Here is a 57,671-nt window from a genome sequence, read left to right as displayed (position 1 = left end):
TTATCAAGTGGTCATTTCGAACCCTGACTATGTGTATTTAGATATGCCTTATGAAGTCAATCCAAATGAAAGTGGCTATTACTGGGCGACCCGAGCGAGTGACGAACAAAAAATCTTTTCTTTTGCGCCTGATAATTTACCACAAAATGCGGAAACTTCCGTTGATAGGGATGGTAACTCATTTAGTGCGAAAAGTGATAAGCCATGGCCAGGTGTCTATGGTCTTTCTGGACAACTATGGAGCGAAGCTGTAAGGACGGATGATAAGGCGGAATACATGCTATTTCCTCGCATCCTGCCTTTAGCTGAAAGGGCATGGCATAAAGCGCAATGGGAAAATCAGTACCAAATAGGTCGTGAATATATCGGCGGTAAAACCAATTATGTTTCACAGCAAAAACTGGCAGATGATTGGAGCCGTTTTGCGAGTCTCGTTGGTATGAAAGAGTTACCCCGCCTAGATAGAGCAGGGGTGGCTTATCGTATCCCTGTGCCTGGTGCGAAAATTGAAAATGGCCTTTTACTCGCCAATATCAGTTATCCAGGTTTAGTGATTGAATATGCTTTAGCAGATAGCGACCATTGGCAAACGTATTCAGCACAAAAGCCTCCAAAGGTTAAGGGTAATGTAAAAGTACGAGCCAAAAACCCAGCTGGAACAAGAACAAGTCGTGTAGAAACGGTGGTACAAAAATAACGAGAGGCTATGAGGGTGGTGCCAGAGCGTACCACCTCTTTAAATGCTAGGTTTAACCGCCTATTACAGTACTCGTGTATGTTTAATAGACGATGATTGCCAAGAAATTAACGCTTTCAGCTTCAATAGACACCGCTTTTTTCTATATCCAGACGACATGTATTTTGAGGAGACTCAGTAATCTCGTCATTGGCACTTAGGTGCTTTATCTTTTCTAATACACCTTTCCCTGACAATCGCACCATCAGGTTCATCGTAAACTGTTAGCTATTTATAGTTAGCTGAGTTTATAGATACAATATAATGATGCGACTGTTTGATTAACGTCTGTTTTGTCATGAGATCGATGATTGGAAAATAGAAGGATGGGAGAGATGATGACTCAGGATGTTTTTCTTGATAAATAAGGCAAGCTGACGCAAGACATGCGTCAGTATTTAGCGATAAATAAAAGAAAACCCCATGTGATTCATGAGGTTTATCAGTATATATATAAGGAGCTAAATACGTTCCTTTTTATGAATTATGTTAATGGTTTTTCAACCATTAAATTACTCTTTTGCTTCGTGAGCATCCGCATTTTCGCGGCAATCGCCATCAGCACAGTGACCATATAGGTACAAGCTGTGGTTAGAGAGTTTAATACCATGGCGTGCAGCAATATTGGTCTGACGTTCTTCAATGGATTTATCAGAGAATTCGATAACTTTACCACAATCTAAACAAATCAGATGATCGTGGTGGTGCTGTTGAGTCAGTTCAAAAACGGATTTACCGCCTTCAAAGTTATGACGTGTGACAATGCCAGCATCATCAAATTGGTTCAATACGCGGTATACCGTAGCCAGACCGATCTCTTCGCCCATATCAATGAGTTTTTTATAGAGATCTTCCGCACTGACGTGATGGCACTCAGGCTCCTGAAGTACTTCCAATATCTTTAATCTTGGAAGAGTGACTTTGAGTCCAGCATTCTTCAATGCTTTGTTGTTGTCTGTCATGCGGGTTTGTCCTGTATCTTAAATCATAAATTTAACAATAATGAGACATTTTTAACATAAGCTCAGTTGTCATCGAAACTGATTTACAATTATAGGCATGGAAATAAAAAATAGAAACCATGCTCTGTCTCATTATTATAATAGTTTCATTTTATTTCTATCGTCAGCTTAGCCCAAAATTTCGGCTAGAGACATCTCTTCTGAAATTTGTTGTACCCATGCATCAACGCGTTCTTCAGTCAGCTCAGGCTGGCGGTCTTCATCAATAGCAAGGCCGATAAAGTGATTATCATCTGCCATACCTTTAGACACTTCAAAATGGTAGCCATCTGTAGGCCAATGACCGACAATGACAGCGCCACGTGGTTCAATAATATCGCGAATGGTCCCCATTGCATCACAGAAGTATTCTGCGTAGTCTTCTTGGTCACCACAGCCAAATAGCGCGACAAGTTTGCCATCAAAATCAATTTCTTCGAGGGTTGGGAAAAAGTCATCCCAATCACATTGAGCTTCGCCGTAATACCAAGTTGGGATACCGAGAAGTAGAATATCGAATGCTTCAATATCTTCTTTGCTGCATTTAGCAATATCATGAACTTCCGCGTTCTCACTGCCTAATCTCTTTTGGATCATCTTGGCAATATTTTCTGTATTACCAGTGTCACTACCGAAGAAAATGCCTATGACTGCCATAAAGTGAATAACCTCTTGTTTTTCCAATCTGGTTTGTTCAAGCCAGATAGGGCTAAATTTGAACTAAAATAACGAGAATTTTGGCCCTATTTTGGCGAAAAAGCGTGAATAAATCTGTCGAATTTGTGTGATTTAGAAGAGGAAATCATTCACCAGAAGGCTCGTAGACCAGTGCTAGTTGTGACATCAACATTTCTTCTATTAGCTCACTACGGCTCATGTTTTTTTCATCAGCCAATTGATTCAATATGGCCACTGCATCTTCATTGAGTTTTAATTCGACGCGGCGTAGTCCTTTGACCTTATCACGCTTAAGTTGGTTTCGTTTGTTAATTCTTAATTGTTCATCCCGCGATAGCGGACTTGTTTTAGGTCGCCCAGGCCTGCGTTCCTCAGCGAACAAATCAAGGGTAGTGCGATCAGTTTGTTCTTTTGCCATATTTTTTTAATGCTAAAGGGCGTGTACCAATAATCCAGCGCGCAATGATACCCTAGCTGACTCCCTTGTACCATAGCGTATATGGAGCGAAAGTTATTGATAGTAAAAAAAAGAATGATTTGCTTGAAAAAGCACCAATCTAGATTCTATTGGTGCTAATTAAGCACAATTTACTGGGTCTGCTGCCGCCACAGACGGGCATAAACGCCATTTTTCTGTAGTAAATTTGGGTGGGTATCGATTTCGGCAATTTCGCCATTGCGAATAACACAAATCCTATCGGCATACTGAATCGTGTTTAAGCGATGTGCGATACTGATGACTGTCCTTCCTTTAGTAATAAGTGGCATATTCTTCATGATTGCGGCCTCTGAGTCATAATCTAACGCCGATGTGGCTTCATCAAGGATCAGAATATCGGGTTTTGTTAACAGTGCTCTAGCGAGTGCGATACGTTGACGTTGTCCCCCTGATAGATTAAGCCCGCGTTCAGACACAGGATAATTAAAATTATCGGGTAGTGACATGATAAAATCATAGGCACCGGCGAGAGTGGCAGCTTCAATCACCTCTTCATGGCTCGCTTGGGGGTGACTCAAACGAATGTTTTCCTCAATAGTACCGACAAATAGCTGGCTTTCTTGTAGTACTACACTCATGCGACGTCGCAACGCGATGGTATCACTGACAGCTAGGTCCATACCGTCAACGATAACTTGTCCCTGTTGCGGAATATATAACCGTTGTAGCAGTTTGGTTAAGGTACTTTTTCCAGACCCCGATGGTCCTGTAATACCAATAAACTCGCCCGCTTTAATGGTTAACGTTAGGTTACATAGCACCTCAGGTGTTTCTGGGTGATAACGAAAGCGAATATTATGGAAATCAATATTGCCTTGTATAGAAGCACTACTGGTAATCCCTTTTCTTTCATTTTCAATCGGCTCATCAAGGATGTCCCCTACACGACGAAGCGATATGATGGTATGTTGAAAATCTTGCCAAATTTGAGCTAAGCGCAGTACTGGTTGAGTGATATGAGCACTTAACATATTGTAAGCGACTAATTCACCCGCAGTCATTCCACCACTCATCACTTCTTTTACTCCGATCCAAAGTAACAAAGCGGTGGTGATTTTACTGACGAGCGTCATTAATTGTGTTGCCACTATACTCCGTAAAGTCACTTTGAAACCTTGAATAAGCTGTTTACTGAGCCGTTTTTGCCAGCGGCGATAGACGTATTTTTCGGTCGCGGTGGTTTTTATGGTTTCAATGCCAGTCATTGCCTCAGTCAAGAAAGTGAGACTATTTTCATCTGCTTGATAGGATTTTTCAGTGTGTAGACGAATGATTGGGCCGAGTATCATCCATAGAATACAAAAGAGTGCTAAAGACCCCATTAAGATCCATGACATGACAACACTGTAAGAAAATAAAACAGCCATAAAGAGAATGACAAATACTAGGTCGATAAATAACATTAATGTTGACCCCGTTAAAAACTGGCGAATGCGTGTCATTTCTCTTATACGAGCAATAATTTTTCCTGTTGGGCGCTGTTTAAAATAGTCGAGAGGTAACGCCATTAAATGGCGATATAACTTACCTGATAACTCAGCGCTAATCTGTGTACTGGTATAACTAAAAATTTTATTACGCAAAAAACTATAAATAGGTTCAGCGAATGCTAAACCTACAATTCCTATGGCCAACACCTGTAAGCTATTTAAGCTGCGTCCGACTAAAACTTTATCGATAACATTTTGAAAAAACAACGGGTTAATTAAAGCAAAAATTTGCACAATTGCTGCCAAAATAAAGACATTTTTTAATTGCGACCGTTGTCTAAGTATTGAAGGGATAAACCAACTAATACCAAACGTTGTTTTTTTCTCTGTTTCAAATTGTTCTTTTATGAGTAAGAGTGTTAGGCTTTCAGGATAAGTTGAATGACGTTCATGCCAGTGAATGAATTCATTATTAATTGGATCAATTAAAATTAATTCATTCGATTTATCTTTGGACAGAATTCTCCAAAATCCATTTAAATAAATAAGGGCTGGTAATGGCACATCATGGATATTGGAGGTATCTAATAGGGTGATTTCAGTTTCATAGCCTATAATATGTGCACATTCTCTGAGCTCCCAATCTGTGGGGGAAAGCGCATGCATACCAATTGCATGCATCAACTGATCTTTTGTGACATTTTTTTGGTAATAATTTGCAATCCATACCAGAGCCTCTAGACCTGAGTTATTTTCAATTCCGTTCATGGATTATTTTTCCCTCATGGCAGTGGTCGTATATTCTTGGATTGGGCTTAACAAATAATCGATAATACGCCGTTTTTCGGTTTTTATTTCTGTCGTTACAGAGAGACCCGGTGTTAATTCAATTTTCTCGCCTTCAACAAATAAATTTTTCTTCTTTAACGCAATTTGTCCTAAAAAGACTAAGCCTAATTGTTCATCTTGAGTGCTATCTCTAGAGATAGAAACGACTTCTCCTTCAATCGTGCCATAGCGAGTGTAGGGAAAGGCATCGATTTTAACCGTTACATTTTGGCCTTCTCGAATAAAGCCAATATCTTTATTGAGAATTTTTACCTCGGCCAGCTGAACATCTTTGTTGGGGACTATTACCAGCAGTTGCTGAGTAGGTTGTAGTACCGCGCCAAGTGTATAGGTAGCCAATTGTTGTACGGTACCATCCACTGGTGAACGAACGATCTTTAACTGTTCTCTTTCTTGATGTTTTAGTAATTCTTGCTCAGCAGAATCCTGTTTAAACTCTGCTTGTCGATATTTTTCATACCATTCTTGTCTTTTTTGTGTTTGTAACCGATGACGTTTTTCTTGTAATGAATCATATTGGTTATTGAGAATGGTTAGTTCTGACAGTTTTGCGGTTTTTTCTTTTTTAGCCATTAACAGTTCTTTTTCGTGTTCTAAAAATTCCTTTTGGCTAATCAGGTGTTTCTTGCTTAACGTCCGGTGTGCATCAAGACGTTTTTGAATATTATTTAATAGTGCATTCACATCTTTTAACTCATGCGTTCTTGCGGAATAATGGGTACGATTAAGAGCCATTTCATTTTCGGTTTCTTTAATTAATGCGTCATACTCATTTTTTAAATTTTGATAGCTTTTTAAAACGCGCTGCTGCTCAGGGGCTAATAATTGACTAAATTCATGAGCGAATTTGGGATGAGTTTCTTCTAACAATGCATGATGTACTAATTTTTCAATTTTTTGAAAACTAATTTGATAGTTGAGAGTGAGGATATCTTGGCTTACCCCTAACACATTGACTCTTAATAAAGGGTCGCCTTGTTTAACTGTTTGGCCATTAGTCACATAAATATGTTGTAAACGACTCAACTCAAAAGCTTGAATAAATTGCGTATGACCTGAAACCACGAGTTTACCTTGTGCTGTGGCTTGAATATCCAATTTACCGATATATGACCAAACAATGGCTAATAAAATACCGATACTGATGGTTATGGCTGTTATTAATGCAAGGTATGACGGTGGGTTTTTTAATAAAGCCAAATGGGACGGTAAAAAATGATGATACCGAGTGTTCGCTGATCCTAATTTCATTGGGTTAACATCCATGTAATTATTTAAAAGATTGTTGTAGTGTCCACAAATGCTTATAAAATTGGCCTTGCTCAATGAGCTGTTGATGACTACCTTGCTCGACAATTTTACCTTTTTGCATAACGATAATGCGTTGGTGATGACGAATGGTAGAGAGACGATGAGCAATCGTAATAAGGGTTCTACCTTGAGCAATAAGCTGCATATTTTCCTGTATAACGGCTTGAGACTCATCATCTAATGCGCTTGTTGCTTCATCAAAAATAATAATTTTAGGATTCGCTAGCAGTGTTCGTGCTATCGCTATTCGCTGCCTTTGCCCGCCCGATAATGAGGCGCCACCTTCAGCTAATAAAGTGTCATACCCCATGGGCAGTTTTAAAATAAATTCATGGGCGCCGGCCATTTTAGCTGCATGGATCACTTCATCCATGGATGCGTTGGGATAAGTCTGGGCGATATTATCGAAAACAGTCTGGTTAAAAAGAAAGTTTTCTTGTAAAACGATACCGATTTGTTTTCTTAAAGAGTGTATGTTCAGCGATGATATTGGCGTATCATCTAAAAAGATCTCGCCTTTTTCTGGGGTATATAGCCGCAGTAATAAGCGTGCTAAGGTGCTTTTTCCCGAACCTGATGTGCCGACGATACCTAATGTTTCACCTGAACGAATGGCTAAATTAAAATTATCAAGAATATAAGCTTGATCAGGTTGATAACGGAAAGAAATATTACGTAAATAAATATTGCCGTTTAATTGATTATTATCGCGACCTTGTATTTGCTCGATCGGTAAATTAATCATTTGTGCGAGTTTTTCAATAGCCACTTTGGTTCTAATATAATCTCCCCAAAGCTTAACTAATTTCAGTAATGGTTGGCTTGCGTGATTAACCATTAGATGAAAAGCAATAAACTGTCCGATAGTCAGCTGTAATGCCAGCACTTCTGTTGCTCCAAGCCATAAAATAATGGCGCTGGTTAATTTTTCAATGACCATCACAATATATTCGGAACGAGAAGCGATTTGGCCAGCAGTGAAAGAAGTCTGGCTCATATCAGAAGTTTGTTGATCCCAACGGCGCGTAAAATGAGGTTCAATAGACAGGCTTTTAGCGGTCTCAATACCATTAATACTTTCTGTTAAAAACGAAGTGTTTATCGCTATGTTGGTAAATTGTTCATGTGCCGCAGCTTCAATTTTAGGCGTTAGCCACCAAGCAATTAATAGATAAAAAGGAATAGAACAGAGAAAAACCAGCGTGAGCGTCAGAGACAATACACTCATGACATATATAAAGACAAATAAGAAGAGAATATCGACACAAAGTGTAAAAAAGCTCCCTGTTAAAAACTCACGTATAGTTTCTAGTTCTTTAACTCTTGTGACAATAGCGCCGATTTGACGATTTTTGAAAAAAGAAAGGGGGAGGTGTAGCAAATGATTAACTAGCTTTAATCCTAAAGTGATATCGATTCGATTTACAGTATGGTTATAGATATATTCTCTCAACCCTTTGAGAGTCACCTCCATCATGGCGGCGACAATCAGACCAAAGATAAGAACATCTAGGGTCATCATACTATTATGAACTAAAACTTTATCCATAATGACTTGGATCATAAGAGGGCTGATCAAAGCAAGTATTTGCAACATAAATGAAAATAATAAAATACATGCAATAATTTTTTTATGTTTTAAAAACTCAGTTCGAAACCATGTAATATCAAATTGACTTTGCTTGGATTTAACGTGTAGCCATTTCCCACTCCATTTTTGCTTGAACTCCGCTAAGCTCCAAAGTTCCGGTGGATAATGACCAAATCGTTGAATAAGAACTTTTTCATGATTGAAATTAGCTAATAAATAAGCGGTGTCATCATGGTCGTAAATAATAGAGGGCGTATCTATTTTTTCAATGTTTTTGTTTTTTTGATTTTTATATTGAACAGTGACATGAGCCTTTTTTTTAATGACGTGTAATGCCTCATTGAGATCTTTGGTATTATCAATGAGTTGATTAAACGCTTCCTGATTCATCCCATGAGTTAATCTTATTATCACACCAATAAAATGTAGTATTGATTGAGTATTATTATTGTCCATTATATCTGTGAACATTCCTTTGTTTTATTGCTGGTTGTAAAAATACATAACATCTATTTATCATCAAAATTGATGATAAAATAATTATTAATAGCAATAGATTGAGTTGAATAAATAGCTTGTCCAAAGATAATACAGAAATAATAATTATCAGTGTATTAAAGTTTGTCTTATATATTTTTATTTCGGGGATATTGATAATGAAGGGTTATTTATTCCCTTCATTATCAATGAAGCCTGAATTTATTCGTATTCAGGCAATGAGAGAAAACGATGAATGGCTCTTAGCACATGATCGGGTTTTTCAGCGTGAACCCAATGTCCAGCATCCGCAACCACCCAAGCTTTCGCATTAGGAAATTGTGCTGCAATTTGCTCGCGGTATTCCGCCTGAACATAAGGAGAGTTGCCACCGGGAATTAACAACACTGGTTTATCCCAGGTTGGTACAGTTTTCCAACCTATGATGGATTCATAATCATCTTTGATGGCAGGAAGGTTAAATTTCCATTCACCCTGACGGAATGATTTGAGTAAAAACTGAATCACACTGTCTTCATCAAGATATTCACGCATAATGGCAGTGGCTTCTTGGCGGTTTTTAGCTCCGTTTCGGAGAACGGCTTCAAGGGCGGCGATAATCGTATCATGGCGACGAACCTGATAAGCAACAGGAGCCATGTCAATGGCGATAACTTTCTCAACAAAATCAGGCGCGATTTCTGTTGCGGCCATGGAAATTTTCCCTCCCATTGAATGACCTATCAGTATGGCGCTGTTATAGCCGAGGGATTGTAATAATGTAATGACATCTTGGGCCATTTGACGATATTCCATGGTATCTGCACGAAATGAATCGCCATGGTTTCTGACATCAACTTGGATAGTCTCGAAATATTTTTGTAAATCGCGACCTAACACGCCGAGATTATGCAAATCACCAAATAGGCCGTGAATAAGAACAACGGGGGTCGATGAGATTGGAGCTTCAGGTTTATGAATGGTATGGTTTAGCAGGGTAGTCATAATTTATTAATCAGCCTTTTAATCCTATATAAAGATATGATGACATGTACGCTATCAAAAACCAAATTGGCTGATTAATTCATCTATGCTATCAATAAAAGAATAAACATAACATAACGGAATTGATTTAGTTATCTATGTATTTTTTTCTTAATTAAACACAAAATAATCAATCAGGTGATAACTTACTGAAATATCGCTGAAGTTAGCGGGCTGTTTACTTTAAGTTATTGAAATTTTAATTGTTTTGTTTTTTTGAAATCTATCTTATAATCGCAAAGCAAATTTTAGTTAAAAAAGTACTGGGAAAAAATGAAAACGATAGAAGTTGATGAAGAGCTTTACCGCTATATAGCCAGCCATACACTGCATATCGGTGAAAGTGCATCGGATATTTTGCGCCGTATGTTAAATTTAAAGTCCGGTCAGCCAGTACAAGCCACCAAAGAACTCGGCAATGAACAACTGCCACAAACGGTTGTTGAAGAGACAAAGAAAACAACGATTACGCCGCAAAATCCAGTTAGGGTCATGAGAGAACTTCTGCTTTCTGATGCGTATGCAGAAAAAGGCAAAGCCATAGACCGTTTTATGCTAATTTTATCGACACTCTATAGCTTAGATGCGACTATCTTTGCTAATGCCACAGAGTCAATGCATGGTCGTACCCGAGTGTATTTTGCTGGCGATGAGCAAACACTGCTAGCCGCAGGCAAGCAGTCAAAACCTCGCCATATCCCAGGAACGCCATTCTGGGTAATCACCAATACAAATACCAATCGCAAACGTAGCATGGTTGAAGCCATCATGCAGGAGATGCAGTTCCCTGCCAATGTGATTGAGAAAGTTTGTAATACTATCTAATCTAAAAATTGAGGCATCGCTGGTGCTATGACCAAGGACCAGCGCATTGGGAGATAACAAGTGACAATTCATGAACGTGCAGGGCAGCTTCCATTTCAAACAGATTTGATTAATGTTGCACAACTAACCGCTCAATATTATCAATTGCAACCACAAGTCGGTAATCCTGAGCACGCTGTCAAGTTTGGCACGTCAGGGCATCGAGGTAGTGCCAGTAGAAAGAATTTTAATGAAAATCATATTCTTGCTATTGCTCAAGCGATTGCAGAGTTACGCCAACAGCAAGGTCTAACTGGCCCATGTTTTGTTGGTAAAGATACTCACGCGTTGTCTGAAGCTGCATTTATTTCTGTTATTGAAGTGTTAACTGCAAATCAGGTTAACGTTGTTATCCAAGCAGATAATGGTTTTACCCCAACGCCTGCCATATCCCATGCCATCCTTAGTTATAACCAGTCCCATCAAGATGTCGCCGATGGCATTGTGATTACCCCTTCACATAATCCCCCTGAAGATGGCGGTATTAAATATAACCCATCAAATGGGGGACCCGCGGATACCGATTTAACGTCAGTTATTGAAAAGAGAGCGAATCAATTATTGGCAGAAAAATTGGCTGGCGTGAAACGTATTTCTTTCGAAGAGGCTCTCGCCAGCGATTATGTGACAGAAAAAGATTTAGTGATGCCGTATGTCGCAGCACTCGGTGACGTCATTGATATGCAAGCGATTCAAAAAGCGGGCTTGAAATTAGGCGTGGATCCGCTTGGTGGCTCAGGTATCGAATATTGGCGAAAAATTGCGGAATATTATCAATTAGACCTAGAACTGGTTAACGATCAGTTAGATCAAACCTTCCGCTTTATGCCTCTCGATCATGATGGCGTGATCCGTATGGACTGTTCGTCACGTTGGGCGATGGCGGGGTTGCTAGGGATGAAAGAGAAGTTTGATTTAGCCTTTGCTAATGATCCTGATTATGACCGCCATGGCATTGTGACCCCAGCAGGCTTAATGAATCCAAACCACTACCTTGCTGTCGCGATCGATTATCTATTCCAGCATCGTCCTCAATGGCGAAAAGAGGTTGCTGTCGGTAAAACGCTGGTATCCAGTGCCATGATTGACCGTGTTGTTGCTGATAACGGTCGTGAGCTCGTGGAAGTTCCGGTTGGTTTTAAATGGTTTGTTGATGGACTCTTTAGCGGTTCATTAGGGTTTGGGGGTGAAGAGAGCGCGGGTGCCTCTTTCCTAAAATTTGATGGTACGCCATGGTCCACAGATAAAGACGGCATTATTTTGTGTTTGTTAGCGGCTGAAATCACGGCAGTAACGGGGGAAAATCCTCAGCAGCGCTATAATAAATTAGCTGAAAAATTTGGCGCGCCAATCTATAGCCGTATTCAAGCTAAAGCCACTCATGCGCAAAAAGCGAAGTTAAGCAAATTATCACCTGAAATGGTCACCGCAGATTCTTTAGCGGGTGATAAAATTATTCAACGATTAACAACGGCTCCTGGTAATGGCGCTTCTATTGGCGGATTAAAAGTCATTACAGAGCATGGTTGGTTTGCTGCACGCCCATCAGGAACGGAAGAGGCTTATAAAATCTATTGTGAAAGCTTCCGTGGTGAAGAACATTTGCGTCAAATAGAGCAAGAAGCAATAGAAATTGTCAATAAAGTGATTGCTTAGTCACTCAGTTATTCACTGAAAAATATTTAAATCCCGATTATGGCCAACGAGCGATAATCGGGATTTTATTTTTTTTTAGCCTGCGATTGCTTGATAATATTGTGACGGTATTTGTTGTGACGCGATTAACAAAATTCCGCTCTTTTTTTACCTTTCATTCGCCTCATTCTATTTCTGCCTAACCCGACAATAACCGTTGCAGCCAGCGACGGGGGATGATACAACCATAGTCACTGAATTAATTTAACAAACATTGTTGAAATTGAAGATAGGGTGAAATCAATGAGTCAGGTTTATAATTTCAGTGCGGGTCCTGCAATGCTACCCGTCGAGGTCATGCGTCGTGCTGAACAGGAGTTTTGTAACTGGAAAGGTTTGGGCGTTTCTGTCATGGAAGTTAGCCACCGCGGTAAAGATTTTATTGCTGTGGCAGAAGAAGCAGAGCAAAATCTACGTGATCTGTTAAATATCCCACAAAATTATAAAGTGTTATTTTGCCATGGGGGTGCCCGCGGTCATTTTGCGGCATTGCCGATGAATCTATTAGGCGATAAATCCACCGCTGACTATATTGTTGGTGGATATTGGGCCGAATCAGCAGCAGAAGAAGCACAAAAATACTGCTCACCTAATATTATTCAAGTAAAACAAGAAAAAGACGGTGTTTTAGGTATTAAACCGATGAGTGAATGGCAATTAAGCCAAGAGGCAGCTTATGTTCACTACTGCCCTAATGAAACCATTGATGGTCTCGCTATTCATGAAGAACCTGATTTCCCTAAAGATAAAGTCATTATTGCAGATTATTCATCATCCATTCTTTCTAAACCTATCGATATTAGCCGTTACGGGGTTGTTTACGCTGGTGCACAGAAAAATATTGGTCCTGCCGGCCTAACAATTGTGATTATTCGTGAAGATTTACTCGGTAAAGCAGCAAAACAAACACCTTCCGTGCTGGATTATACGGTGCTGGCTAAATATGACTCTATGTTTAATACACCGCCTACCTTTGCTTGGTACTTATCAGGCATGGTTTTCAAATGGTTAAAAGAACAGGGCGGCCTGCAAGAGATGGCAAAACGTAACTATGAAAAATCCCAGTTACTGTATAACGCAATCGATGACAGTGAGTTTTATATCAACCGAGTCGCGGTGGAAAATCGTTCGTGGATGAACGTGCCTTTCCAAATGCAAAACCCTGCACTGGATGAAAAATTCCTTGAGGAAGCAAAAGCACAAGGCCTATTGTCACTCAAAGGGCACCGTGTTTCTGGTGGTATGCGTGCATCAATCTATAATGCAATGCCATTAGCTGGGGTCCAAGCTCTTGTTGACTTTATGGCTGACTTTGAACGTCGCCACGCGTAATCGATTTCCCGACCTAAGCATTGAATGTTAGGTCGGGTTTTACTCTCTTCTATTTTGAAAACGATAATAAATTATTAGGAAAACAGTATTGGAGAACCCGCGCTTTATGCAATCCCTGACATTACAACCTATCTCTTCAATCAACGGAACGATCAACCTGCCAGGGTCTAAAAGTGTATCGAACCGAGCGCTTTTATTAGCGGCAATGGCTAACGGCACAACGGTGCTGACAAACTTATTAGACAGTGATGATATTCGCCATATGCTGAATGCATTAAGCCAATTAGGTATTGATTATCAATTGTCTGAAGATAAAACCCGTTGCAGTGTTAAAGGTCTTGGCGGCATTCTGTGTCACCCAGAACAATTAGATATTTTTCTAGGCAATGCGGGTACGGCAATGCGTCCTTTAACGGCAGCACTCTCGTTAGCCGCGAATAACATTATTCTAACCGGCGAGCCTCGCATGAAAGAGCGCCCAATTGGGCATCTAGTTGATGCTTTACGTGAAGGCGGGGCCGTTATTGAATATTTAGAACAAGAGAATTATCCCCCCATTCGTTTGCGAGGTGGTTTTTCTGGTGGCGCAATATCGGTGGATGGTTCGGTTTCCAGCCAATTTTTAACCGCGCTTCTCATGGCAGCGCCCTTGGCGGAAAAAGATACCGTCATTACGATTTCAGGTGATTTGGTTTCAAAACCTTATATTGATATTACGCTTGCATTGATGGATACATTCGGTGTCAAAGTAGAAAATCATCAATACCAGCAATTTATTATTCAGGGACAACAGCAGTATCAATCGCCGGGTGAATATTTGGTTGAAGGTGATGCTTCGTCCGCTTCTTATTTCCTCGCCGCAGCGGCAATTAAAGGGGGAACAGTAAGGGTGACAGGTATTGGCCGTAATAGCCTACAGGGTGATACTAAATTTGCCAATGTACTGGAAAAAATGGGAGCGACAATCCGTTGGGGGGATGACTTTGTTGAGTGTGAACGAGGGACTCTTAGCGGCATTGATATGGATATGAATGCTATCCCCGATGCGGCAATGACAATTGGTACCGTCGCCTTATTTGCGAAAGGGGAAACCGTGATCCGCAATATTTACAACTGGCGTGTAAAAGAAACTGACAGGTTGTATGCAATGGCGACAGAATTACGAAAAGTCGGTGCTGAAGTTGAAGAAGGATATGATTTTATTCGTATTGTTCCTCCAGCACAATTGCAGCATGCGGAAATTGAAACGTACAACGATCATCGAATTGCAATGTGTTTTTCACTGGTGGCTCTATCCGATACACCAGTGACAATTCTTGATCCTGGCTGTACAGCAAAAACATTCCCTGATTATTTCCAACAGCTGGCACGTTTGAGTTAAATTTTAATCAATCGACTGACTGACATAAATAGCCGTAATGTCAGTCAGTGCCTTCATTTCATCGTTGCTAACGTTATTTGGTCTAGGTTTTTTCTTTAACTCATTGGCAAGCACTTATTTCACAAAATCGTCGAGTAGGTATAATACAGCCACAGATTTTAATTGCAGGTGCTTAAATCACTTGCAGATGAAGGAGACCTTTTATGGTGGCTGTAGCCCCTGTAATCACCGTTGATGGACCAAGCGGAGCTGGTAAAGGTACATTATGCCAAGCGCTGGCAAATCAGTTTGGATGGCAACTCTTAGATTCTGGCGCTATTTATCGCGTTCTCGCATTAGCAGCACTGCATCATCATGTTGATATTCAGTCAGAAGATGCGTTAGTGCCTTTAGCGGCAAATCTCGATGTACGCTTTGTACCTGAAGAAGACCAGTTAAAAGTGATTTTAGAAGGCGAAGATGTTTCAAATCAAATTCGTACTGAAGATGTCGGTAAGACAGCATCACAAATAGCGGCTTTCCCCCGCGTAAGGGAAGCTTTGCTGCGCCGTCAGCGCGCTTTTAGGGCTATGCCTGGGCTGATTGCGGATGGCCGTGATATGGGAACCGTTGTTTTTCCTGATGCGCCAGTCAAAATTTTTCTGGATGCCTCCGCCGAAGAGCGAGCTCATCGACGTATGAAGCAGTTGCAGGAAAAAGGGTTTGATGTTAACTTTGAACGACTTTTGACCGAAATACAAGAACGTGATTATCGGGATCGTAACCGTAAAGTTGCGCCTTTAGTCGCCGCGAAGGATGCTTTAATACTGGATTCCACAAGTATGTCTATTGGGGAAGTCATTGAAAAAGCACAGGCCTATGCGAAAAAAATTCTACAATTATCTTAATAATTGGCTGTATTTTAGCTTATAATGTAGATAGTATACGCACTTAATACTATGTTGATTTTTAGTTCAACATGGTAGCAACCTTATGACATGGAAAGTTGTGGGGTATGTGAAACAACCCCATTTGGCCGGAAGCTGAATGGACGTTAATTAAAAACCCTTGAAGATCATTAATATGACAGAATCTTTTGCTCAACTCTTTGAAGAATCCCTGCAGAATATTGAAACCCGTCCTGGTTCTATCGTCCGTGGTACAGTTGTTGCCATCGATAAAGACGTTGTTCTAGTTGACGCAGGTCTGAAATCTGAATCTGCTATCCCAGTAGAACAATTCAAAAATGCTCAGGGTGAGCTAGAAATCCAAGTTGGCGACGAAATCGACGTAGCTCTGGATGCAGTTGAAGATGGTTTCGGTGAAACTATCCTTTCTCGTGAGAAAGCTAAACGTCATGAAGCATGGCTGATGCTGGAAAAAGCTTACGAAGAAGCTGAAACTGTAACTGGTGTTATCAACGGTAAAGTTAAAGGTGGTTTCACTGTTGAACTGAACGGCATCCGTGCGTTCTTACCTGGTTCACTGGTAGACGTTCGCCCAGTTCGTGACACTACGCACTTGGAAGGCAAAGAGCTAGAGTTCAAAGTTATTAAGCTGGATCAGAAACGCAACAACGTTGTTGTTTCTCGCCGTGCTGTAATTGAATCTGAAAGCAGCGCAGAACGTGATCAACTGCTCGAAAATCTGCAAGAAGGCATGGAAGTTAAAGGTATCGTTAAGAACCTTACTGACTACGGTGCATTCGTTGACCTCGGCGGTGTTGATGGCCTGCTGCACATCACTGATATGGCTTGGAAACGTGTTAAACACCCAAGCGAAATCGTCAATGTTGGTGATGAAATCACAGTTAAAGTTCTGAAATTCGACCGTGAGCGCACTCGTGTTTCTCTGGGTCTGAAACAACTGGGCGAAGATCCTTGGGTCGCAATCGCTAAACGTTACCCAGAAGGTACTAAACTGACTGGTCGCGTTACTAACCTGACTGACTATGGTTGCTTCGTAGAAATCGAAGAAGGCGTTGAAGGTCTGGTTCACGTTTCAGAAATGGATTGGACTAACAAAAATATCCACCCATCTAAAGTTGTGAATGTTGGTGATGTTGTTGAAGTTATGGTTCTGGATATCGATGAAGAACGTCGTCGTATCTCCCTGGGCCTGAAACAATGCAAATCTAACCCATGGCAGCAATTTGCAGAAACTCACAACAAAGGCGACCGCGTTGAAGGTAAAATCAAGTCAATCACTGACTTTGGTATCTTCATCGGACTGGAAGGCGGTATCGATGGCCTGGTTCACCTGTCTGACATCTCCTGGAACGTTGCAGGCGAAGAAGCAGTTCGTGAATACAAAAAAGGTGACGAAATCGCAGCTGTTGTTCTGCAAGTCGATGCAGAGCGTGAGCGTATTTCTCTAGGTGTTAAGCAGTTAGCTGAAGATCCATTCAACAACTACTTAGCAGCAACTAAGAAAGGCGCAATCGTAACTGGTAAAGTTATCGCAGTTGATGCTAAAGGTGCAACTGTTGAGCTGACTCTGGGCGTTGAAGGTTACCTACGTGCTTCTGAAGCTTCACGTGACCGTGTTGAAGATGCAACACAGGTTCTGAAAGTAGGTGATGATGTTGAAGCTAAATACACGGGTGTTGACCGTAAAAACCGTGTAATCAACCTGTCTGTTCGTGCAAAAGACGAAGCTGATGAAAAAGACGCTATCGCTACTGTGAACAAGCAAGAAGATACTAGCTTTGGTAACAACGCAATGGCTGAAGCTTTCAAAGCAGCTAAAGGCGAATAATTAAGGTGGGGGCACGAAAGTTGCCCCTTCGTAACGGTAGTTTAGGGAGGTACTATGACCAAGTCTGAGTTAATCGAAAGACTGGCTAGCCAGCAATCTCATTTGTCAGCAAAAACGGTCGAGGAAGCTGTTAAAGAAATTCTCGAGCATATGGCAGATACCCTGGCTGGTGGTGAACGTATAGAAGTCCGCGGATTCGGCAGTTTTTCTCTTCACTACCGTGCTCCGCGTGTTGGGCGTAACCCAAAAACTGGAGACAAAGTGGAGTTGGAAGGTAAATACGTTCCTCACTTTAAACCCGGTAAGGAATTACGTGACCGTGTAAATATTTATGGTCAGTAATTGACTATAAATCTTAATTATTAGTTCAAAACGGCGTTTACATTATGTAGCGCCGTTTTTTATTATTTATTTATTTATTTATTTATTTATTTATTTATTTATTTATTTATTTAACTAACTAAACAAACAAATAAATAAATGGTAAGTAGAGAGGTTTGCTTCTTAAATAAGAAAATTATTCGCAATTTGCGAAGGCGCACTTAAAAAAGAACACATTTTTCTGATTTGCATTCATAACTGGGAAGCTGCTCGTATCATTGATTATGATACGTTTATTAATATTATTGGCCTAAGTATGCTAATTATTCACGTGGCGTACTGAGAGGCGATACTATGCTTGAAAGTTGGTTGGCGCTTTTTCGAGGGGGAAAACTTTCCTATACTTTAGCAGCAATAGCCATTTTCATAGGCGCACTACCTATTTTATTTATTCATGATATTCCCCAAATAAATTATTTATTAATAATTTTATTGCTTTTCTTCGCTTTTATTAAAGCCCAACGCAATTTAAAGTTTTTTATTTTAATCATCATCTCTTTTATATGGGCATGTTGGCATGCAAATGAGGTTATCGAAAAAATAAATCTCTTATCTCAACGGTATCAACCTTTAGATATTACGATTATCAGTTCTCCTTTATTCAATCAAGAGAAAGGGAAAATCAAGGTCAGAATAGATAAAATAGAGGGAAAATTTGTTTTTCCTCCACTTTATGCGGTATGGCAAGCGAAAGGTAAAACGAATAATAAACTTTGTGAAGGGCAGTCTTGGCGGATTAATGCGCGTTTAAACCCATTACATGCCTCTTTGAATGAAGGAGGATTCGACCAACAACGTTATCGCTTATCTCAACGTATTATAGGGAAATTAAAAAGCTCACAATCTACAGTGATTAATTCCCAGTGCTCACCTAGACATAATATCATCGAGTCGTACAAGAAGAATATATCCATATTAGAAAATGCAGGTATCACTTATGCATTAATGTTTGGAGAACGCGGGTTATTAACAACAGAGTTATCCACGCTGTTGCAAAATACGGGTGTGAGTCATCTGATTGCGATATCTGGTTTACATATTGGTTTATCTTATCTTTTAGGCTATTGGATTGCGCGGCTTTTACTTTACCGACTTCCCCGTTACTTCATTAATCCTAACATACCGATTGTCATCGGTTTTATTTTTGCTGGGCTTTATGGATGGATTTCAGGCTTCGCGATTCCTGCGGTAAGAGCTCTAATTGCATTAGGGTTATGGATATATATTACACAGCAAAATAGCCGTTATTTCTCATGGCAATGGGCAATATGGAGTATCGGGCTAATTATTGCGGCGGACCCTTTAGCAATATTGTCTGATAGTTTTTGGCTGTCCAGTTTTGCGGTGTTAGCCATTTTATATTGGTTCCAATTATTCCCTTTGGCGTCATATTCTCATTACCCTAAAATGATGCGATGGATTATTCCCTTTATTCATCTACAAGTCGGGTTGTTAATCCTATTAGCGCCAATACAAATCATGCTATTTCAAGGTTTTAACTTAATGAATTTTTGGGCTAATTTATGGTTAGTGCCAATTGTGTCATGGTTAGTTGTTCCTTTCATTTTGTTATCATTTCTATTGTTGCCGTTTCCAGTACCTGGTATCCATCAGTTTATTTTACAGCTTATCGATAGGATCATATCGCTAGGCATAAAGCCATTAAAGGGGTTAAGTCATTTTTGGTTTGAGCTACCATCAATATCAGTATGGCTCTTTTTATTTTGTTGGCTAATTGGCGGATTTATCACATTTGGTTGGTATAAATCTTATATTGGATTATTAGGTTGTATTATTGCGATATGTATAGGGACAGAGAACAACGCTGATAAAGAGGAGCCACAATGGAGCTTAACTACCCTTGATATAGGCCATGGGCTTGCCGTCATTATACAACAAAATGGGGGGGCGTATCTCTATGATACAGGAAACCGTTGGGCTGATGGAAATAATGCACAACGGCAGATAATCCCTTACCTCAAACGCAAAAAAATTATTCCTATGGGGATTATTTTGAGTCATAACCATCTCGATCATACTGGTGGTGTTAATTTCCTAACTAGGCAATACCCTTGGTTAAATATACGCAGCAGTTTTGGCGGTAAAAAGCACCTTCCTTGTTATAAAGGGCAGCGCTGGCAATGGGGCAAGCTGAATTTTGAAGTACTGTGGCCGGAACAGTTATCTAAAAAGTCACACAATAATGATTCTTGTGTCATTATGTTGAGTGATGGAAAGCATAAAGTTTTACTGACAGGTGATATAGAAAATCAGGGAGAAAAAGCGATCACCGCACTTTATAAGCATCAATTAGATTCAGATATTCTGTTTGCACCACACCATGGTAGCAATACTTCATCAACCTCATTATTCATTAGAACCGTTTCACCAAAGGTGGTATTAGTCTCTTCTGCAAGATACAGCCCTTGGAAAATACCATCGCATAAAGTGTATTTACGGTATAAACACAGTAATATTAAATGGATTAACACGGCGGAATCTGGACAGATAACCGTTTGGTTTAAAAAAGAAAAATTACAAATAGCTCGGTATAGACAGGAAATACATCCACGCTGGTATCATCTCTGGTTTGGTGATCTGACATTTCCCGAGTAGAATAGTGCGCTTACATTAAGTTTGGTAATAATAATATGATTGATAAAGACCTTTCGACACGACAAACGTTTCGCCGGTTATGGCCTACTATTTCGCCGTTTAAAGCGGGTTTGGTTGTTGCAGCTATTGCCTTGATCATCAACGCAGCAGGGGATGCGTTTATGATTTCTTTATTAAAACCTTTACTCGATGAAGGGTTTGATAAAGCAGATAATGACGTTTTAAAATGGCTCCCTATTGCGGTGTTAGGTCTAATTGTTATCCGCGGATTGTCCAGTTTTGTTTCGACCTATTGTGTTTCTTGGGTTTCTGGGCAAGTCGTCATGAGTATGCGTCGTAGGTTATTCCGCCATATGATGGGGATGCCAGTCAGCTTTTTTGATCAGCAATCAACTGGCACGCTACTGTCCCGTATTACCTATGACTCTGAACAGGTTGCAGCATCATCTTCCGGTGCATTAATCACCATTATTCGCGAAAGCGCATACATCATCGGTTTATTTGCGATGATGTTCTATTATAGCTGGCAACTGTCCCTCATTCTGATTGTTATCGCACCTATTGTCTCGATTACGATCCGTATCGTTTCAAAGCGGTTTCGTAAGATCAGCAAAAATATGCAAACAGGCATGGGACATGTGACGGCCAGTGCTGAACAAATGCTAAAAGGGCATAAAGAAGTTTTAATTTTTGGTGGACAGAAAGTTGAAACTGAGCGTTTTAATAAAGTCAGTAATAATATGCGTAGCCAGTCGATGAAAATGGTTACCGCATCGGCGATTTCAGATCCTATCATCCAATTAATTGCCTCTTTTGCACTGGCATTTGTTTTATATGCAGCAAGCTTCCCTGAGATTCGTGAGCAATTAACGTCGGGAACTATTGCGGTTGTCTTTTCATCAATGTTTGCATTAATGCGCCCTTTGAAATCGTTAACTAATGTTAACTCTCAATTTCAACGTGGTATGGCTGCATGCCAAACGCTGTTTGCGATTTTAGACAGTGAACAAGAAAAAGATGAAGGAACTAAAGTACTCTCGAATGTGAAGGGGGATATTGAGTTTAAAAATGTGACCTTTACCTATGCGACGAAAGAGCATCCAGCATTAGAGGATATTTCTTTCACTTTACCCGCAGGTAAATCTGTTGCTTTAGTCGGGCGTTCAGGTTCTGGTAAATCTACCATCGCCAATTTGATTACGCGTTTTTATGATATTGATAAAGGCAGTATTTATATTGATGGCCACGATATCAAAGAATACACGCTGGAGTCACTTCGTAGCCAAGTTGCTTTAGTATCGCAACACGTTTATTTATTCAATGACACTATTGCGAACAACATCGCTTATGCTACCGATGGGCGTTTTAGCCGCGAACAAATTGAAAAAGCAGCAGAGATGGCTTATGCGATGGACTTTATCTCAAAACTTGATAAGGGATTAGATACGGTTATTGGCGAAAATGGGGTGATGTTATCAGGAGGGCAGCGCCAACGTATCGCGATTGCGAGAGCATTACTGCGCGATGCACCGATCCTGATCTTGGATGAAGCAACATCAGCGCTTGATACGGAATCTGAAAGAGCGATTCAAGCCGCGTTAGATGAATTGCAAAAAAATAGAACATCTTTAGTGATTGCTCACCGCTTATCGACGATTGAGAACGCGGATGAAATTGTCGTTGTCCAAGATGGTCGTATTATTGAACGTGGTAACCATAAAGAATTATTGGCTAAAAATGGTGCCTATGCTCAATTACATAAGATACAGTTTAGCCAATGATAGAACGAATCTGGGCGGGCCAATCATGGCTTTATATCTTACTCCTTCCGCTGTCACTACTATATGGTGTGATCGCGTTAGTTAGACGTATGGCTTATAAAGTTGGCCTATTGCCTTCTTGGAAGGCACCCGTCCCAGTGATTGTTGTAGGTAATTTAACGGCAGGGGGAAATGGTAAAACGCCTGTCGTTATTTGGTTAGTTGAATCACTAACCCAAAAAGGTTATCGCGTTGGTGTTGTTTCTCGTGGCTATGGTGGGAAAGCTCAACACTATCCGTTAGTCGTTTCATCCACCACTACCACCTCAGAGGCCGGTGATGAACCAATTTTAATTCATTATCGCACTCAAGTCCCCGTAGCCGTGGCTCCCAAGCGTAGTGATGCAGTGAAAGCATTACTCGAAGCTTATTCATTAGATGTGATCGTGACTGATGACGGTTTACAGCATTATGCCCTTGCTAGAGACTATGAAATTGTTGTGATTGATGGTCAGCGTCATTTTGGAAATGGCTGGTGGCTACCCGCAGGGCCAATGCGTGAACGAGCAGGGCGTTTGAACTCCGTTAACGCGGTGATCGTCAATGGTGGGCAACCAAAATCTAATGAAATAACCATGGCATTAGAAGGTGATGCAGCAGTTAATTTACTCAGTGGTGAAAAATGTGCCGTTAGCGATCTTAAGCAAGTGATTGCTATGGCTGGTATTGGCCATCCCCCTCGTTTTTTTGATTCTCTTGAAAAAAAGGGCATACAGGTTATTCAATCTTACGCTTTTGCAGATCATCATCCTTATCAAAAACAGCAACTGTCAGCGCTAACACCAAATGATGAGCCATTATTAATGACAGAAAAAGATGCGGTTAAATGCCAATCTTTCGCTCAAGCTAATTGGTGGTATCTACCTGTTGATGCATCTTTTGATGCTCAAGGTGAGATAAAAATACTCAATGAAATAAAAAATACGATAGAGCGCCATAAAAAAACTTGTCTCTAACCATTTACTGTGATAATAATATCTACAACGTGATATAGATCTCCTTATTGCATGTATAAATGTAATACATTGATAAATAGAGACTATATTTAATTGACTCACGACCAGTTTATTTAGTTAGTCTTTATATCCTCGCAATTTCCACGTTTACTCATCAGTTTTGTCATCTTAATGTCAAAGAGTGCTGTTAAGTTACAGTGGATTATTGGTACGTGGAAGGTCGTTAATTGTATGTGTTATTTGATAAAGCACATCTAATGGTAATAGTTTACTTGCTCTTAAAGCGTTTTAATAAATCGGCAATTTATCATGGGGTATAACGTGTAAAGAGTAATAGTAAAACAATAAATAGAATTATTGTTCTAAGAACAAAAGGAGTTTTAATATGAATTTTCAATTACATATGGGCCGAGTGAAATGGTTTGATGCAAATAAAGGTTATGGATTTATTTCACCAATGAATGGCGGTGACGATATCTTTGTTACACGTAAATCAATTGCAAATAAAAAAATCAAATCATTATCTGAAGGTCAAAACGTCGAGTTTTCTGTTACTCGCAATTCTGATGGCATAACGGCTGCTGATGTCATCGCTTATTAATTAAATAATTAACAGAGCTATTATCTCCTGCACCTATCCTCTCAATCGTTCGCAGGAGAGTCTATTCAAAAAGATTAAAGTTAACGGTGATATCTGCTTGTGCTATCCTGATGGGAAGTGAGTTAAATCCATTTGGGAGAAAACATGGATCACCGTTTACTTGAAATCATTGCTTGTCCTGTTTGTCATGGCAAATTAAGTTATCACAAAGAAAACCTTGAACTTATTTGCAAGTTCGATCACCTCGCATATCCTATTCGTGATGGTATTCCTGTCCTGTTAGAAACGGAAGCACGCCAAGTTGCACTGGATGAAGGACAGTAATCATTATGTTTACCGTCATTATTCCTGCTCGTTATGCTTCGACTCGTTTACCGGGTAAACCACTGGCTGATATTCATGGCAAGCCGATGGTGGTAAGAGTCATGGAACAAGCGATTAAATCAGGTGCATCACGTGTTGTTGTCGCAACAGATCATCCTGATGTTGCGCATGCGGTTATTCAAGCAGGCGGTGAAGCCTGCATGACTGACCCGAATCATCAATCAGGTACAGAACGATTAGCTGAAGTGATTGACACCTACGGGTTTTCTGATGACGAGATTATCGTGAATGTACAGGGGGATGAGCCTTTGATCCCACCTGAAATTATCAGTCAAGTCGCTAGAAATCTTCACGGTAGTCAGGCACAAATGGGAACATTGGCTGTTCCTATTCATGATGTCCAAGAAGCTTTTAACCCAAACGCGGTGAAGGTGGTAACGGATCATGAAGGTTATGCGCTTTATTTTTCTCGAGCGACCATTCCATGGGAGAGAGATAGATTTGCGATTAACCAAGACACGATTGGTGATCACTTCTTACGTCATATTGGGATCTATGCTTACCGAGCGGGTTTTATCCGTCGCTATATTAAATGGGAAACAAGCCCATTAGAAAAAATCGAAATGCTAGAACAGTTAAGAGTGCTGTGGTATGGAGAGAAAATTCATGTCGCGGTGGCCGAAAAAGCACCGGGGGCGGGCGTGGATACACCCGAAGACCTTGAAGTCGTGAGAAAGCAATTCAAATAATCCGCCCATAGCTTATTGTGAAATAAGGTGTGTACTCATCGTTGAGTCACACCTTTTTTGTTAGCTTTAATTTATTCAGCCTCTACGGTATCAGGGGTGAGTAAAGGTGTTTCAAGGGGTTGAGTATTATCGGGTTTTAAATAAAACCAGATAGAGCCGATTAATTCATACCAAGCCCGTTCGCTATGACTAAAATAATAGGCTGAAGGGATATATTTTTCCCAAGGATTCAACGCACTTTTGATGGCGAGCTGATTCGCGGGTGCGGCAATTGGCTGCATACCTCGGGCAGTAAACATGGACATGGCTCTTGGCAAATGATTGGCGGATGTCACTAATAAAAATGGCTCTTTACCGGTAATTTTTTCGACTTCAAATGCTTCTTCTTGAGTGTCTTTAGGTTCGGTCAATGCAATGGCATCTTCTGCGGGTACACCTAGCGATTGGGCGACCATTGCAGCCACTTCCGCGTTACTTATCGAGCTACTTGCTTTCCCCCCCGTAAATATCAATTTGCTTCCAGGGTGTTTTAGGTATAAACGAATGCCCTCGGTAACGCGTGGCAGACTGTTATTTAATAAATTAGAGCTTGGACTCCAATCGGGGTTGTAGGTAAAGCCCCCACCAAGTACGACAATATAGTGAATATTGTCTGGTGGATTATTCGTAATTAACTCATACCGTTTATCAAAGCCCTCTTCGACAGGAGACAGTAAGTTGTCAGCAATGGGCTGTAAGCCTAATAAGGTAATCAATATTAAGCTTATAGAAACACAGGTTTTGCCGCTTTTTTGCCAATGAGTGAACCATAATAATAGGATGCCAATGAATCCGAGAATCAGCAGCAGAGGCAATGGCATAAGCAATGCCCCAAGGTATTTTTTTAAAAGAAATAGCATAAGTGAACCTATTTTTTGGAATTTATCGTCAATTCGTTGTTCCGATTGCTGAATTCAGAACAGCACTATGCCAAAATAAGGCTATTATCTGTTATACTCGCAGGACTTCAAGTTGCAGCGTTGTTGACTATGTTTATACGTATGAGTCATAGAGTTATCGAAACTCTCAGCGACTAATGTCCTGGTCGCCAACTGCACTTCGAATTAGTTAGAGTATGTCATTTAGGCGTCAGCCACCTTGCATACTTTGCATGATGTTCGAGCCTATTTTAGCTGAGCGTGTTTTGGATCATATTCTGGATTTGATCTTATTTCATCATTTACAAGATGAGAACAGGCTGATTTTGGCATTTATTAGGCGATTGGCGTTAGGTTAACGGACATAAATTGCCCATTTTTAGGACCACCGGATAATACATGGTAGACCGCAACTTTGATGATATTGCTGATAAATTTGCAAAAAATATCTATGGCACAACAAAAGGTAAAATACGTGAAGCGGTTGTTTGGCAAGATTTAACACAACTGATTAACTCTCAGTTTGATGGACAAACATTGCGTATATTGGATGCAGGTGGTGGAGAAGGGCATTTTTCACGCAAACTTGCAGCAATGGGACATCAAGTCATACTTTGCGATTTATCTGAAGAAATGTTAGAGCGTGCCAGCGAACTTGCTCAACAACAAGGGATTAGCGAGAATATGCGCTTTATCCATTGTGCAGTACAGGATATTGATCAACATATTGAAGAACCCGTAGATTTAGTGTTATTTCATGCTGTACTTGAGTGGATTAGTGATCAGAAATATGCAATTGAACAGTTGGTCGATATAATTAGGCCAGAAGGCGTCTTTTCTGTGATGTTCTATAATGCTAATGGTTTAGTCATGCGAAATGCAATTTTAGGCAACTTTCATCTTGCTACACCGCATATTCAGCGTCGACGTAAACGTTCATTATCGCCACAAAATCCATTATTACCCCAACAGGTCGATGAGTGGCTGTCGGATTGTAAAATGGATATTATTGGCAAAAGCGGTGTCAGAGTATTTCATGATTACCTACAAAGCAGGCAATTACAGCAACAAGATTTCCCTGCACTGTTGGCTTTAGAGCAGCAATATTGTCGTCAGGAGCCCTATATCAGTATGGGACGTTATATTCATGTCATGGCACGAAAACCAATAATAAAGGACGATTTATGAGTGATTTTTCCCAGACCGTCCCTGAACTCGTGTCCTGGGCACGAAAAAATGATTTTTCAATTTCACTGCCAGCAGAGCGTTTGGCTTTTTTGTTGGCAGTCGCAGTATTAAACAGCGAACGTGTTAACGGTGAAATGAGTGAAGGGGAATTGATCGACGCATTTCGTGAGGTGTGTAAAGGGTTTGAGCAAACCACGGAATCGTTATCTGTCAGAGCGAATAATGCCATCAACGATATGGTTCGCCAGAAAATATTTAACCGTTTCACAAGTGATATTGCGGAAGGCAACGCAATATACCGTTTAACATCGCTTGGTATCGGTATTAGTGACTATTATATTCGTCAACGTGAATTTTCCACTTTAAGGCTGTCTATGCAGCTATCCATTGTAGCGGGAGAGCTACAAAGAGCCGCAGAGGCGGCCGAGGAAGGTGGTGATGAATTCTATTGGCATCGTTTTGTCTTTGCGCCATTAAAATATTCAGTTGCTGAAATATTCGATAGTATTGATTTATCTCAGCGCGTTATGGATGAGCAGCAAAACAGCGTCAAAGAAGATATTGCGGCACTGTTAAACCAAGACTGGCAAGCCGCTATTGCTAACTGTGAACAATTATTATCAGAAACGTCAGGCACATTGCGCGAGCTTCAAGATACACTAGAGGCCGCAGGCGATAAGTTACAAGCGAATTTATTACGCATTCAAGAAGCGAATATGAATGCGCCTGTCTTTTCCGATATGGTTGATCGGTTAGTTTATGATCTGCAAAATAAATTAGACCGTATCGTCAGCTGGGGACAGCAGTCTATCGACCTTTGGATAGGCTATGACCGCCATGTTCATAAATTTATCCGTACGGCAATTGATATGGATAAAAACCGTATTTTCTCCCAACGTTTACGTCAGTCGGTTCAACAATACTTAGATAGTCCATGGGCATTGACTTATGCCAACGCTGATCGCTTATTTGACATGCGTGATGAAGAGCTGGCATTAAATGACGAAGAAGTCATGGGAGAGCTGCCTCCAGAGCTTGAATTTGAAGAATTCAGTGAAGTGAATGATCGACTTGCAGAATTGATGGAAACTGAGTTGGCATTCTATAAACGAGAACAACAGCCACTGGATGTTGCTCGGGTAGTACAAGCGTACTTAAAGCAGTATCCTCAGAAACGTCATTTTGACGTTGCACGAATTATTATTGATCAGGCTGTAAAATTAGGTATTGCAGAAGCTGATTTGGCGGGGCTTCCGTCAGAGTGGCAGGCAATTAATGATCACGGAGCCAAGGTGCAGGCACATGTCATCGACAAATATTGAACAATTTATGCCAATTAAAATGGCACAAGCATTGGCTAATCCCATTTTTCCAGAGCTAGATAGCCAGTTGCGTTCAGGACGTCATATTAGTATTGATGATCTTGATAACCATGCCTTTTTGATGGATTTTCAAGAAGCACTGGAACAATTTTATGCACGTTATAATGTAGAATTGATTCGAGCTCCAGAAGGCTTTTTTTATTTACGTCCTCGCTCAACGACCTTGATTCCTCGCTCAGTGCTATCTGAACTGGACATGATGGTAGGTAAAATTCTTTGTTACCTCTACTTGAGTCCAGAACGATTAACTAACCAAGGTATTTTTACGGCGCAAGAGCTGTTTGAAGAACTATTGTCTTTAGCGGACGAGAGTAAGTTGCTGAAGTTTGTTAACCAACGCTCAACAGGTTCGGACTTAGATAAACAAAAACTGCAAGAAAAGTTGAGAACATCTCTGAACCGTTTACGCCGCCTAGGTATGGTGCATTTTATTCAAAATGACGCGAATAAATTTATTATTTCTGAATCAGTCTTCCGTTTTGGTGCCGATGTTCGTAGTGGTGACAACGTACAAGAAGCACAATTACGCATGATCCGTGATGGTGAGGCGATTTCCCTTGAAGGTGGATTATCCTTACAAGATAGTGAAGATGACGAGAGTGATGAAAATCAAGATGCGCCTGAGAGTGATGAGGATGAACAAGTATGATTGAACGTGGTAAATTTCGCTCACTGACGCTGATTAACTGGAATGGTTTTTTTGCGCGTACCTTTGACCTTGATGAGTTGGTTACCACCCTCTCAGGAGGAAATGGCGCCGGTAAATCGACGACCATGGCCGCTTTTATTACTGCTATGATCCCCGATCTCACATTACTTCACTTCCGTAATACTACCGAAGCAGGTGCAACGTCAGGTTCACGAGATAAAGGGTTACACGGTAAATTACGCCCCGGTGTTTGCTATGCCATTTTGGATGTGCTGAACTCGAAACACCAACGGGTGATGGTAGGGGTTAGGCTACAACAAGTCGCTGGGCGTGATAAAAAAGTTGATATCAAACCCTTTATGATCCAAGGGGTTCCCATCGCGACAGTACCGACGGAAATCCTAACCGAAGTACTCGATGGACGTCAGGCTAAAGTGATTGCGTTAAATGATTTAAAAGAACGCATGGAGCAGCAAGAAGGCATTCATTTTAAACAATTTAACTCAATTACGGATTATCATTCGGTTCTTTTTGAATTAGGCGTTTTGCCAAAACGTTTACGCTCAGCGAGTGATCGTAGTAAATATTATCGTCTGATCGAAGCCTCACTTTATGGCGGGATTTCCAGTGCGATTACCCGTTCGTTACGTGATTATTTATTACCTGAAAATAGTGGCGTCCGTAAGGCATTCCAAGATATGGAAGCCGCACTACGTGAAAACCGACTCACACTTGAAGCCATTCGTGTTACTCAATCCGACCGTGATCTATTTAAGCATTTAATTAGCCAAGCGACAGACTATGTGTCTGCCGATTATATGCGTCATTCCAATGAAAGGCGTATTCATCTTGATTCGGCAATGGCGGCTCGGAGTGAATTATTCGCTAGCCGTAAACAGCTGCGCCAAGAGCAAGTTCGTAGCGTAGAAATTGCGCGTGAGTTAAATGAGCAAAATAGCGCGTCTTCAGATTTAGAGGCCGATTATCAAGCGGCAAGCGATCACTTAAACCTTGTGCAAACCGCTTTACGCCAACAAGAAAAAATTGACCGCTATCAAGCCGATATCGAAGAATTGACCTATCGCTTGGAAGAACAATCAGAGGTTGTTGCTGAAGCGACTGAACAGCAGGAAGAACTTGAAGCACGTTCCGAGGCGGCGGAAATTGAAGTTGATGAATTGAAAAGCCAATTGGCCGATTACCAACAAGCATTAGATGTCCAGCAAACCCGCGCAATTCAATATCAACAGGCTTTACAGGCATTAACTCGAGCGCGTGAACTCTGCCAATTACCTGAATTATCAATAGATAATGCAGATGAATGGCTAGAAACGTTTGAAGCCCGTGAACAGCAAGCGACGGAAGCATTACTGACATTAGAGCAGAAAATGAGTGTTGCCGATGCTGCGCATAGTCAGTTTGAGCAAGCGTATCAACTCGTCAGAAATATCGTTGGTGAAGTCAGCCGTAGTGATGCTTATCAACAAGCAAGGAGTCTCCTACGTGACTGGTCTTCCCAGCAACATTTGGCTGAACGTGTGCAGCCATTACGCATGCAGCTATCTGAGTTACAACAACGTTTAGATAGCCAGCAAAATGCAGAACGTCTATTAAGTGAGTTTTGTAAGCGTCATAACAAAAGCTATGAACCTGACGAATTAGATGCCTTAATGGCAGAAATTGAAGCTCAGCAAGAAGAACTCAGTATTGGCGTTAATGAAAGCGGCGAACGTCGCATGCAAATGCGTCAAGAGATTGAGCAGATCCGCCAGCGTATTCAAACATTAACGACTAAAGCACCAGCTTGGTTAATGGCTCAAGAAGCGCTGACTCAGCTGAATGAACAGTCAGGGGAATCCTTTGAGTCAAGCAGTGCTGTTACTGAATATATGCAGCAATTGCTTGAGCAAGAAAGGGAAATTACGGTTGAACGTGATGAAGTCGCCGCGCAACGGCGTGAGCTAGAAAAGCAAATAGAGCGTCTTAGCCAACCGAGTGGTGCTGAAGATAGTCGTTTACTTGCCCTTGCTGAACGTTTTGGTGGTGTTTTACTTTCAGAAATCTATGATGATATTACTATTGATGATGCCCCATACTTCTCAGCACTGTATGGCCCGGCCCGTAATGGTATCGTTGTCCAAGATCTCTCCGCAGTTCGTAGCCAATTAGAAACACTACAGGATTGCCCTGAAGACGTATATTTTATTGAGGGAGATCCATCCTCTTTTGATGATAGTGTTTTTGATGCAGAAGAATTTGAAAACGCGGTACTAGTTCGTTCGTCAGATAGACAGTGGCGTTTCTCTCGCTATCCGGAAGTGCCATTGTTTGGCCGTGCCGCACGTGAAACTCATCTTGATGCTTTAACATTAGAGCGTGATAGTTTGGCTGAGCGCTATGCAACGCTATCATTCGATGTACAAAAAATTCAACGTGCGCACCAAGCATTTAGTCGTTTTATCGGCCAACATATTTCAGTCGCCTTCGAAGCCGACCCTGAAGCTGAAATCCGTATTTTGAACCAAAAACGCACGGAACTTGAGCGTAGCTTGGCACAGTTTGAGGAGCAAACTCAGCAGCAGCGCCAACAATTTGTCCAAGGTAAAGAGTCTGTGTCAGCCTTGAACCGACTATTACCATTGGTTGGGTTATTGATGGATGAAACGCTGGCTGATCGTGTTGATGAAATTCGCGATGAGCTCTCAGAGGCTGAAGAAGCGGCGCATTTCTTGAATAAGCATGGTCAATCTTTGATAAAACTTGAGCCGATTGTGACCGTGCTACTCAGTGATCCTGAACAACATGATCAATTGCGCCAAGACTATGAAACGGCAAAACATAGCCAACAAATTGCGAAACAGCAGGCATTCGCGTTGGTCGAAGTGGTGCAGCGTCGAGCTCACTTTAGCTACAGTGATTCGACGGGGATGGTCAACGAAAATGCCGACCTCAACGATAAGCTGCGTCAACGCTTAGAACAAGCGGAAGGCGAAAGAAGTCGAGCTCGTGAATTATTACGTCAGCAACAATCTCAGTCAGCACAGTTTAATCAGGTACTCGCGTCTTTACGCAGCTCTTTTGATACTAAACAAGAGATGTTGAAAGAGTTAGAAGCCGAAATGCAGGATATTGGTGTGAAAGCTGATCCTGATGCACAAGAGCGCGCGCGTATACGCCGTGATGAGCTGCATCAATCTGTGATGGCAAATCGCACGCGTATTAACCAGTTAGAAAAACAGCTGACCTTGTGCGAAGCTGAAATGGAAAACTTACAAAAACGCATTCGTAAGTTAGAAAAAGATTATTATCTCTTACGTGAACAAGTGGTTTCAGCCAAAGCAGGCTGGTGTGCTGTCATGCGTTTAGTGAAGGATAATGGTGTCGAACGTCGCTTACATCGCCGTGAATTAGCGTATACGGATGGCGATAGTCTGCGTTCTATGTCGGATAAGGCATTAGGTGCCTTACGTCTCGCGGTCGCTGATAACGAACATCTGCGAGATGTGTTACGCCTGTCTGAAGATCCTAAACGTCCAGAACGTAAAATTCAGTTCTTTATCGCGGTCTATCAGCATCTACGTGAACGTATCCGACAAGATATCATTCGGACAGATGATCCTATTGACGCGATTGAGCAAATGGAAATTGAACTGGCGCGTTTAACTGAAGAGCTGACGGCGCGCGAGCAGAAATTGGCGATTAGCTCGAAGAGTGTGGCGAATATTATTCGTAAGACGATTCAGCGTGAGCAAAACCGTATTCGCATGTTGAACCAAGGCTTACAATCTGTTGCATTTGGTCAAGTTAAAGGGGTTAGACTGAATGTTAATATTCGCGAAAGTCACTCATTAATGCTGACAGTGTTATCAGAAGAGAGCGAATTACATCAAGATTTATTTACTAGCCAGCGTCTCACTTTCTCGGAAGCAATGGCGAAACTGTATCAACGTTTAAATCCTCAGATCGATATGGGGCAACGCTTACCACAGACTATTGGTGAAGAACTGCTTGATTATCGTAACTATCTTGAACTTGAGGTTGAAGTCAACCGGGGGTCAGATGGATGGTTGAAAGCGGAAAGTGGGGCATTATCGACCGGTGAGGCTATCGGTACGGGGATGTCGATACTGGTGATGGTCGTTCAAAGTTGGGAAGAAGAGTCACGTCGCTTACGTGCAAAAGACATTATTCCTTGTCGTTTGTTGTTCCTCGATGAAGCGGCTCGTCTAGATGCTAAATCTATTGCGACCTTATTTGAGCTTTGTGAACGATTAGAAATGCAATTAATTATTGCTGCACCTGAAAATATCAGCCCTGAAAAAGGCACCACGTATAAATTGGTTCGTAAAGTATTTGATAACCGTGAACACGTTCATGTTGTTGGTCTTAAAGGTTTTGGCCAAGATAATTCAAATATTCAGGCTCAGTTACCGCAAAGTTAATTCACTCATTGATTAATGCGAAATGAAAAACGGTGTTATTTTTAACACCGTTTTTTTTAATAAGCTAAAGCTAAATTTACTGTATTTCGGCCGCATCATCTAAAACAGAAAATATTAATGAGATTTGTGTCTCATTTTCATGAAGAGAAAGAAATTATTATCTGAATTCTTGTGATGCATCCCAATAAATTAGATTTGATATCGTTATGGTTTGCTTTCATGATGCCTGCATAGTCAATAAATGAATAAGGATTAAACATGAAAAAAACGACATTAACCTTAAGCGCCGTTACTTTGGTACTCAGTTTGACGGCAACATCACAGGCTAAGGTATTAATGCCTGAAGTCGTCAGTTCAGGGGTGACGGTGGCTGAACTTGCTGAACAGAAACCTATACATTGGGTGTCTGTTGAGCAAATTAAAAATAGCCTAGAAGGTCAAGCTCCAATGGCGGTAGGCTTTGATATTGATGATACCGTGTTATTTTCTAGTCCAGGTTTTTATCGTGGTAAGTTGGAATATTCCCCAAATGATTTTAGTTACTTAAAAAATATTGAGTTTTGGGAAAAAATGAATAATGAGTGGGATAAATTCAGTATGCCTAAAAAAGTTGGCATCGATTTAGTCCAAATGCACTTAAAACGTGGCGATACGGTTTATTTTATTACTGGCCGTACTAAAACAAAAACAGAAACCGTCACTAAATATGTTCAAGAAGGCCTAAAAATCCCAGAAGATAAAATGAATCCTGTCATTTTTGCAGGTGATGAGCCTGGTCAAAATAATAAAGTCAGTTGGATGCGTGATCACAAATTAAAAATTTATTATGGTGATGCTGATGCCGATATTGCAGCAGCACGAGAATTAAATATTCGCGGTATTCGTATCTTACGTGCAGCAAACTCCTCTTATCAGCCACTGCCAAAGGCAGGGCAGTTTGGTGAGGAAGTTGTGATTAATTCAGAGTACTAATTTGCGTTAATTGGCTTATATTAATGAAATTAAAGGCGCTTAGCGTCTTTAATTTTTTGAGTCAAAAAATGATACGGCATTCGATTGTGATAGTAAAAATGGACAGTACATTGTAACAATATCCCACGTTGCAAATTTTTCTTCTTAAGTCATATTGAATATCAAATACACTGAATAAGTTTATTTTGACATTGGAGTGATTAATTAAAAGCAGTTTTTTTTATCAGTCTTCTACATAAACTCAAAAGCTAAATAATTCTATTTTTCATTTGCTGAAATTATTCTGTTTTCATGCAGAGTAAGAAAAATGTTGACGCTTATTTAAAGACAAAATTAGCTAATTCCTATAACATTCTTTTCAAATTTAAATACAATAAATATTCAATATAATAAAAATGATTGTTATCCATGTCGTGACTTAAGGTGGATTTATGGCAAAGAAAAGAGTGAAAGTGCTGCAACTCTCAATAATTTGTGGGCTATTGTCGATACAGCTCCCAGTACTTTCCGCACAAGATAATGGGCAAGTGCTAGCTGAAGAAACGGCACCACAACAAGCGGTTATTGCGACACCTACCGTGGTAATGACACCGGCTGAAAGCTTAGCGCAAATTACATCCTCATTACCTGCTGATGTAAAACCCGTTTTTTCATCGCAAATTGCCAAGATCTACGCAGATCGGCAAATGAAATTATTATGGCAAGATGAAACGGCTATTGAACAATTCCAACAACAATTAGCAGAGCTGGCTCTTTCTGGGGTGCAGCCACAATTTAGTGAATGGTTAGTCGCATTAGAAAATACACAATTAAGTGAGTTAGGCCGAGATGTGATGCTGTCTGATGCGATGTTGGGGTATTTGCAGTACCTTTCAGGGGTTTCAGCGAATGGGCAATTTTGGTTATACCAAAAGAAGCCGTATAACATTAGCGCGCCAACCGTTGAGCAAATGAAACCATGGCTAGAGTCAGTGGCTAAAAATAATTTAAGCGAATGGGTAAAGGCTCAGGCGCCACAACATGCGTTGTATCAACCTATGCGTCAAGAAATGTTGAAACAACTTAACATGAACGATGATGGACTGGAATTAGTGGAGACCAAAACACTAAAACCGGGTCAATCGAGTGATGATGTTATCACTTTGCGTGAAATCTTATACCGCCAAGGATTTATCGATGCTGCCGCTATCTCTACTGAGATAGATGCAGCAGCAAGCGAGGAAGAGAAAGCAAAAGCAACTGCCCAAGCCCGTTTATACAGTGAAGACTTGATTGAACCTGTGAAGAAGTTTCAACAAAGCTATGGGCTAGAAGCCGATGGCATGGTGGGTAAAGGAACCAAAGTTTGGCTCAATATGAAGCCTCAGCAAAAAGCAGGGCTAATGGCGCTGAATATTCAACGTTTACGTATCATTCCTGAAGATAGTGGAACAGGAATTTTAGTTAATATTCCCGCTTTCTCATTAAATTTTTATCTAAATGATGACGTTATTTTGGATTCAAAGGTGATTGTGGGGCGTCCCGACCGGAAGACGCCGATTATGAGCAGTGCATTAAATAACGTTGTTATTAATCCACCTTGGAGCGTTCCAACAAGCATGGCTCGTAAAGATATCGCACCTCGTGGTAAGCAGGATCCCAGTTATTTTAGCCGTAAGGGTTACACCGTCTATTCGGGCTGGGGGCAGGACTCATTTGAAATCGATCCGTATTCAATTAACTGGGATGAAATTACCCCAGCGAATTTTCCCTATCGGATCCGCCAAGCGCCGGGGCCAACGAACTCATTAGGCCGGTATAAATTTAATATGCCAAGTTCGGATGCGATTTATCTGCATGATACGCCGAATCACAGTTTATTTAATCGTAGCGCACGCGCTATCAGTTCCGGTTGTGTACGAGTCAATAAAGCAAATGAGTTGGCAAGTATTTTATTAGGTGATGCAGGCTGGGAGCAAAAGCGTATAGATGGAGCCGTAAAAGCAGGCAGTACACGTTATGTTAATATTCCAGATCGTATCCCTGTTTATCTTTACTATCAAACAGCTTGGGTAGATAAAGAGCAAAAGCCACAGTATCGTGCAGATATTTATCAATATGATAACAGTATTGAAAATGTGGAAAAGCAATTGCCCGTCATTAAAAGTTTCTTACACTAAGCTTAGCGGCAGGGGGATTTTTCTTCCTGCCGTAGTACCATTGATTGTTGGTAGATAGGGGATAGTGTGTCGTTAAATTAATCTGCTAAATTTTCAGTCATTATCAGAGGATGAAAGGAGTATATTTCGCTAATTATTAGTGATACAGGTCACTATTTGGATGATGATATGTAAAATTTGCGCTTATTTACCTATTTATTTACATTAATATACATTCAAGTTAAATATCATTTGTTAGACTGATTATTAGTATAAATTTTGTTCCTAATACTAATCGTTTTGAGTTTCAGCTAGGCGGCTATGAAGTCAGTCAGAAAACATAAGTATTTATGTCAATCGGCTTGCAACAGATAGTGAATAACGCAGTGCTTTGAAACATTATCAGTATATTTAATTAATTGAAATTGAGCTACTACCTATGGATATCATTGACCAAAACCGCCGCAAATGGTTAGGTGTTGGTGCAGCTGCTTTTGGGCTGAGCTTATTACCTAACCATGTCTTTGCCGCTATGACGACGCCTAGACCAAAAATTTTGCGTTTTCAAAACCTCAATACCGGGGAATTTTTAAAAACAGAGTTTTTTGATGGACGCCATTATAATAAATCAGAACTAGCCCGATTAAATCATTTATTCCGTGATCACCGTAGCGATAAAATCAAAACGATTGACCCTAAATTATTTGATCAAATCTATATGCTGCAAGTTATGTTAGGAACTAATAAGCCTATTCAGCTGATTTCAGGTTATCGTTCACTTGAAACTAATAATGCATTGCGTCGAAGCAGTAGTGGTGTGGCGAAAAAGAGCTACCATACACGCGGGCAAGCGATGGATTTCCATATTGAAGGTATCCAACTCAGTAACATTCGTAAAGCAGCTTTAAAAATGAAGGCGGGTGGTGTTGGTTATTATCCAAGAAGTAATTTTGTTCATATAGATACGGGGCCTGCACGGACTTGGTAGGTTTGGGTTATTCGTCATAATTCACGTCGCAGCATTGTTGACTGCGCTCGGTTACCCGAGCCACATTTTTGTATGCTCCTCGGGATACCCTTACTTGTCGCCTAGCTGCAACGCGAATTATTGAGAATACCTGTCAGTCAATTAACGTCGCTTTATCTGGTTTTAAGTGGTGAGCGTTATGACTGTTTTCTGTGTTTCTATGCGCATTGCTTCCCTTCATTTACACACCTCTCTGACTTCTGTATGCTCCTAATAATTATTTTTTTATTATTCTGTTACTCAGACGGCGTAAGCCTATGTAGCATAGATGCGGAGTCAATGTTCGATGAAATATACGATTATCCCAGTAACCCCTTTTATGCAAAATTGTCAGGTGATTTGGGATGAAAACTCAATGGAAGCCGTGATTGTTGATCCAGGCGGTGAGGCTGAAAAACTGATTGCTGCGATTGAAGAACGTGGCTTAAAGCTCAGCAAAATTCTTCTTACCCACGGGCATGCCGATCATATCGGAGCTACCGCGGCTATTGCCAAACATTTTTCGGTACCTATTTATGGTCCGCAAAAGGAAGATGCTTTCTGGATTGAGGCGTTGGCACAACAAAATGCGATGTTTAATATTGAAGGCTGTCCTGACTTTACACCTGATTATTGGTTAGAAGAGGGGCAGACGGTGAGCTGTGGCCCAATAACTTTTGATGTTCTGCATTGTCCAGGGCATACACCTGGTCATATTATATTTGTTAATCATGCAGATAAACTGATTTCCATGGGGGATGTATTATTTAAAGGGGGTGTAGGGCGTAGTGATTTCCCTCGTGGTGACCATCAAGCACTGATTGCATCGATTAAAAATAAAGTATTACCACTTGGCGATGATTATCAATTTATACCCGGTCACGGTCCTATGTCGAATTTAGGTCATGAGCGGCAGACAAACCCGTTCTTGCAGGATGACTTACCTGTTTGGTAATTAACAGTTTGAACAGTAAACGCCTCATTAAGTGGGGCGTTTTATAATTAGACACGGTATTCATTAATAAAAAAAAGAACGATACATATGTATCGTTCTTTTTGTTGTTCAGATTGTTTTACAACTTAGATGACTTTAACGATCGCTTCACACAGTGGAACCATATTTTCGAGTGTTAGGCCCGCGACGTTAATACGTCCAGAACTCACTGCATAGATACCAAATTCGCTACGTAGACGCTCTACCTGCTCTTTTGTCAGGCCACTGAAGGAGAACATACCATTTTGGTTAATGATGAAGCTAAAGTCTTGTTTAGCGCCTTTCTCTTCAAGTGTGCTTACCAGCAACTGACGCATACGTTTAATACGCTCACGCATTGACGTCAATTCTTGGATCCACTCAGCTTTCAGGGCATCATCAGATAAAATGGTTGTGACGACAGCGGCACCATGTGCTGGTGGGTTTGAGTAGTTAGCACGAATAACGGCTTTCGCTTGGCTAAATGCGCGCTCTGCATTATCACTATCTTTAGCAATAATGGTGCAAGCTCCGACACGCTCATTATATAAGCCAAAGTTTTTCGAATAAGAACTTGCTACGATCATTTCTGGATTTTGTTTAGTAAAGATACGCAGCCCTTCAGCATCCTCATCTAAACCTTTTGCAAACCCTTGGTAAGCAAAGTCAAACACTGGCAGTAAACCTTTTTCAGCACATAGTGCAGACAGTTTAGTCCATTGCTCTACCGTTGGGTCGATGCCAGTTGGGTTATGGCAGCAACCATGCAGAACGATAACATCACCGGCTACGGCAGCAGATAGGCTGTTTAGCATGCCATCAAAATCCATACCGTGATTAGCGGCATCATAGTAGTTGTAGGTCAGGACTTCTAAGCCAGCAGCTTCAAAAATATTTTTATGGTTTGGCCAAGTTGGATTGCTTATCCAAACACGCTTAGCATTGGTTTGGCTAGCGATAAAATCAGCCGCAATACGCAGAGCACCAGTTCCGCCCGGCGCTTGTGCAGTACGAGCACGCTGAGAAGTGACAATTTCATGCTCTTTACCAAATAACAGCTCTTGAGTGACACGACCAAATTCTGGCATCCCACTGATGGCAAGATAGTTTTTGGTGTTTTCATTTTCAAGCAGGAATTTTTCTGCTTTTTTCACAGTGTCTAGAACTGGAGTTTTACCAGACTCATCTTTGTAAACGCCGATACCGAGGTTAATTTTGTTATCACGAGGGTCAGCACGGAAACTATCAGCAAGGCCTAAAATAGGGTCAGCAGGGGCAGCAGTAATTTTTTCAAACATGTTGTCGATTCCAAAGCTCAGTTGTTAAGCCGAAAATGTTGAGTGCTCAGGTTAACGCGCAGAAAACAATTTGCCAACCGTTTTACTAAAAATTGGTAAGATCTTGTGATGTAGGTATAAATTGCATGGGATCTGACCATTAACCGCACTAAATGCAGCGATTTTCTCTAACGTATCGACACTTTAGATTAATAATTGATCTTAACGCAGGATTTAGTGGTTAGGGAGAGAGTGTACGAGGGTAAAGGGACAAATAAGGATAAAAATAGCGCGTCACACAACAAAAAAAGCAACGCCGAAGCGTTGCTTTTCAAAACAGATTTCACTGTTGTCTGAATTATTGTTTAAACAATAATTAGAACTGGTAAACCAGACCCAGACCAACTACGTTATCAGTGTTGATACCGTATTCTTTAGTGAAGTCGTTGTCTTTCAGCAGGTTGATTTTGTAATCAACAACTGCAGACATGTTTTTGTTGAAGTAGTAGTATGAACCTACAGAGATGTATTTAACCAGATCTTGGTTGTCGTAACCATTACCTAAGTTTTTACCTTTAGATTGGTTATAACCAATAGATGGTTTCAGACCGAAGTCGAACAGGTATTGAGCAACTAATTCAACGTTTTCAGTTTTGTTAGCGATCAGATCAAGGTCACCGTAGCGAGATGTATTTTGAGTTTGACCGTACATAGCTGCTAAGTAAACGTTGTTAGCGTCGAATTTACCACCAACGTTCCATGCTTGAGCACGTTTACCAGTTGCGCTGTAGTAAGAATCATCTTCAGATGTAACTACACCAGCTTTTTGGTTTGGAGTACGAGAAGAGCTAGAATAACCACCACCCAGAGTTACGCCCCAGCCTAACTCATACGCAGTTGAGAAACCGTAGCCGTCACCGTTGTCTTTAGCCATACCAGCGCTTGACTTGTTGTTGTCGCCGTTTTTACCTTGATATTGCAGAGCGAAGCTCAGGCCATCAACATAACCGAATGCGTTGTTGTTACGGTAAGTTAACAGGTTACGGTTACGGCTAGTCATGAAGTTATCAGTTTGAGCCATAGTGTCCGCACCCCACAGTGGGAATACGTCGGTCCATGCGTTCGTGTCATAAACCACACCGTAGTTACGGCCGTAGTCGATTGAACCGAAGTCAGCAAATTTCAGACCAGCATACGCTAGACGGTTTTTATTTTCGTTGTTACCTTCAGACTTGTTAGTCTTAGTTTCCCACTCGAAACGACCAAAACCAGTCAGTTGATCAGTGATTTGAGTATCACCTTTCAGGCCTAAACGAACGCGTGAATCGTCGCCATCTTCACTTTTCTTACCTTTATCAGCAGAAGCAAAATAGTGACGAACGTCAACTTTACCGTAAACGTCTAGTTTGTTGCCGTCTTTGTTGTATACTTCAGCTGCGTTTGCTGCGCCTGCAGCCAACAGAGCTGGGATAACCATTGCAAGAATATTGCGTTTCATCATTATTATTACCCTCATTGGTGTTATTCGGACACCTGCCACTGCCAAAAATAATTCTCAAAAAAAATTGGAACTATTTATGAGAGATTAGTGTCGTCTATGTCGGCGTCCAGTGTTCCATTGGTAAATAAATTTATCTACCCTCAAAGTGCTACAAAAATAAAGATTCTGAAACAAATGGTAACAAGGTGTTTCAAAATGTAAAAAATAGATCAAAAAACAACCACAGGTATGACCAGTTTAAAAATAATTACAAAATTTAGGGAACTTTTTGAGAGGTCAAATTGCGCTTTTTTTGAACAATTTAGATAAGTATAATTGACAGATTTGCTTATAGATAAGACAAGAAATGAGGAAAAAAGCAGATTTTTCTGATCTAAATTAAATTGGCTTAAAAAATGGTGTTAATTTGTACACTGGTGTCAACGTGGTTATAGCCTTTGAAAATATTATAAAAGTAATAAAAGATATTAAAAATAATATCGGGCCTATAGCGACCCGATATTCGATATAAAAGATAAGGCTAATAAGTCTTAGAATGCTGCATTTCTTGGCGTACGTGGGAAGGGAATGACTTCACGAACGTTACCAACGCCAGTGACATAAGCCACTAAGCGCTCAAAGCCAAGGCCAAAACCAGAGTGTGGTACTGTGCCATAGCGGCGTAGATCGCGATACCACCAGTAATCTTCTTTATTCATTCCCATTTCATCAAGACGTACGTCTAACATATCAAGGCGCTCTTCACGTTGTGAACCACCGATGATTTCACCAATACCGGGGGCGAGTACATCCATTGCTGCCACTGTCTTGCCATCTTCGTTAAGGCGCATATAGAAAGCTTTAATGTCCTTAGGATAGTTTTTAACAACCACCGGTGCTTTGAAATGTTGCTCAGCCAAATAGCGCTCATGCTCAGAAGACATATCAACCCCCCAGTACACTGGGTTTTCAAATTTCTTACCACAAGTTTCTAGGATCTTGATCGCATCGGTATAGTCGACTTGCGCGAAATCTGAATTAACAAAGTTTTCTAAACGGTTGATGACGTCTTTATCGACACGTTGAGCAAAGAACTCGAGATCATCACGACGCTCATCAAGTGCTGCCTTGAAGACAAATTTCAGCATTTGTTCTGCAAGACCCGCCACATCATCAAGATTAGCGAAAGCCACTTCCGGCTCAACCATCCAGAATTCCGCTAAGTGGCGGCTGGTGTTTGAGTTTTCTGCACGGAAAGTCGGGCCAAAGGTATAAACTTTGCTTAATGCTGTAGCATAAGCTTCGCCATTCAATTGTCCTGATACGGTTAAGAAGGACTCACGACCAAAGAAATCTTCACTGAAATCAACTTCACCTTTGTCATTACGTGGCAGGTTATTGTAGTCCAGTGTCGAAACACGGAACATTTCACCCGCACCTTCGGTATCAGATGCTGTGATAATTGGGGTTGAAACCCAAAAGTAACCTTGCTCATCAAAGAAACGGTGTAATGCTTGGGCAAGCGTGTGGCGAACACGCGCTACTGCACCGATTAAGTTAGTGCGTGGACGCAAGTGTGCGACTTCACGTAGATACTCAACGCTATGGCGTTTTGCTGCCATTGGGTAAGTGTCAGGATCTTCAACCCAACCTACCACTTTAACTGCTGTTGCTTCTAACTCGAAAGATTGGCCTTGGCCTGGTGATTCTTTCACGATCCCCGTGACTTCAACAGAACAGCCTGTCGTCAGATGCAGGACTTCGTCGTTATAATTAGATAAATTATTATTGATGACAGCCTGTAATGGGTTAAAGCAGGAACCGTCATAAACGGCGAGGAAAGAAAAACCAGCATTTGAATCTCTCCTTGTACGTACCCAGCCTTGAACGGTGACTTCAGAGCCCACCGCCACACGGCCTTGCAGTACATCGACTACAGGCGCAACGATCATAAAAATTACTCTCTTTTTATATAAACGAAATTAACGATGACATTTCCACTGCTCTGATTGTTTATCAACCATATTGATATGACCAGTGAAAGTATTTGTTTTCCTGAAATTCTCTATTTCAAGATTGATGTTCTATGTTACTTGCCGTGAGGCAGGAAACAAGTAAAAAATCGTGACTTTTCTACCAGAAAGGTCGTAGTCCCTAGCTATACCTTAGTTAGGGCTCTAATAGCAAGTAAATATAATCATCTACTATGAATATTAATGAAGATGGCACTTTTTGTGTGATACTCAAAAAGAAGGCGCTTGAGTATCACACAGGCTGAAAATGCCATTAACAGGCTTTTTCCATTTTTGGTAGGTCGAAAGCTTTACGCAGTTGATTAACGAACTCATCATCTTCACAAATGGTTTTGCCTGGACTATCAGACAGTTTTGCGACTGGCTTGCCATTACATTCAACCAATTTGATGACGATATTTAAAGGAACGACTCCGGGAATATTGCACGTGAGCCTTGTACCGATCCCAAATACCAGATTAATACGTTTATGGAAATAACGATACAGCTCCAATGATTTTTGCAGGTCTAAGCTATCAGAAAACACTAATGTTTTCGTCATTGGATCAATGCCTAATTTTTCATAGTGTGCGATGGCTTTTTCACCCCATTCGATAGGGTCACCCGAATCATGACGTAGTCCTTGGTAGCGCTTCGCAAAATTATCATCGAAATCACGCAAAAAAGCATCCATCGTAATACAGTCTGTTAAAGCAATACCGAGTTGCTCGGGGTATTCATCGAGCCAGCTTTGCAATGCGGCTCGTTGGCTATTTGCGAGTTCAGGGCTGATTTGTTGATGAGCTTGAAACCACTCATGAGCTTGCGTACCAACAGGGGCTAATCCTAATTCATGAGCCAATTTATAGTTACTGGTGCCGACAAGATAAGGAAACTCATCTTTGAGCATGGAAACGATAGCGGATTGTACATCATAGGAAAAACGGCGACGGGTGCCGAAATCCATTAATTTAAAATGGCTAAGGTCGATATGATTTTCGGCCGCTTGGGCATAAAAGACGGTCAGTAATTTTTTTAACTGACTCACCGCATCCTCGCGGGTAATCTGTGGGTGTCTATCGCGTTGAACAATTTCACTGATCAAAGCAAGCAGTGGGACTTCCCACATAATGACTTCGCACCATGGGCCGCTAATACGGATAGCGAGCTGCCCATCATCTGCAAGGGTAATGTCCACTTGTTCTGGCTTAAAACGGAAGTTTTTTAACCAAGCAAGATAGTCGTCTTTGAAAAAAGGAAGACCACTTAAATAATTAACTTCTTCATTAGTTAGTGAAAGATGGGCCATCAATTGGACTTGCTGGCGGATTTCATTCGCATAAGTACCTAAAATTTCACGGCTACGACAGCGGAACTCGGCAACAACCGGAACTTGGCTGTAATGGTGAAATACGGCCTGCTGCATATGAAGCTTATAAGCATCAGTGTCAAGCAGTGATGTAATAATGGGGGTAGCGTCTAAATTCATGGCGCGCAGGCGTCCTCGCGGAGCTATCTACTTATTAGCTAAATCGTTTAAAGTTGGAAAAGTATACTCACTTTAGCAGAAGATAGAAGCCTTATTGCATCACTCTTATCTATGTGAGCTCTTCCAATATTTATTTATACCCTTCACATTTCAAGTGATAGCGTGATGATTAAGTTTGTCTATACTCATCATCGACGGCTATTTTGTTCCTTGCGATACCTTTCTTATCGCTTAGATTCCCCTTGAACGTATCATCATTGACATGATTGACTAGGATGGAATACTGGCTGTTATGGTTATTTAACAAGCGTTAATATATCTATACTAGTCATCAGGTATGAAATGATACTAACACGTAATTTTCTATTTAACAGTGTTATAGCATCAACGAGCAAACCAATTCTTAACAATTGTTGATACTGATAGTCATAAATAGGCAACATAATATGATGCAATTGTTTCTCATAGGCATTTTTGTTGCAGCAGCGTATAGTAATATAAAGAATAAATGATAAACGACTGTATCGAATTAACGAATAAAAAAGGTTACTTATGACCCAATTGCGACAAGCGAAATATCGTCAGGACTATAAAGCCCCTGATTATACTATCTCTGAAATTGATCTCGATTTTATTCTCGACCCAGCAAAAACGGTTGTCACGGCGATTAGCCAAGTAAAACGCCTTAACCCAGAATCATCGACACTGGAACTGCATGGTGAAGACCTGAAATTAATCAGTGTCGAAGTGGATGGTCAGTCTTGGACGCATTATCAAGAGCAAGACGGTAAGCTGATATTGGAATCCTTACCTGAAGCTTTCACATTACGTATTGTGAATGAAATCAGCCCCGAAAAAAATACAGCGCTAGAAGGTTTATATGTTTCAGGGGATGCGCTATGTACACAATGTGAAGCTGAAGGTTTCCGTCATATCACTTATTATCAGGATCGTCCTGACGTTTTAGCGCGTTACACAACGACGATTACTGCGGATAAACAACGTTATCCTTATTTATTATCTAATGGTAATCGCATCGCTGAAGGTGAACTGGATGATGGACGTCATTGGGTTAAGTGGCAAGATCCTTTCCCAAAACCAAGCTACCTATTTGCGTTAGTCGCTGGTGACTTTGATGTACTTCGCGATACTTTTATTACACGCACTGGCAGAGAAGTGGCTTTAGAACTCTTTGTTGATAAAGGCAACCTTGACCGCGCGCCATGGGCAATGCAATCCCTAAAAAATGCGATGAAGTGGGATGAAGAGCGCTTTGGTCTGGAATACGATCTCGATATTTACATGATAGTCGCGGTTGATTTCTTTAATATGGGCGCGATGGAAAACAAAGGTCTGAATGTTTTCAACTCCAAATACGTGCTCGCGAAAAATGAGACTGCCACGGATAAAGATTATTTAAATATTGAATCGGTGATCGGCCACGAATATTTCCATAACTGGACAGGGAACCGTATTACTTGTCGTGATTGGTTCCAATTAAGTTTAAAAGAAGGCTTAACCGTTTTCCGCGATCAAGAATTTAGTTCAGATCTCGGTTCGCGTTCTGTCAACCGCATCAATAATGTGAAAGTGATGCGTGCTGCTCAGTTTGCTGAAGATGCTAGCCCTATGGCACATCCGATCCGTCCTGAAAAAGTGATTGAGATGAATAACTTCTATACCTTAACCGTTTATGAAAAAGGTTCAGAAGTCATTCGAATGATCCACACATTATTAGGCGAAGAGATGTTCCAAGCAGGGATACAGTTGTATGTTCATCGCCATGATGGTAGTGCTGCGACCTGTGATGATTTTGTGCAAGCCATGGAAGATGCCTCGAATGTGGATCTGTCGTTATTCCGTCGCTGGTACAGCCAATCAGGTACGCCTGTTTTAACGGTACGTGATGAATATTTCCCTGAAAAACAAGAATATGTATTACATGTTAGACAAATGACGCCACCAACAGCGGATCAAGCGGAAAAGCTGCCGTTACATATTCCGTTAGATATTGAATTATATGCTGAAGACGGTTCTATTATCCCGTTGAAACATATGGGAAGCCATATCAATTCAGTGTTGAACGTCACACAAGAATCACAAACGTTCACTTTTGATGAAGTTCCTAGCCGTCCGGTTCCTTCATTATTACGTGAATTCTCTGCACCTGTTAAATTAGATTATCCATATAGTGATGAGCAACTTGCCTTTTTGATGCAATATGCAAGCAATGAGTTCTCTCGTTGGGATGCGGCTCAGCAATTGATCGGTAACTATGTGAAGCTCAATGTTGCGAATCATCAAGCGGGCAAAGAATTCGTTTTGCCTGAGCATGTGATTGATGCATTTAGAGCGGTGTTATTGAGTGATTCTATCGATCCAGCATTGGCCGCATTGATTTTAACACTGCCTTCTGAGAATGAGATGGCGGAGTATTTTCAAACTATCGACCCTGATGCTATCCACATTGTCGCTGATTTTATTGCACATCAATTGGCCGTGGAAATGGCGGATGAGTTCTTAGCCGTTTATCAATCAATTCATATTGATGGTTACCGTGTTGATCATGGTGATATTGCGAAACGTTCATTACGCAATGTGTGCTTGCAATATCTTGCAGCAGGGGATGACCAGGCGCTGGCGGATAAATTAGTTTCTACGCAATTTGCATCGGCTGACAATATGACGGATTCATTGGCCGCATTGACAGCAGCGAGCGAATCTCAATTACCTTGCCTTGAATCGTTGATGACTGCGTTTGATGAACGTTGGCATCATGATGGCTTGGTGATGGATAAATGGTTTACGCTGCAAGGCACTAGCCCAGCGCCCGATGTATTGGAAAAAGTGCGGAGCTTGTTGACTCACCGTTCGTTTAGTATGAGTAACCCGAACCGTGTTCGTTCTCTAGTCGGTGCGTTTGCTTCTGGTAATCCGTCTGCATTCCATGCACAAGATGGAAGTGGTTATCAGTTCCTGTATGACATTTTAGTTGATTTAAATACACGCAACCCTCAAGTTGCATCACGGTTGATTGAGCCGTTGATCCGCTTAAAACGTTTTGATGAAAAACGTCAAAGTCTAATGCGTAATACTTTAGAGCAGTTGAAAGGGTTAGATAACCTATCCGGTGACCTGTTTGAAAAAGTGACGAAGGCACTTGAGAGCTAAGTTTCTCATAACCAATCAGTAACCAATACAAGCCCTTGAGAATATTTTTCAAGGGCTTGTTCTTTTCAATCCGTCACAAAAAAGCTGGCAGGGTGTTATTCATGATAGGGCGTTTCGAATGGGGGAATCCGCTTTGTTAACTCCCGACTAATCAGCTTGTGTGCAATAAATTGATTTTTTCATAGAAAAAGTAGCGCAAGATAGGGTAATCTATGTCGCGTTTTATCGGATGAAAATGTTCCCTTTGCTTAATATAGGCTCAGCAAATTTTATTTGTTGGGTGTTTTGATGCGCGGAACATTGTGTCTTTTAATCGCTTTATACACAAAGTAATTTAAGTTGTTGGCGTTAAGCATCAGTGCGCATTTCAGCTTAAAGTATGGCAGGTATAGACAGAAATAGGTTATTGGATATGTTATATCACCTTGCCCGCAAGGCTCTATTCCAGTTCGACCCAGAAAAAGCCCATGAACTGACTTTCCGTCAGCTTCAGCGCTTAAATAATTCTCCTCTTAAATGTCTTCTTCGCCAATCGGTGGCGACTAAACCTGTTCAATGTATGGGGCTGTCATTTAAAAATCCACTTGGTCTAGCCGCAGGGTTAGATAAAGATGGCGAATGTATTGACGCTTTCGGTGCAATGGGCTTTGGTTTTGTTGAAATCGGTACCGTCACTCCTCGACCGCAGGCTGGTAATGACAAGCCAAGGCTGTTTCGGTTAGTTGAAGCAGAAGCGTTGATCAATCGTATGGGGTTTAATAATAAAGGTGTTGATAACCTTGTTGAGAATGTCAAAAAATCAACCTACGGTGGGGTGATTGGAATTAATATTGGCAAAAATAAAGATACGCCAGTAGAGCAAGGTAAGGATGATTATTTAATTTGCATGGATAAGGTTTATACACATGCAGGTTATATTGCTATTAATATTTCGTCACCAAATACGCCGGGTTTACGCACGCTGCAATATGGAGAAGCTTTGGACGATTTGTTAAGCGGAATAAAAACAAAGCAGTTGGAATTACAATCGAAACATCAAAAATATGTTCCTGTTGCCGTTAAAGTTGCCCCGGATTTAAGCGAAGAAGAAATAATACAAGTTACAGATAGTTTAGTTCGCCATAATATAGATGGTGTGATCGCCACGAATACCACTTTAGATCGCTCCTTAGTCCAAGGTTTAAATCACTGTAATGAAGCTGGTGGTTTAAGTGGACGCCCAGTGCAACTAAAAAGTACTGAAGTTATTAGGATCATTTCTCGTGAATTAAATGGCAAGTTACCAATTATTGGCGTGGGTGGAATTGATTCATTAACATCCGCACGTGAGAAAATGGATGCAGGCGCATCATTGATCCAAATTTATTCAGGTTTTATATATAATGGTCCAAAGTTAATTAAAGATATTGTGAACCATATATAGTTAACTGTAAATTTACCTAAAGGGGGCTTTATTTATGCTCCCTTTTAATCTATATTGAGTTGGATGCTTATTTTTAAATCATTTTGACATTTTTAGAACCGAATTATTTATATTTCTATCTAAAAAATGTATTTGTACTCTGACTAATTTGAGTTGCACGTAGCTGTTAAGTCACATTATTCGTTTCGTTAAAAAGCGCTGATAATATAATTAGGCTAATAGAATCGGCTCAACTAGCAACTTCAAGTATGGTGAGTATACCGATAAATCGCTAAGGGATCGTTTATGATAATAAAACCTGATGATCATTGGCGTTGGTATTTTGATCATGACCATGATAGGGTGATGTTGGATCTCGCCAACGGCATGATATTTCGCTCATGTTTTCCCGCAAAAATGCTAACTGCGTTTGCGCGTGATGAAATGCCTTTTAGTATTGAAGATGCTGCTGAGTTTTATATATTCGACGAACAGGCTAAAAGATTAAATTTATCTAATGAAGAAAGAGCCGAATTAGTGCTCAATAGTTTAGTGGCATTTCGTTTTCTAAAACCACAAATGCCAAAAAGTTGGTATTTTTCATCTTTTCACGATATTAAACAGCCAGCTCAAGGCCAGCTTATTCAAGTTTGTTTAGAAAGCACCCGCAATATTGCCACATTTATTATTGCTGAAGCGGGGGCATCGGCAAGTTTATGTTTATTGGCAGAAGCACAATTAGAATTACCAGATCGTAAATTACGCTTCTGTGATCCCATTAAGATCATGAACGATCGTATGAGGGAATATAAGCGCAAGTCTAATCGCTTATTGTATGGCAATGTCATTTAATTGATCATCCTTGATCGTTTATGTTTTTTTAATATGACTCATAACACCATCATTAAAATAATTATTGATATGATGGTGTTTAAAAACTAACGTAAAGCTAATTTAATTGCACTTTTAGGAATACAACTACAGGCTAATATATAGCCATCACCTTTAATTGCACTCTGTTTTAATGGTGTCACTTCTCCTTCGAGCAGCTTTATTTTGCATTGACCACAAATGCCTGCGCGACAGGAATAAGGCAGCGATACTCCTTTTGCTTCTAATTGTTCAAGAATGACTTCTTGGTTATTCCCTTCATAATCATGATGTTCAAAAGTCATGGTCACTGTGCTTAGTGGTGTGGTTGTACCGGTCGCCTTGCTGCCTGTTTCCCTTTCTTTTGGGATATAGCGATTAGGTTGTTTCTTTTCGAGTACGGTAACTTCATCACCCACACGAATGACTCCGGTATTATGAATAATCACATTTTGGCCAAAGTCGACATCACCATTTTCAGCGGTGCGGAACGTTTGCAAAGTGGCGAGAGGCTCACTATTAGGGTGCTTTATGCCTTTTTCTGGGCTCACGGTGGTCAAAATGCAGCGGCTACATGGGCGATCAAGGGTAAAGATGACATCCCCTATCTGGATTTTTTTCCAAGTATCCTCTTCGAAAGGTTGCGCACCTGTGATGATCAGGTTACCTCTAAATTGTTCAAGTTTAATGCTGGCAGGGCAGCGCTTTTGGAGTTCCTGCACTGAGGCTTCATTAATTAATAAGAAGGGGTAACCGTCAGCAAAAGACATTGGAACATCGGGCATGGTTTTGACTCGGCGAGACAGATGAGGGCTTATCCAACGAAGTTGAACAGGCTCCTCAAAATAGCGACTCAACCAAGAATTAATCGTTTCGGGTGCAATCAAGGCATGAAAATGATTCCCCCAAACTTCAGTTGGGCTCTGATTCTCATCAAAGTCCTGATACAATACCGTCACACTTTCGCCATCGGGTGCTTTAAGATAAAGACCATTATTTAACATTGCTGGTGTGAATAGTAACATCTGAGGGTATTTTCTCGCGGTGATAAATTTACCTTCCAGCGTTGTTACCATAAAATTACGATCAAAGATTAATCCACTGGTATCAGCGTAAGCATGAGACAAACGTATGCCTCTCATGGACTTGACTGGGTGGGTATAAAGGCGTGAAAGCGTTATCATTATTTAATCCTTATAATTGTTGCTGAGCAACTTTATGACAACTCCATAAGATTAGCTATAATGCGCAACAATTTTTCATCCAAATTGGTAAAAAATACTATGAATTCTCTGTTTGCCAGCACAGCTCGTGGCCTTGAAGAACTATTGAAATCCGAATTAGAAGCTCTGGGCGCTAGCCAGTGCAAAATTGCACAAGGGGGTGTCTATTTTCAGGCTGATGAACGGGTGATGTATCAGAGTCTGCTCTGGAGCAGGCTGGCATCCCGTATCTTATTACCATTGAATGAGTTTGACGTTTACAGCGACTTAGATTTATACCTTGGTGTACAGGCCATTGACTGGACCGAAATCTTCTCGGTTAATGATACATTTTCAGTTCATTTTAGTGGTACTAATGACGAAATCCGCAATAGCCAATATGGGGCGTTAAAAGTTAAAGATGCGATTGTCGATTGCTTTGTACGTAAATTAGACCAGCGGCCAGATGTTGCACGGCAACAACCCGATATTCGTGTTAACGTTTATTTAAATAAAGAGAGGGCGAGTGTCGCGCTTGATTTAAGTGGTGATGCACTCCACATTCGCGGTTATCGTGATTTAGCGGGCCAAGCGCCATTAAAAGAAAATTTAGCGGCTGCGATTATAAACCGTTCAGGTTGGCAAAAAGATACGCCTCTTGTCGATCCTATGTGCGGTTCAGGCACATTGCTCATTGAAGCGGCAATGATTGCGGCGGATAGAGCCCCTGGTTTATATCGTGAACATTGGGGATTCTATGCATGGTCAAAATATAATCCTGAATTATGGCGTGAACTGATCACAGAAGCTCAGGTACGTTTCCGTCAAGGTTTGAAAGAAACAACCTCGCGTTTTTATGGCGTTGATATTGATAAACGTGTACTCGATATGGCGCGTTCTAATGCACGCAGAGCAGGGGTTCAAGAATTGATAAGCTTGAATCAAGGCGATGCGGCGATGCTTGAAAACCCGGTTAAAACGGATCATAAAGGTACTATTTTAAGTAACCCTCCTTATGGTGAACGTCTTGAAAGTGAGCCTGCGTTGATTGCGTTGCATAGCCAATTAGGTCGTGTGGTTAAATCACGTTTTCCGGGGTGGCGTTTATCCATTTTTAGTGCTTCCCCAGAGCTTTTAAGCTGTTTGCAATTGCGTTCAGAACGTGAATTTAAAGCGAAAAATGGGCCATTGGAGTGCGTACAAAAAAATTATGTTCTGGCTGAAACCCCGTCTGAAACCGTGGGGGAAATTTCACCAGATTTTGCGAATCGTCTACGTAAAAATCACAAAAAGTTCAGCAAGTGGGCTAAACAGCAAGGTGTTGATTGTTACCGCGTCTATGATGCGGATTTGCCTGAATACAATGTTGCCGTCGATATCTATGGTGACAAAGTCGTAATCCAAGAATATGCCCCACCGAAAACGGTAGATGAGCGCAAAGCTCGTCAACGACTATTTGATGTTATCACGGCGACAATGAACGTATTGCAGCTATCATCCAACCAACTGGTGTTAAAAACGCGCCAACGCCAGAAGGGGAAACAGCAATACGAAAAATTGGCACAAAAAGAAGATTTCTTTTTAGTGCAAGAATACAACGCTAAAATGCTCGTCAATTTAACGGATTATCTTGATACTGGGTTATTTTTAGACCATCGTATTGCTCGTCGTATGTTAGGGCAAATGAGCCGCGGTGCAGACTTTTTGAACTTGTTTTGTTATACCGGTTCAGCCACCGTCCATGCGGGTTTGGGCGGTGCGAAAAGTACAACCTCGGTGGATATGTCTCGTACCTACCTAGAATGGGCAGAGAAAAACTTACAAGCAAACGGCTTAACTGGGCGTCAACATCGTTTGGTTCAAGCGGACTGCCTGAATTGGTTAGCAAATAGTCATGAACAATTTGATTTGATCTTCATTGATCCACCCACTTTTTCAAACTCAAAACGAATGGACGGTACTTTTGATGTGCAACGTGATCATATCCAGTTGATCAGCCATTTAAAACGCATGTTACGCCGTGGGGGAACGATTATGTTTTCCAATAATAAGCGAGGTTTTAAAATGGATAGCGAAGCACTGAGCGACCTTGGATTACAAGCCGAAGAAATTACAGCGAAAACACGTTCAGAAGACTTTGCTCGTAACCGTCAGATTCATAACTGCTGGCTGATACGCCACGCAGCGTAAAGGATAAAATCAATGGCTTTAATTAATTTGTCAGGTGCATATTTATCGTTTAGTGATGCACCTTTATTGGATAGTACTGAACTTCATATTGAAGACAATGAACGTGTTTGTTTAGTTGGCCGTAATGGTGCAGGTAAATCCACATTAATGCGTGTATTAACGAAGGAGCAGCCGCTTGATGATGGGCAGCTTCTTTATCAACAAGATCTGATTGTTGCCCGTTTACAACAAGACCCACCACGTAATATTGAAGGGACTATTTTTGATTTTGTTGCGGAAGGGGTTGCGGAGCAAGCTGAGTATCTTAAAGATTACCATCATGTGTCTAAATTGGTGGAAAGCGATCCAAGTGAAAAGAATTTAAACAAATTAGCTGAATTACAAGAGGTTCTTGATAGTCGGAATTTATGGCTACTCGATGCTCGTATTAGTGACGTATTGAAAAAACTGGATCTTCCTGCGGATGCGCAGTTGTCTTCATTATCAGGTGGTTGGCTACGCAAAGCGGCATTGGGCCGTGCATTAGTCAGCAATCCACGTGTATTGTTTCTTGATGAGCCGACTAACCACTTGGATATTGAAACCATTTTATGGTTAGAGAATTTCCTGAAAGATTTCCAAGGTAGTATCGTCTTTATCTCCCATGACCGTTCATTTATCCGCAATATGGCAACACGTATTGTTGATCTCGATAGAGGCAAATTGTCATCGTGGCCGGGTAATTATGATGCCTATTTGATCGCAAAAGAGGAAGCTTTGCGTGTAGAAGAGATGCAAAATGCAGAATTTGACCGCAAACTTGCCCAAGAAGAGGCGTGGATCCGTCAAGGCATCAAAGCAAGACGTACGCGTAATGAAGGGCGTGTGCGTGCGTTAAAAGCTTTGCGAGTTGAACGTTCTCAGCGTCGTGAAGTACTGGGTAGCGCAAAAATGCAAGTTGAAGAAGCGGCTCGCTCAGGAAAAATTGTGTTTGAGATCGAAAATGTGAACTATCACATTGATGGCAAAGTCTTAGTCAAAGATTTTAGTGCACAAGTGATGCGCGGTGACAAAATTGCCTTAGTGGGGCCAAATGGCTGTGGTAAGACGACGCTGCTGAAATTAATGCTGGGAGACTTACAAGCCAATAGTGGTAAGGTGCATTGCGGCACTAAGTTAGAGGTCGCTTATTTCGATCAACACCGTGCGGCTCTCGATCCCGATAAAACAGTAATGGATAACCTCGCAGAAGGAAAGCAAGAGGTGATGGTGAACGGCAAACCACGCCATGTCTTAGGTTATCTACAAGACTTTATGTTCCCACCGAAACGTGCGATGACTCCGGTTCGTGCGTTATCGGGGGGAGAGCGTAATAGGCTATTACTTGCTCGGTTATTTTTAAAACCCAGTAACTTATTGATCCTCGATGAACCGACTAACGACCTTGATGTGGAAACTCTAGAACTACTTGAGGAGTTGGTGGACAGCTATCAAGGCACAGTGCTATTAGTCAGCCATGACCGTGAGTTTGTTGACAATAGCGTCACGGAATGTTGGATTTTTGAAGGCAACGGGGTGATCAATCGCTACGCGGGGGGATATTTTGACGCTCAGCAGCAAAAAGCACAAACCGTGAGTTTGAAAACCACGCAACAAAGTAAAATATCGGACGAAGAGAAATTTACTAAAGTAAAAGAGCCTACAAAGCGAAATAATAAGATTAGCTACCATTTACTACGTGAATTAGAACAATTACCATCAAAGCTTGAGCAACTTGAGAGCGAAATTGAAACACTGCAAGCCACAATCAGTGATGCAGACTTCTTTAATCAGCCTCATGATGTTACAGAAAAAACATTAAATGCATTGGCTGAGAAAGAACAAGCGCTAGAACAAGCATTTGATCGTTGGCAAGAACTTGAACTATTAAAAAATAGTTAGTTTATAGATCAAAAATAGAAGGGGCGAATCACCTTGTGCTCTCATGAGTCTCATGAACATGTGCTGTGTACACAGTGCGACATGCTAGTTGCAGTGCCTGAATTAGAGCAAGGCACTAAAGCTACATGTCCACGTTGCCATACTGTGTTGGTTGCAAAGTGGCGCTATCCGTATAAGCAGCCAGCGGCATATGCATTCAGTGCATTAATCATGCTGCTGGTTGCATGTATGTTTCCATTTGTCAAAATGAGTGCGGCCGGAATCGAAAATGAAATCTCTTTATTTCAAATTATAGAGATTATCGCGACAACCCGTTACAGCGGGTTGGCTCTATTCTTTCTGTTTTTTTCATTAGTGATCCCCGCCTTTTGTATGGTGACTATCATACTCTTTGGTATGCAAGTGTATGTACCAAAACCGATTAAAGTGTGGATGAGCCGTATCCTGTTTCAAATGAAATCTTGGTGTATGGCAGAAATTTTCCTTGCGGGCGTGCTGGTCAGTTTCGTGAAACTGATTGCCTATGGGGATATTGGTGTTGGATTAAGCTTTTTGCCTTATTGTTTATTTTGTGTTTTACAAGTGAGGGCGTTTCAATGCCTTGATAGGCACTGGATGTGGAACAAAATCGAACCCGCCCCAAAATTGGCACAAAAGCTAGAGGTTGGACGTACAGGGATCAGTCAAAATGTTCGGTTGTGCTTAGTGTGTACAGCGATTTTGCCCGCTGAGCAATCTCAATGTCCTCGTTGCCATGCACATGGTAGTGTGCGTAAGCATCAAAGCATACAATGGACAGCCGCACTGTTATTGACTTCTTTTATATTGTATATCCCAGCGAATCTGCTGCCTGTCATGACAACCAATATGCTGGGTAGCGACATGCCGGCGACTATTATGGATGGCGTAATACTATTGTGGGGGGATGGTTCATATCCCGTTGCGTTAGTGATTTTTATTGCCAGTATTATGGTACCTTCATTAAAAATGATAGGTATTGCGTGGCTATGCCTTGATTCTCAGGGGTATGGCAATCGAGACCCCCATCGTATGCACTTTATTTATGAATTAGTTGAATATGTAGGTCGTTGGTCAATGATTGACGTATTTGTTATTACCATTTTGGCTGCATTAGTTCAAATGGGGCAATTAATGAGTATCGTCCCTGCACAGGGCGTTATTTTCTTTGGCGTCGTGGTCATTTTAACGATGTTTGCTGCGATGACTTTCGACCCCAGACTGACATGGGATCGCTGCGAAAAGAAAAATGCAATAAAAGTTGTTGAACAAGAAGGAGCCATCGGGTGAGTGAACAAAAAACGCCACAGGCCAATGCCAAAGTCAGTAAACTGAAAAGTTGGTCACCTGTATGGGTGATCCCTATCATCACTGTCTTAATTGGTGCTTGGATATTATTTTATCACTTCAGCCATCAAGGCCCTGAAGTGACGTTAATTACTTATAATGCTGAAGGCATTGAAGCCGGTAAAACCAAGATTAAAAGCCGTAGTGTAGATATTGGTATCGTTGAAAGTGTGACATTAGACGACAACTTTAGCCGAGTTGTCATTAAGGCTCGCCTTAATAGCGATATGAAAGATTTGCTACGCACTGATTCTGCTTTTTGGATTGTGAAACCAGCTATCGGCCGTGAAGGTGTGACAGGTCTGGGAACATTGCTATCAGGGGTATTCATTGAATTACAACCCGGTAGTTCATCAAAAGAGCATAACGAATTTACGCTGTTAGATTCGCCTCCGTTAGCTTCTCCTGATGCAAAAGGGATCCGAGTGATATTGGTGAGTGATCGTGCTGGTCAATTGAATCCTGGGGACCCTGTCTTGTTTAGAGGCTATCGTGTCGGTTCTGTTGAAACCAGTAATTTTGACATGGATAAGCGTGATATGCGCTATCAGCTAT

42 protein-coding genes (2 of these 42 running past the window's edge) are annotated in these 57,671 nt (G+C 41.0%); 29 read left to right on the top strand and 13 right to left on the bottom strand.

Features of this window, described 5'->3' with window-relative positions; all coding sequences use genetic code 11:
- Positions 1 to 697, top strand: the 3' end of a protein-coding gene (locus ACWPW6_RS13250; protein WP_154624613.1) for a beta-N-acetylhexosaminidase. Its footprint begins 1,982 nt before the window's first position; the window shows 697 of its 2,679 coding nt (coding positions 1,983-2,679); its start codon lies off the left edge, out of view; its stop codon occupies positions 695 to 697.
- Between the two features lie 551 nt (positions 698 to 1,248).
- On the opposite strand, the gene fur is transcribed toward ACWPW6_RS13250, so the two are convergent.
- The 7 genes from fur to ACWPW6_RS13215 all read right to left on the bottom strand — a co-directional run bounded on the left by fur (position 1,249) and on the right by ACWPW6_RS13215 (position 9,577).
- A complete protein-coding gene (gene fur / locus ACWPW6_RS13245) occupies positions 1,249 to 1,698 on the bottom strand; it encodes a ferric iron uptake transcriptional regulator (protein WP_154624615.1) in 450 nt (149 codons plus the stop codon).
- 168 nt (positions 1,699 to 1,866) lie between these two features.
- Complete coding sequence (gene fldA / locus ACWPW6_RS13240) at positions 1,867 to 2,394, bottom strand: flavodoxin FldA (protein WP_154624616.1); 528 nt, start codon at positions 2,392 to 2,394, stop codon at positions 1,867 to 1,869.
- A gap of 145 nt (positions 2,395 to 2,539) precedes the next feature.
- Entirely contained in the window at positions 2,540 to 2,833 is a 294-nt protein-coding gene (gene ybfE, locus ACWPW6_RS13235) for a LexA regulated protein (RefSeq protein WP_154624617.1), read from the bottom strand.
- A gap of 170 nt (positions 2,834 to 3,003) precedes the next feature.
- A complete protein-coding gene (locus tag ACWPW6_RS13230; RefSeq protein WP_249999134.1) occupies positions 3,004 to 5,112 on the bottom strand; it encodes a type I secretion system permease/ATPase in 2,109 nt (702 codons plus the stop codon).
- A gap of 3 nt (positions 5,113 to 5,115) precedes the next feature.
- Positions 5,116 to 6,444 (bottom strand): HlyD family type I secretion periplasmic adaptor subunit, encoded by a 1,329-nt coding sequence (locus ACWPW6_RS13225; protein WP_154624619.1) that lies wholly within the window; start codon positions 6,442 to 6,444, stop codon positions 5,116 to 5,118.
- A 19-nt stretch (positions 6,445 to 6,463) separates the two neighbouring features.
- Complete coding sequence (locus ACWPW6_RS13220) at positions 6,464 to 8,551, bottom strand: peptidase domain-containing ABC transporter (RefSeq protein ID WP_196714097.1); 2,088 nt, start codon at positions 8,549 to 8,551, stop codon at positions 6,464 to 6,466.
- 243 nt (positions 8,552 to 8,794) lie between these two features.
- On the bottom strand, positions 8,795 to 9,577 hold the full coding sequence (locus ACWPW6_RS13215) for an alpha/beta fold hydrolase (protein ID WP_154624621.1): 783 nt from the start codon (positions 9,575 to 9,577) through the stop codon (positions 8,795 to 8,797).
- Between the two features lie 312 nt (positions 9,578 to 9,889).
- Here ACWPW6_RS13215 and seqA point away from each other — a divergent pair, with 312 nt between their 5' ends.
- The 13 genes from seqA to kdsB all read left to right on the top strand — a co-directional run bounded on the left by seqA (position 9,890) and on the right by kdsB (position 25,071).
- The gene (seqA, locus tag ACWPW6_RS13210; protein ID WP_154624622.1) at positions 9,890 to 10,441 is read left to right on the top strand and encodes a replication initiation negative regulator SeqA; all 552 of its coding nucleotides are present in this window, start codon (positions 9,890 to 9,892) and stop codon (positions 10,439 to 10,441) included.
- 60 nt (positions 10,442 to 10,501) lie between these two features.
- Positions 10,502 to 12,136, top strand: a complete 1,635-nt coding sequence (pgm, locus tag ACWPW6_RS13205; RefSeq protein WP_163862632.1) for a phosphoglucomutase (alpha-D-glucose-1,6-bisphosphate-dependent) — start codon at positions 10,502 to 10,504, stop codon at positions 12,134 to 12,136.
- A 282-nt stretch (positions 12,137 to 12,418) separates the two neighbouring features.
- Positions 12,419 to 13,507 (top strand): 3-phosphoserine/phosphohydroxythreonine transaminase, encoded by a 1,089-nt coding sequence (gene serC / locus ACWPW6_RS13200; protein WP_154624623.1) that lies wholly within the window; start codon positions 12,419 to 12,421, stop codon positions 13,505 to 13,507.
- A gap of 106 nt (positions 13,508 to 13,613) precedes the next feature.
- Positions 13,614 to 14,888 carry a 3-phosphoshikimate 1-carboxyvinyltransferase gene (gene aroA, locus ACWPW6_RS13195; RefSeq protein WP_154624627.1) on the top strand — a complete coding sequence of 425 codons (1,275 nt, stop codon included), beginning with the start codon at positions 13,614 to 13,616 and terminating at the stop codon, positions 14,886 to 14,888.
- A 203-nt stretch (positions 14,889 to 15,091) separates the two neighbouring features.
- Positions 15,092 to 15,775: a (d)CMP kinase gene (gene cmk, locus ACWPW6_RS13190; RefSeq protein WP_154624624.1), complete on the top strand. Its 684-nt coding sequence runs from the start codon at positions 15,092 to 15,094 to the stop codon at positions 15,773 to 15,775.
- Between the two features lie 175 nt (positions 15,776 to 15,950).
- Positions 15,951 to 17,624, top strand: coding sequence for a 30S ribosomal protein S1 (gene rpsA, locus ACWPW6_RS13185; protein WP_154624625.1), 1,674 nt, complete (start codon positions 15,951 to 15,953; stop codon positions 17,622 to 17,624).
- 54 nt (positions 17,625 to 17,678) lie between these two features.
- Positions 17,679 to 17,966: an integration host factor subunit beta gene (ihfB, locus tag ACWPW6_RS13180; RefSeq protein ID WP_042846474.1), complete on the top strand. Its 288-nt coding sequence runs from the start codon at positions 17,679 to 17,681 to the stop codon at positions 17,964 to 17,966.
- Between the two features lie 333 nt (positions 17,967 to 18,299).
- On the top strand, positions 18,300 to 20,621 hold the full coding sequence (locus ACWPW6_RS13175) for a DNA internalization-related competence protein ComEC/Rec2 (protein ID WP_249999133.1): 2,322 nt from the start codon (positions 18,300 to 18,302) through the stop codon (positions 20,619 to 20,621).
- Positions 20,622 to 20,656: 35 nt separating this feature from the next.
- The gene (gene msbA, locus ACWPW6_RS13170) at positions 20,657 to 22,402 is read left to right on the top strand and encodes a lipid A ABC transporter ATP-binding protein/permease MsbA (RefSeq protein WP_154622449.1); all 1,746 of its coding nucleotides are present in this window, start codon (positions 20,657 to 20,659) and stop codon (positions 22,400 to 22,402) included.
- Entirely contained in the window at positions 22,399 to 23,397 is a 999-nt protein-coding gene (gene lpxK / locus ACWPW6_RS13165) for a tetraacyldisaccharide 4'-kinase (RefSeq protein WP_249999131.1), read from the top strand. The genes msbA and lpxK overlap by 4 nt, the downstream gene beginning before the upstream one ends.
- 385 nt (positions 23,398 to 23,782) lie before the next feature.
- Positions 23,783 to 23,998: a cold-shock protein gene (locus ACWPW6_RS13160; RefSeq protein ID WP_154622451.1), complete on the top strand. Its 216-nt coding sequence runs from the start codon at positions 23,783 to 23,785 to the stop codon at positions 23,996 to 23,998.
- A 144-nt stretch (positions 23,999 to 24,142) separates the two neighbouring features.
- Positions 24,143 to 24,322 carry a Trm112 family protein gene (locus ACWPW6_RS13155; protein ID WP_154622452.1) on the top strand — a complete coding sequence of 60 codons (180 nt, stop codon included), beginning with the start codon at positions 24,143 to 24,145 and terminating at the stop codon, positions 24,320 to 24,322.
- A 5-nt stretch (positions 24,323 to 24,327) separates the two neighbouring features.
- Positions 24,328 to 25,071 carry a 3-deoxy-manno-octulosonate cytidylyltransferase gene (kdsB, locus tag ACWPW6_RS13150; RefSeq protein WP_154622453.1) on the top strand — a complete coding sequence of 248 codons (744 nt, stop codon included), beginning with the start codon at positions 24,328 to 24,330 and terminating at the stop codon, positions 25,069 to 25,071.
- 71 nt (positions 25,072 to 25,142) lie between these two features.
- On the opposite strand, the gene elyC is transcribed toward kdsB, so the two are convergent.
- Entirely contained in the window at positions 25,143 to 25,970 is an 828-nt protein-coding gene (gene elyC / locus ACWPW6_RS13145) for an envelope biogenesis factor ElyC (protein ID WP_249999129.1), read from the bottom strand.
- Positions 25,971 to 26,387: 417 nt separating this feature from the next.
- On the opposite strand from elyC, the gene cmoM reads away from it, so the two are divergent.
- From cmoM to ACWPW6_RS13105, 8 genes are all read left to right on the top strand, one after another.
- The gene (gene cmoM / locus ACWPW6_RS13140) at positions 26,388 to 27,176 is read left to right on the top strand and encodes a tRNA uridine 5-oxyacetic acid(34) methyltransferase CmoM (RefSeq protein ID WP_154622455.1); all 789 of its coding nucleotides are present in this window, start codon (positions 26,388 to 26,390) and stop codon (positions 27,174 to 27,176) included.
- Entirely contained in the window at positions 27,173 to 28,498 is a 1,326-nt protein-coding gene (gene mukF / locus ACWPW6_RS13135) for a chromosome partition protein MukF (RefSeq protein WP_154622456.1), read from the top strand. Before cmoM ends, mukF begins: the two co-directional genes overlap by 4 nt.
- Positions 28,479 to 29,207 carry a chromosome partition protein MukE gene (gene mukE / locus ACWPW6_RS13130; protein ID WP_154622457.1) on the top strand — a complete coding sequence of 243 codons (729 nt, stop codon included), beginning with the start codon at positions 28,479 to 28,481 and terminating at the stop codon, positions 29,205 to 29,207. Before mukF ends, mukE begins: the two co-directional genes overlap by 20 nt.
- Positions 29,204 to 33,649: a chromosome partition protein MukB gene (gene mukB, locus ACWPW6_RS13125; RefSeq protein WP_249999126.1), complete on the top strand. Its 4,446-nt coding sequence runs from the start codon at positions 29,204 to 29,206 to the stop codon at positions 33,647 to 33,649. Before mukE ends, mukB begins: the two co-directional genes overlap by 4 nt.
- A gap of 258 nt (positions 33,650 to 33,907) precedes the next feature.
- Positions 33,908 to 34,621 (top strand): acid phosphatase AphA, encoded by a 714-nt coding sequence (gene aphA / locus ACWPW6_RS13120; protein ID WP_249999125.1) that lies wholly within the window; start codon positions 33,908 to 33,910, stop codon positions 34,619 to 34,621.
- 431 nt (positions 34,622 to 35,052) lie between these two features.
- Positions 35,053 to 36,780, top strand: coding sequence for a L,D-transpeptidase (gene ldtD, locus ACWPW6_RS13115; RefSeq protein WP_249999123.1), 1,728 nt, complete (start codon positions 35,053 to 35,055; stop codon positions 36,778 to 36,780).
- A gap of 418 nt (positions 36,781 to 37,198) precedes the next feature.
- Positions 37,199 to 37,747, top strand: a complete 549-nt coding sequence (locus ACWPW6_RS13110) for a YcbK family protein (protein ID WP_154623293.1) — start codon at positions 37,199 to 37,201, stop codon at positions 37,745 to 37,747.
- Positions 37,748 to 38,072: 325 nt separating this feature from the next.
- Positions 38,073 to 38,720 (top strand): MBL fold metallo-hydrolase, encoded by a 648-nt coding sequence (locus tag ACWPW6_RS13105; protein ID WP_154623294.1) that lies wholly within the window; start codon positions 38,073 to 38,075, stop codon positions 38,718 to 38,720.
- A gap of 125 nt (positions 38,721 to 38,845) precedes the next feature.
- On the opposite strand, the gene ACWPW6_RS13100 is transcribed toward ACWPW6_RS13105, so the two are convergent.
- The 4 genes from ACWPW6_RS13100 to pncB all read right to left on the bottom strand — a co-directional run bounded on the left by ACWPW6_RS13100 (position 38,846) and on the right by pncB (position 44,996).
- Positions 38,846 to 40,036 carry an amino acid aminotransferase gene (locus tag ACWPW6_RS13100; RefSeq protein WP_154623295.1) on the bottom strand — a complete coding sequence of 397 codons (1,191 nt, stop codon included), beginning with the start codon at positions 40,034 to 40,036 and terminating at the stop codon, positions 38,846 to 38,848.
- A 355-nt stretch (positions 40,037 to 40,391) separates the two neighbouring features.
- Positions 40,392 to 41,516 carry a porin gene (locus ACWPW6_RS13095; protein WP_272682954.1) on the bottom strand — a complete coding sequence of 375 codons (1,125 nt, stop codon included), beginning with the start codon at positions 41,514 to 41,516 and terminating at the stop codon, positions 40,392 to 40,394.
- A gap of 530 nt (positions 41,517 to 42,046) precedes the next feature.
- The gene (gene asnS / locus ACWPW6_RS13090) at positions 42,047 to 43,447 is read right to left on the bottom strand and encodes an asparagine--tRNA ligase (RefSeq protein ID WP_249999121.1); all 1,401 of its coding nucleotides are present in this window, start codon (positions 43,445 to 43,447) and stop codon (positions 42,047 to 42,049) included.
- 334 nt (positions 43,448 to 43,781) lie between these two features.
- Positions 43,782 to 44,996, bottom strand: a complete 1,215-nt coding sequence (pncB, locus tag ACWPW6_RS13085) for a nicotinate phosphoribosyltransferase (protein ID WP_249999120.1) — start codon at positions 44,994 to 44,996, stop codon at positions 43,782 to 43,784.
- 552 nt (positions 44,997 to 45,548) lie between these two features.
- Between pncB and pepN the strand changes: the two genes are divergently transcribed.
- The 3 genes from pepN to ACWPW6_RS13070 all read left to right on the top strand — a co-directional run bounded on the left by pepN (position 45,549) and on the right by ACWPW6_RS13070 (position 50,421).
- Positions 45,549 to 48,167 carry an aminopeptidase N gene (gene pepN, locus ACWPW6_RS13080; protein WP_196714090.1) on the top strand — a complete coding sequence of 873 codons (2,619 nt, stop codon included), beginning with the start codon at positions 45,549 to 45,551 and terminating at the stop codon, positions 48,165 to 48,167.
- Positions 48,168 to 48,579: 412 nt separating this feature from the next.
- Positions 48,580 to 49,590 (top strand): quinone-dependent dihydroorotate dehydrogenase, encoded by a 1,011-nt coding sequence (gene pyrD, locus ACWPW6_RS13075; protein ID WP_154623425.1) that lies wholly within the window; start codon positions 48,580 to 48,582, stop codon positions 49,588 to 49,590.
- Positions 49,591 to 49,875: 285 nt separating this feature from the next.
- Positions 49,876 to 50,421 (top strand): cell division protein ZapC, encoded by a 546-nt coding sequence (locus ACWPW6_RS13070; protein WP_154623426.1) that lies wholly within the window; start codon positions 49,876 to 49,878, stop codon positions 50,419 to 50,421.
- Positions 50,422 to 50,507: 86 nt separating this feature from the next.
- Here ACWPW6_RS13070 and ACWPW6_RS13065 read toward each other — a convergent pair whose 3' ends face one another.
- Positions 50,508 to 51,623 carry a YcbX family protein gene (locus ACWPW6_RS13065; RefSeq protein ID WP_154623427.1) on the bottom strand — a complete coding sequence of 372 codons (1,116 nt, stop codon included), beginning with the start codon at positions 51,621 to 51,623 and terminating at the stop codon, positions 50,508 to 50,510.
- A gap of 99 nt (positions 51,624 to 51,722) precedes the next feature.
- Between ACWPW6_RS13065 and rlmKL the strand changes: the two genes are divergently transcribed.
- The 4 genes in view from rlmKL to pqiB are tightly spaced (at most 33 nt apart) and all read left to right on the top strand, a layout consistent with a single transcriptional unit that may run on beyond the window.
- Positions 51,723 to 53,831, top strand: coding sequence for a bifunctional 23S rRNA (guanine(2069)-N(7))-methyltransferase RlmK/23S rRNA (guanine(2445)-N(2))-methyltransferase RlmL (rlmKL, locus tag ACWPW6_RS13060; protein ID WP_154623428.1), 2,109 nt, complete (start codon positions 51,723 to 51,725; stop codon positions 53,829 to 53,831).
- Positions 53,832 to 53,843: 12 nt separating this feature from the next.
- Complete coding sequence (locus tag ACWPW6_RS13055) at positions 53,844 to 55,751, top strand: ABC transporter ATP-binding protein (protein ID WP_163862610.1); 1,908 nt, start codon at positions 53,844 to 53,846, stop codon at positions 55,749 to 55,751.
- 33 nt (positions 55,752 to 55,784) lie between these two features.
- Positions 55,785 to 57,059 carry a membrane integrity-associated transporter subunit PqiA gene (gene pqiA, locus ACWPW6_RS13050; RefSeq protein ID WP_154623430.1) on the top strand — a complete coding sequence of 425 codons (1,275 nt, stop codon included), beginning with the start codon at positions 55,785 to 55,787 and terminating at the stop codon, positions 57,057 to 57,059.
- A protein-coding gene (gene pqiB, locus ACWPW6_RS13045; protein WP_163862606.1) for an intermembrane transport protein PqiB crosses the window boundary here: on the top strand, positions 57,056 to 57,671 show its beginning. The gene runs 1,034 nt beyond the window's last position; 616 of the gene's 1,650 nt are visible here — the first part of the coding sequence; the start codon lies at positions 57,056 to 57,058; its stop codon lies beyond the right edge, outside the window. The genes pqiA and pqiB overlap by 4 nt, the downstream gene beginning before the upstream one ends.

This window comes from Providencia sp. Marseille-Q8014 (assembly GCF_965112055.1).
This window is presented reverse-complemented; position numbering and strand designations above follow the sequence as displayed.

Coding starts and splice junctions, on each gene's coding strand:
- fur (WP_154624615.1), bottom strand. CDS start 1,698: ATGACAGACAACAACAAAGCATTGAAGAATGCTGGACTCAAAGTCACT.
- fldA (WP_154624616.1), bottom strand. CDS start 2,394: ATGGCAGTCATAGGCATTTTCTTCGGTAGTGACACTGGTAATACAGAA.
- ybfE (WP_154624617.1), bottom strand. CDS start 2,833: ATGGCAAAAGAACAAACTGATCGCACTACCCTTGATTTGTTCGCTGAG.
- ACWPW6_RS13230 (WP_249999134.1), bottom strand. CDS start 5,112: ATGAACGGAATTGAAAATAACTCAGGTCTAGAGGCTCTGGTATGGATT.
- ACWPW6_RS13225 (WP_154624619.1), bottom strand. CDS start 6,444: ATGAAATTAGGATCAGCGAACACTCGGTATCATCATTTTTTACCGTCC.
- ACWPW6_RS13220 (WP_196714097.1), bottom strand. CDS start 8,551: ATGGACAATAATAATACTCAATCAATACTACATTTTATTGGTGTGATA.
- ACWPW6_RS13215 (WP_154624621.1), bottom strand. CDS start 9,577: ATGACTACCCTGCTAAACCATACCATTCATAAACCTGAAGCTCCAATC.
- seqA (WP_154624622.1), top strand. CDS start 9,890: ATGAAAACGATAGAAGTTGATGAAGAGCTTTACCGCTATATAGCCAGC.
- serC (WP_154624623.1), top strand. CDS start 12,419: ATGAGTCAGGTTTATAATTTCAGTGCGGGTCCTGCAATGCTACCCGTC.
- aroA (WP_154624627.1), top strand. CDS start 13,614: ATGCAATCCCTGACATTACAACCTATCTCTTCAATCAACGGAACGATC.
- cmk (WP_154624624.1), top strand. CDS start 15,092: ATGGTGGCTGTAGCCCCTGTAATCACCGTTGATGGACCAAGCGGAGCT.
- rpsA (WP_154624625.1), top strand. CDS start 15,951: ATGACAGAATCTTTTGCTCAACTCTTTGAAGAATCCCTGCAGAATATT.
- ihfB (WP_042846474.1), top strand. CDS start 17,679: ATGACCAAGTCTGAGTTAATCGAAAGACTGGCTAGCCAGCAATCTCAT.
- ACWPW6_RS13175 (WP_249999133.1), top strand. CDS start 18,300: ATGCTTGAAAGTTGGTTGGCGCTTTTTCGAGGGGGAAAACTTTCCTAT.
- msbA (WP_154622449.1), top strand. CDS start 20,657: ATGATTGATAAAGACCTTTCGACACGACAAACGTTTCGCCGGTTATGG.
- lpxK (WP_249999131.1), top strand. CDS start 22,399: ATGATAGAACGAATCTGGGCGGGCCAATCATGGCTTTATATCTTACTC.
- ACWPW6_RS13160 (WP_154622451.1), top strand. CDS start 23,783: ATGAATTTTCAATTACATATGGGCCGAGTGAAATGGTTTGATGCAAAT.
- ACWPW6_RS13155 (WP_154622452.1), top strand. CDS start 24,143: ATGGATCACCGTTTACTTGAAATCATTGCTTGTCCTGTTTGTCATGGC.
- kdsB (WP_154622453.1), top strand. CDS start 24,328: ATGTTTACCGTCATTATTCCTGCTCGTTATGCTTCGACTCGTTTACCG.
- elyC (WP_249999129.1), bottom strand. CDS start 25,970: ATGCTATTTCTTTTAAAAAAATACCTTGGGGCATTGCTTATGCCATTG.
- cmoM (WP_154622455.1), top strand. CDS start 26,388: ATGGTAGACCGCAACTTTGATGATATTGCTGATAAATTTGCAAAAAAT.
- mukF (WP_154622456.1), top strand. CDS start 27,173: ATGAGTGATTTTTCCCAGACCGTCCCTGAACTCGTGTCCTGGGCACGA.
- mukE (WP_154622457.1), top strand. CDS start 28,479: ATGTCATCGACAAATATTGAACAATTTATGCCAATTAAAATGGCACAA.
- mukB (WP_249999126.1), top strand. CDS start 29,204: ATGATTGAACGTGGTAAATTTCGCTCACTGACGCTGATTAACTGGAAT.
- aphA (WP_249999125.1), top strand. CDS start 33,908: ATGAAAAAAACGACATTAACCTTAAGCGCCGTTACTTTGGTACTCAGT.
- ldtD (WP_249999123.1), top strand. CDS start 35,053: ATGGCAAAGAAAAGAGTGAAAGTGCTGCAACTCTCAATAATTTGTGGG.
- ACWPW6_RS13110 (WP_154623293.1), top strand. CDS start 37,199: ATGGATATCATTGACCAAAACCGCCGCAAATGGTTAGGTGTTGGTGCA.
- ACWPW6_RS13105 (WP_154623294.1), top strand. CDS start 38,073: ATGAAATATACGATTATCCCAGTAACCCCTTTTATGCAAAATTGTCAG.
- ACWPW6_RS13100 (WP_154623295.1), bottom strand. CDS start 40,036: ATGTTTGAAAAAATTACTGCTGCCCCTGCTGACCCTATTTTAGGCCTT.
- ACWPW6_RS13095 (WP_272682954.1), bottom strand. CDS start 41,516: ATGATGAAACGCAATATTCTTGCAATGGTTATCCCAGCTCTGTTGGCT.
- asnS (WP_249999121.1), bottom strand. CDS start 43,447: ATGATCGTTGCGCCTGTAGTCGATGTACTGCAAGGCCGTGTGGCGGTG.
- pncB (WP_249999120.1), bottom strand. CDS start 44,996: ATGAATTTAGACGCTACCCCCATTATTACATCACTGCTTGACACTGAT.
- pepN (WP_196714090.1), top strand. CDS start 45,549: ATGACCCAATTGCGACAAGCGAAATATCGTCAGGACTATAAAGCCCCT.
- pyrD (WP_154623425.1), top strand. CDS start 48,580: ATGTTATATCACCTTGCCCGCAAGGCTCTATTCCAGTTCGACCCAGAA.
- ACWPW6_RS13070 (WP_154623426.1), top strand. CDS start 49,876: ATGATAATAAAACCTGATGATCATTGGCGTTGGTATTTTGATCATGAC.
- ACWPW6_RS13065 (WP_154623427.1), bottom strand. CDS start 51,623: ATGATAACGCTTTCACGCCTTTATACCCACCCAGTCAAGTCCATGAGA.
- rlmKL (WP_154623428.1), top strand. CDS start 51,723: ATGAATTCTCTGTTTGCCAGCACAGCTCGTGGCCTTGAAGAACTATTG.
- ACWPW6_RS13055 (WP_163862610.1), top strand. CDS start 53,844: ATGGCTTTAATTAATTTGTCAGGTGCATATTTATCGTTTAGTGATGCA.